The following is a 57,671-nucleotide window of genomic DNA, read 5'->3' as shown; positions in this document are numbered from 1 at the left end:
CCAGCTCGCCGATGGACAGTTCCCGCTCTCTTGACTTCATGTGGACATTAACTTCCAGACTGGAGTTCCGGTCAAGGAGCGAAGCGGGGAGGGCGTCATGGACGAGCGGACCGAGCGGGTGCGCGGCCAGTGGGACCAGATGGCGAGGGGGTACGACCGGGGGGAGCGGATACAGCGGCTCGTGCTCGGCGGTACCCGCGCCCGGCTGTGCGGAAGGGCCCGCGGCAGGGTCCTGGACGTGGCCGTGGGTACCGGGCACAACCTGCCGTACTACCCGGAGGACGTGGAGGTCACCGGAGTGGACCTGAGCCCCGGCATGCTGGCGAAGGCCAGGTCGCGGGCCGCCGGGCTGGCCGCGGAGGTCGACCTCCGGGAGGGCGACGCCCAGGACCTGCCCTTCGGCGACGGGGAGTTCGACACCGTGGTGTGCGCGCTCGCCCTGTGCACCATCCCCGACCAGTACCGCGCCCTGTCCGAGATGCGCCGGGTCCTGCGGCCGGGCGGGCTCCTGCTGCTGGTCGACCACGTCGAGTACACCCGCTGGCCCCTCCGGCGGAGGGAGGCGCGCAAGGACCGTCCCCGGCGTCTGCCGAGGCACGTCGCCGTCGACGCGGGCTTCACGGTCGACCACCACGACCGGATGGCGCTGGGATTCATCGAGCGCGTGGTCGCCCACCGGGACGCCTGAGGCCGGGTGCCGGGGCCGGACACACGGGAGCGGTGGCCTCTCGGAATCCGGCCCTGCTTTCCCCGGCCACCAGGCTGTCCGAAAATCGCTCAACAGGGCTGTGCCGGGCCTTCTCCGGCGCTGCTACGGGACTTCGCGCGGGCGCGGTGTGACAGTGTTCCCATGGCTACGCACAGCGAACTGCGAGACTTCTGGGAGCGCCGCCTCGAAGGCGACTGGACCGAGAGCGGCGTCGGCTACCGGGCCCTGGGCCGCTCCTTCAACACGTGGATGTACCGGGTACGCGAGGAGGTGTTCCTGCGCGAGGTCTCCCGGATGGACCCGGGCGGGGCCAGCGTCCTCGACGTGGGCAGCGGCACCGGCTTCTACACGCGCCTGTGGGAGCGGCTGGGAGTCGGCGACATCACCGGGTGCGACATGACCGACGCGGCCGTGGAGCGCCTGCGCGGCAGATTCCCCGACCACCGGTTCGTCCGCCAGGACGCCGCGGACCTCGACGCCTTCGACGTCGACTCCTTCGACGCGGTCTCCTGCATGGACGTGCTCTTCCACATCACCGACGACGGGCGCTACACCAGCGCGTTCGGCGAGTTCGCCCGGGTGCTGCGCCCCGGCGGCCTCCTCGTGATCTCCGAGAACTGCCTCCAGCGCCCCGAACAGCGCGGCGAGCACCAGGTCAACCGCACCCTGGAGTGGATCGCGGGCACCGCCGACAAGGCCGGATTCGACATGGTGCGCCGCGTGCCCATGCTCATGCTGATGAACGCCCAGGTGGACGCTCCGGCGGCGTGGCGCAAGGTGTGGGGCGGGGCCCTGCGCGCGGTCACCCTGACCGAGCCGACCGGCTGGCTGGCGGGCGCCGCCCTGTACCCGCTGGAGCGGCGCCTGGTCAGAGGCCGCCGGGAGGGCCCAACCACGGAACTGGTGGCGTTCCGCCTCCGTGGACAGGGGTAGGGGACCGCGTAGAGGTGACACAGGAGGACTGTGCCGACCCCTGGTGCGTGTCCCCGGTTACGGTTGACGTCCACTCCGCATCGGAGAGGAAGGCCTCAGGACCGGGGACTTCGGCACCGCGGACGTCCTGATCGGGAGGCGACTGTGCGACGCTCCACCATCACGTCGGTGGTCAAATGGGGACTCGTGGGGCTGGTGACCACCCAGATCGCCGTGGTGGCCACCCTCATGGGGGTCCACCACTGGCGCAGGAAGGTACGGCCGCGCCGGGCGCGCTTCCCCCGTACCGCCCCGGTCGAGCTGCCGGTCGGCGACAACGGGAACACCGCCACCGTGTACACCTACGGCGAGGACCTGTTCCAGGACATGATCGCGGCGATCCGGGGTGCCCGGCGCCGGGTCCTCTTCGAGTCCTACATCATCAAGGACGACCGGGTGGGCCGCGAGTTCAAGAGGGAGCTCATCGACGCCGCCGAGCGGGGCGTCGAGGTGTACGTGGTCTACGACGGCTTCGCGAACCTGGTGGTGCCCCGGTCCTTCTTCCGCTTCCCGCCCAGCGTCCACGTGGTCCGGTACCCGGCGTTCCGGCCGGGCGTGCTGCTGTTGAACATCCGCAAGTCCGGCCGGGACCACCGCAAGATCCTGACCGTCGACGGCGAGGTGGGGTTCGTCGGCGGGTACAACGTCGGGTCGCTGTACGCCACCGAGTGGCGCGACACCCACCTTCGGGTGTCCGGTTCGGCGGTGTGGGCGCTGGAGAACGCCTTCAGCGACTTCTGGAACATGAACCGCCTGCCCCACCAGCCCGAGCTGGAGGGGCTGGGAGAGTCCGACTGGGACGCGCACTTCCGTGTGCACCGCAACGTGCCCGAGCTGCTCATCTACCCGATCCGGGCGATGTTCCTGGAGGCGATCGACCGGGCCAAGGACAGGGTGCTGTTCACCCAGGCCTACTTCATGCCCGACCGGGAGTTCCAGCGCGTTCTGGTCGATGCCGCCGAACGGGGGGTGGAGGTCGACATCCTCCTCCCGGAGGAGTCCAACCACGTCGTCGCCGACTGGATATCCCGCAGCCAGTACGCGGTGCTGCTGCGTGGCGGAGTGCGTCTGTGGCTCTACCAGAACGCCATGGTGCACGCCAAGACGGCGACGGTGGACGGCAAGTGGTCCACGATCGGTACCGCGAACGTGGACCGGCTGAGCCTGACGGGCAACTACGAGATCAACGTGGAGATCTTCGACGAGACCGTGGCGAAGCACATGGAGGAGATCTTCGCCAACGACCTCACCAACTGCCGGGAGCTGACCAGGGAGGAGTGGCAGCACCGTCCGCTCGCCGCGAAGCTCGGCGAGTGCCTGCTGGCGCCCTGGCGCCCGTTCCTGTGAGCTCAGGTTCCGCGGCTCTCGGGCGGCGGGCCCAGGCGTTTGGGGAAGAACGGGTCCGGCTCCGTCTTGCGGGGCCGGGGCCCGCCCCAGTGCTGGGGGCCCGGGTGCGGTGTGCGGTGGAGCGCCCCGGCGATCGCGGACGGTGATCCGCCCCGCTGCCTGTTGAGCGGCCTGTCCGGTCCCCCGTGCTGTTCGTCCTGGGCGTGCTCCGCGTGCGTCATCCGAGTGGCCTCCCCCGACCGGTCCGTACTCCGGTTCCATGATCGGCCGACTTCTCTCCGCTGTCATGGCGACACGGTGGGAAGGCGGCCACGGAAGGGACGGCTCGCAGGCTCAGGGCCGGTCATGACGCCGCCGCCCTCCCCGTGTCCGCCGGATCCGTGTCCGTCCGCCTCACCGGTCCGACCACGGCGGGGTGTTCCGTTCCGGGGCCCGCGGTGCGCTCAGGGGGCGCGGTGTGCTCAAGGCGTGCAGGCGGCGACTGCTGCTTCGCACGGCGCAAGGGCGTCCGGGACGACGCCGGCCTCGAAGGGTGCGTCTCCTCGGCCACTCGCGGACGTCGCGGACCGCCCGCCACGTCCGCGCAGGCGGCGAACTCACACCAGGAGCGGCGGACCGGGTGGGGGAAAGCACGGTGGGAATGACCCGGCAACCGCGGCCACAACCGCGGGCGGATCAGCGACCCGGGGTCTCTCGTTCGAGAGAAACCCCGGGTCACAGGGGCGGCCCCAGCAGGATTCGAACCTGCGACACCCGCTTTAGGAGAGCGGGCGAGCATGGTTCACGAACGTTCATCGCGGTTCTGACCTGTGGTCGCGTACTTCCTCGTACCCCTGCGACCGAAGGTGAACTGAGACCAGAACTGAGACCGGGGAAGGGTCACGCCTGGTCTGTCGGGCTCATCGCAAGCGTCTCGGAAACTCTGCAGCCGTTGTCCTTCCTGGAGGGCGGTGGTCGGGGATGAGGGCCTCTCGTTGGTCCCGCTGGACCACCATCGCCGCCGTACTGATGCTGGCCGTGATCGCCGCGGTGGTGTCCTACTCGCACATGTACGAACTCGCGCTGCGCCACGGCGAGCCAGAGTGGCGGGCTGCTTTGTTCCCGTTGTCGGTGGACGGGATGATCGTCGGCGCCTCGATGACGCTGTTGAGCGATGCCCGCAACGGCCGCAAGGGCGGCTTGCTGCCCTGGACGCTGTTGATCATCGGTTCCGGAGCCTCCCTGGCGGCCAACGTCGCGGTGGCCGACCCCACGATGTGGTCGCGGATCATCCATGCCTGGCCGAGCTTCGCATTGATCGGTGCGTACGAGCTGCTCATGCGTGAGTTCCGCACGACGGCGAGGAGCGTACGCAGTGCTGACGCGGTGCGCACGCATCCTGAAGGCGGGAAGGACACCTTGGCCAAGGTGTCCGAGTCCTTCTCGGCGGAGCAGCAGGAGCGGAGGCATCTGCATGTCGTCAAGGCGGAGGAAACGGCCCCGAACACATCGAGCGAGGCGGAAGGCGAACGGCCTCCTCCCAAGGTGCAGCGGGATGCCTGGAAGTGGGCGCTGGAGAACCGGCGGCCGGATGGTTCGCTGCCGACCGGCGAGCAGATCGCGGAGCACTTCGGCCGCAAGCCCCGCTGGGGACGGCTGATCAAACAGCAAGGACAGCAAACACGCTCTTAGACCAGCCGTCTGCGGCGACATCTACCGTGCCAAGCTAGATGTACTTGGCTGCCCTGGATGAGGTGGACTTCATCTCCTCCATCGCCAGCATCGGCGTGGACAGCTTCATGCATGGGCTCTCGACGGCACAGCTATCTAGCGGCCTCAGATTTCATGCAGCTCCTCTGGCTGACTGCGCTGGTCGATAGCCAGTTCGCCGCACTGCCCTGTGTAGACCAGCTTGAAATGACTGGAGGCATGGGATGGATTGCGCATTTTGAGGACATCTGTCAATGGAAATTGATGTAAATTTCTTGGTGCCGTACCCCCACTATCGGGTTGGCGGGGGTACGGAAACCTGTATCGTCAAGATGTTGGACCTGTTGGGGTCCAATATTGTCCAACTTGGTTGGATTTTGGATCGAATTGGATCGTTGGGTAGTAAATTTGGACAGGGTTGGAGCAAGTCATCCTGCGGCAGAGAATGACTGGATGAGTGGTGAGGCACGTAGCGGCCTTCCCAGACTCTAGACGGGCCTCACCACCTGGCCCCGGTTCCTGAGGCTAGGGCCGGGCTAGCTTTGCAGCCAGTCGCTCAACACGCGAACCAGCAGCTCGAAGCACCTCCAAAAATCTGGACGGTGCCACCAGCCGTCATATTTCCTCGAACTCATAGCGTTCCCTTCGTGCCGGGATGACAAGGATGCCAACGGCTCCCGGCGACCATCGGCAGCTGCGCGTGGTCGCCAATCAATCGGGGCTCTGCGTTCGAGGACGAAATCAGGTTACCTTCATGTCGGCCTTGCGTGAGGTCTCCGATTGGCTTTGAGGCGTGCCAGGGTCAACCTCTGAGAACTGTAGAAATTCAGAATTGTGCAGGGTTGCAGCACAATTTAGCCAAATATGGCGGACATATTGGCGTAAAGTGGGCATGCACTTGAAGCTTTCTGGAATCCACGAAGTGACTTAGATCACAAGAATTGCAAGGTGGGGTTCGGCTGGCAGAGCTTGTCGCCCGTGTGCTAGGCGCACGCTCGGTTGCCTCAGCCCTTCGGGCACATGGGCGGTCTTCCTGCCCTCGACTGGTCAATCGTCGCGGTCGGCACGCCGGTGCCGCCCCGGCGCCAGGAGCGTGCCCGTGCCCGCTGCCTGGAGCGCCTGGTCCCCGAACTGCACAGCTACGGCGTCGGCATTCTGTACATGGAGGCCCGCACCCCGGAGTCTGGACCAACGCGACATCCGGTCCGTCATCGGCGCCCGTCGTGCGCTGCCCAAGGGGACGGTATTCACCGTCGAGCACCTGGCCGGTGAGGCACAGCCGCTGCTGTGGGTGGCCGACGTTTTGGCCGGAGCGGTCCGGGCCAGTCGCCACGGCGATCCGAGCTACCGGGACATCCTCGCCGAGCGGATCTACGACTTCGACGTGGCCACCGGCTGCTGAAGGACCTCAGACATGCGCCGAGCCAGGCTCCCGGTCTGCCCCAGGTCACCTGGCTCCACTTCCGAGCCCCCACGGGGCCTGACGACTATCTCCGAGCATAGGCGTTGACTGATAGGCCCGCAAAGCACCCCGACCGGGGGACCACGGAGGCCGACGCACCGCATTCCAAGAACCTGCGTGAACCCCCACGCCCTGCTCGCCTACTTATCGCCATCGCCCGTGTCCTGGAGACCACTGCCGAGCTCCGCCGGTACCGCCACATCGCCTGGAACGCCCCCGCGCAGGGCGCGCTCACGGCTTACGTGTCCTTTTGCTGGCCTTCGGGAGAACACTCACGAAACAGTCGATGACGGGAGGCTGACTGCGGACGAGTACCCGTTGGCCGGATCCGGCCACACCTCCTTTACGTGCATTAACAGAGCTTTTATGCGGTTTCCGAGGTGTACACCATTTGTTTCTCTCTGGTGTCTTGTGCCAGGGTCTGTCCTGGCCCGGCCGGGTGCCCTAAGTAGTAGTTCAGTCACAGAGGAAAGGGTTATTGTGAACGCTCGGAAGCTCATCGCTGGATCGGCGCTCGCGGCTTTGGCCGCGCTGCCGCTGCTCAGCAGCAGTGCAATGGCCATTTCGGCCTACCAGGGCGATGACAGGGCCTACACCAACTCCAGTGGTTCCAGGATCTCCGTCTACGACGGCGAGGACGACGGCCGGGTTGTCTACGGGCAGTACTACCGCCAGGCATCGGCGGGAACTGAGCGGGGCCTGTACAACAAGAGTGGCCCCAGAACGACTGTGACCAGCGGAAGCGGTTCTGACGTCATCAAGCTCCGCGTCTGCGAAAGCATCAGCGCGTGGCCTGATGCCTGCAGCGACTGGAAGGCCTGACCAATCCGCTCAGCGGCTTCGCGTGCGGCGCTTGCTCAATAGCTTGGCCGCGCGCGAAGCCGCCCTGCGCGCCATCCCAGCGTTCCGTCCGCGTTTCGTGAGAAGACCCCGCTCGGAGAAGAACACATGCCGCACGGCACCGACGTCCCGCCCCCGCACCACACCTCCGACGAGGCGCTACCGCTACAGCTCAGCGGGGTCAGCTACACGGTCGCGGGCCGCCTCCTGCTGGACGAGGTGGATCTGAGCGCCCGCCGCGGCACCTCGACCGTGGTCACCGGTCCCAGCGGCAGCGGCAAAAGCACCCTGCTGGCCTGCGTCATGGGCCTGTCGGCCCCCACCTCCGGCAGCGTCCGCGTCGCCGGGCGCGAGATCACCCGGATGCGCCGCGGGGAACTGGCCGCGGTGCGCAGCCGTGACATCGGCATGGTGTTCCAGGGCGGCGAGCTGCTGCCCGAGCTCACCCCGGTGGACAACGTCGCCCTGGCCGGACTGCTCGCCGGGCTCGGCGCCCAGGAGGCCGCCGAGCGAGCCCGTGCCCTGCTCGCCGAGTTGGACGTCACCACCGCCGCCGAGACCACCGGCGAGCTCTCGGGGGGCGAGCACCAGCGCACCGCCGTGGCCCGGGCCCTGATCACCGATCCCTCGCTGCTGCTGGCCGACGAGCCGACCGGTGCGTTGGACCCCGACAACCGCGACAAGGTCGCCGACCTTTTGTTCGACCTGCCCGCCCGGCGCGGGTGCGCTCTGGTGGTGGTCACCCACGACCGGGACCTGTCCGAGCGCAGCGATCACGTGTTCCACCTGCGGGAGGGGCGCCTGAGCGAGGTGGGGCGATGAGCCGCGACAGCGCACCGAGCCTGACCGGTCAGCTGCTGGCACTGGGGCGGACCCGCACCGGTGGCGTGTCCCAGCGCACCCGCCAGATCGTGCTCGCCATCGCCACGGCCGCCCTCACGGCCGTGCTGCTGGGCCTGGCCGTGATCGCGGCGACCTTCGACGGACGCGATCTGCGCGACGCCATGCGCCAGCCCATCATCGTTGCTTCGCCGGAGCAGGCCGCGGCCTGGTGGGGGGAGAGTCCCGACAGCGCGGGGCGGTGGCAGCACTCGGTGGTCTACCTCGACCCCGTCGACCCCGCCGCGTCTCCGCCGCCGGGGCTGGACTCCTGGCCCGGCCCGGGGCAGGTGTACCTGTCCCCCGCGCTGGCGGACCCCGAGCTTGGTGTCCGGGACCGCTACGGCGAGTACGCCGGGACCATCGGACCCCGGGGGCTGCTCTCCCCGACCGAGCGCCTGGCTTATGTGGGGATGCCTGAGGACGCCGCGGTCCCCGAGGACTGGATGTATCCGATTGCCGGGTTCGGCCCGCCGGGCGTCTTCCCCTTCGGGGAGAAGATGACCCTCACCCCCGCGGCCCAGGATCTCATGGTCGCGGTCTACCTGGTGTTCGTGGTCCTGCCCGCGGGTGGGTTGTTCGTCGTGGCCGCACGGTTCGCCGCGGCCGGGCGCGATCGGCGCGCCGCCCTGCTGAACGCGCTGGGCGCGCGCACCCGCCACCAGTTCCTGGTGGGCCTGTCCTCCTGCCTGCCGGCGATCCTGGCCGGTACCGCCCTTGGCTCCGCGGTGGCCGTGCCCGTGCTGCTCACCGACGTGGTGGTGCCCGGCATCGACTACATCGTGCGCGCGGCTGACGTCCGGCGGATGTGGTGGTTCCTGGTGGTCGCGGTGGTCGTCTCGGCTGCTGCGGCCGCGTTGGGCTATGCCGCCCTGCACGCCCGGCGGGCCCGACGCGGCACCACCCGGCCGCGCCCGGCCGCCGATCGCGTCGCGACCTGGAAGATCGCCCTGTTCGCGTTGTTCACCGTCGTTGCCTCGGCGGCCGCCCTCATCCCTCCGGGCAGCCCTTGGACGATACCCGTCTACGCGGTCGGGCTCCTGGGGGCGCTGGCCTTCGCGCCCTCGGCGCTGGCGGCCCTGCTGGCTTGGGTCGGGGCCGCGGTGGCCCACCGGGGCCTGCGCACCGGGCGTCCCACCTGGATCGTGGCCGGCCGCTGGTGCCAGCACCGCCCGGGGGTGTTGGCCCGTCTGGTCGCCCCCGTGGTCATCGGTGTGGTCACTTTGGTCAACATGCACTACTTCCTCGCCTCGGAGACCCTGACCTCGGTGCAGGCCCGCCAGGCCAACGAGCGCCTGGCGGACAGCGCGTTGCAGGTGTCGGCACACGATTTGACCGCCCAGCGCGTCATGGAGGCGGACCGGGCCCTGCCCGAGCGGGCGCGCCTCATGGCCGTCGACACCGCCGACGAGGGAGAGGGTCCTACCGTGCTGCGGGCCTCCTGCTCCACCCTGCGTTCCCTGCGGCTGGACTGCCCCGCACAGCCCACTCCGGTGGAGCCGGGAACCGGTGATCTCCGCTTCACCACACTCGTCGACTGGCAGATCGGCAGCGATGTGCGGATCCAGGCGTCCCCGGCCCCGCCCGTCGAGGGAAGCGTGGAACAACTGGCCGTGCTCTCACCACGTGAGGACCCCCTCACCCTCACCGAGGTCCGCAATACCCTCCACCCCGTGCTGGGGCCCACCACCCAGATCGACCGGCTGGCCTCACTGGAGATGACCCCGGCCAACGCGCGCCTGTCGCAGTGGGGTGTGCTCCTGGGTAGTTACGGCCTGGCTCTGCTGGCCACCGCCGGGCTGATCAGTGCGGGCGGACACATCGCCGAAGCGGCACGCTCCACAGCCCCGTTGAGCGTGCTCACCGGCCGCCGCCGCTGGCACCTGGGCATCGCGTTGGGCTTCCTCACCGCTCCCATGGCACTCGCGGCGGTCCTGTCCGCGATGCTGAGCCTGCCGCTGGGCACGGTCATCCAGCAGAACCGCCAGGTCCCGGTGGCCCCGCCCGACACTCTGGGCGCCATCGTCCTGGGCGCCATTGCCCTGGCACTCGCGGCCGGGCTGGCGGCGGGGACGGCCTCGGCACGGACGGCCGCAACATGGCGCCCCGGCAGGCAGTGAAGGGGGTCGAGGAGCATCACTACAGGATTTAACGGTAGACCCTCACCGGCTCCCCGGTCGATGGTGAGCGCCTCCAACGCGCGGGTCTTGTCGGCCGCGGTGGGCAGGGCATAGCGGCGGGTGGTGTTGAGGTCGGCATGGCCCATCAGCTCGGTCACGAGGACCACGCCCACCGGCTCGGGCGCCAGCTCGCCGCGCCCGCGCACGAGATCGGTACCGAAGATGTGGCGAAGCACGTGCGGCCCGAACGCCTCGCCGCCATCCGAGGGGCCGATCCCGGCCGCCGCGCCGACTTCGTTCACGATGGTGTTCGCTGCCTGGGTGAACGGGGTGCCGTAGTCGCGGTTGCGCACCAGCGGTTCGGCTGAGGGGCGGCCGAGTTCATCGAGCAGTGCCTCGATCGAGGTGCGAGCCTGGGCATGCAGGGGCACGGTGCAGTCCTTGCCACCCAACTGGCCCTTGCCCCGCACGCGCATGCTGTCCTTGTGTGCCGACAGCCGCACGTCGGCCACGTCCAGGGCGACGATTTCGGCGATGCGCAGGCTGGCGTAGTAGGCCAGGTGGCAGATCCACCCGGTCGCGGGCACCTGCGTTGTGGGCCACGGTGCGCAGGAGGCGCAGCAGCGCCCGCTGCTCCAGGGACTGGGGCGCGCTGGGTCGGGTCAGGTGTTTGCGGACCACCTGGCCAGGCAGGTGCGGCAGTGGCACCGCACCCACAGGGGCGGGCCCGGCCTGCAGTTCATTGCATGCCCGGCAGGCGTCGGCGTCCTTCCCCCGACGGAGGAGGACGTTGTAGCCAAACGGCACACCCAGCTGCTGGCATGTCTCTCATCCTTCCCAGGGTTGAGAGCCTCCATCACATCCGGTACGAAACACTACTTCGCACGGCGCAAGGGCGTTCGGGACGACACCGGCCTCGAAGAGTTCGTCCTGCCGATCCCCCGGCCGCTGATCAAGGAGCTGCGGAACCACTGGAAGCAGCAGCAGAAGGAGAAAGCGGTCGCTGGCCCGGCGTGGGACGACTCGTGGGATCTGGTGTTCTGCCGCCCCGACGGCCGTCCGATGGGCAAGCGTGCCGACTGGGCTGACTGGAAGAGCGTGTTGTGTGTTTCCGGCGTACGCGACGCCCGGGTCCACGATGGTCGCCACACCGCCGGGACGCTGTTGGCGGCACTGGGAATCGATCCCAGGACGATTCAGCAGATCCTCGGCCACTCGCGGACGTCGCGGACCGCCCGCCACGTCCGCGCAGGCGGCGAACTCACACCAGGAGCGGCGGACCGGGTGGGGGAAAGCACGGTGGGAATGACCCGGCAACCACGGCCACAACCGCGGCCGGATCAGCGACCCGGGGTCTCTCGTTCGAGAGAAACCCCGGGTCACAGGGGCGGCCCCAGCAGGATTCGAACCTGCGACACCCGCTTTAGGAGAGCGGTGCTCTATCCCCTGAGCTATGGAGCCATGGGTCTGACGGAGGTATCTCCTACCCCGTCACCGGACCAAGCCTAACCCAGGATGGCGGTGGATGGGGTGTCGGTCCCCGCATCGCGGGTGTGACTGGGGGAGTCTGCGTGCATGGCGGAGTACGCTGACCTACGATTGGTTGCCCTGGAGCGGTGTGATGTTGTTCATGGCACTTATTGTGTTATGTCCACATAAGCGTCTCTGGTTGCTGTGAGAACCGGGGTGTGACTTCGACCCGCGCAGTGATGACCAGGTGTTTCGCCGAAGGCGGGAACAGGGGGCGGTGAGGTGGGTGGGAGTCCGCGCACGGCTCGCTTCGCCCGGTGCAACGGTCTCGTGTGGCCGCATGTGGACATGTAGTACGTTGCCTTGCGGCCACGGGTAGGTGTTCGAGGAAAGCAGCCGGAGGATCATTCGTGCCGTTCACTTCTGATGCGGCGCGGCGCAGGTCTCGCGTGCCAGGTGGCAGCGGGGTACTGACCGCCTTCGCGATGTCCTACCGCGTCCGTTTCGCCCAAGCGGTGACGCTCGTGGTCGTCACCGCGCTGCTCGTCGCGCCGATCCCCGCCTCGGCACTGGACCCGGCCGAGGCCAGCCTGGAGGAGTTCCGGGAACGGGCCGAGGCCGCCTCGGAGGAGCTGGAGGAGGCCACCGACGAGCAGGTCGAGCGCCAGGAGGCGCTGGAGGAGGCCCAGGGGGAGCTCATCGACACCCTCTACGAACTCCAGCAGACCGAGCTCGAACTCAGCGAGATGCGCGAGCCGCTGGCCCAACTGGCCAGCACCCTGTACAAGCTGCCCGACGGCGGAATGCTCGCCGTGCTGGCCTCGGGATCGCTCAACGACGACCTGCAGACGCAGTCCTACGCGGCGAAGATCTCCGAGGACAACCAGGCGCTCATCCAGGAGGCCACCGACCTGCGCGAGAAGCAGGAGGAGCTGGCGAGCGAGGCGCAGGAGCTACAGACCACCACCCAGTTGGAGCAGGTCGAGCTGGCGGCGGACATCGAGCAGTTGCGTGAGCGCTCCGAGGAGACCACGAACGACCTCGTCACGGAGCTGGAGGAGCGCGGCATCGACCCGGAGGCCTACATGGCCGCGGCCGACTGCGACCCCGCCGCGGCGGCGAACGCCGAGGGTGCCGCCAACGGCCTGCTCCCGGGAAGCGCCCTCTGCGACCTCTACGACGACAAGAGGCTGCGGGCCGACGCGGCCGTGGACTTCCTCAAGCTCAACGCGAGGTACGTGGACGAGTACGGCGAGAACATGTGCATCACCAGCGCCTACCGCGACCTGCCCAACCAGCACCGCGTCTACGCGCAGGTGGCGCCCGGCTTCGCGGCGGTGCCCGGTACGAGCAACCACGGGCTGGGGAAGGCGCTCGACCTGGGATGCGGCATCCAGAACTACAGGTCCGACCGCTGGCTCTGGATGGAGGAGAACGGCGCCGACTTCGGTTGGATCCATCCGGCCTGGGCCAAGTCGAGCCCCTTCGAGCCCTGGCACTGGGAGTACACCCGCTGACGCCCCGCCGACGCGCCCCGGGGGCGGCCCCGTGCGGGGCCGCCCCCGGTGTTCTCGGACCCCCGCTCAGGCGGGTTCCGGGACGACCTCGCTGGTGCAGCTGGCGCACCGGGCGGCCCTCTTGTCGATCTGGCTGAAGCAGTGGGGGCAGTCGCGGGTGGTGCTCTCCTCGGCCCTGGCGAACCGCTCCAGGGCCTTGGCGGTGGGCAGTACCACCAGGAAGTACAGGATCGCGGCGGTGATCAGGAACGAGATCAGCGCGTCGATGAACGCGCCGTACGGGAAGCGGCTCCCGTTGATCTCGAAGTAGAGATCGCTGAAGTCCGGGACACCGCCGAAGATCCCGAGCAGCGGGGTGATGAACCCCTCGGTGAACGCGGTGATGAGCTCGGCGAAGACCGCGCCGATCACGACCGCGACCGCCAACTGCACCAGGTTTCCCCGGAGCAGGAAGTTCTTGAAGCCTTGCATGGAGGACAGCCCTATCGAACGTGTGGGCCCGGTTCCACGGGTGGTGGGGGCCGATGGCTGGGAGTGTGGTCTTGACCGCTGTGTCCGCGCGGGGCGCGGACGTACACGGACGGACGCCGTGGGGGCGCCGCGTGTCCATGGTGCCCGTACCGGCGCGGTGGTGCGGTTCTTTCGGTGAAAGGTCCGCGGGGTCAGGCCGGCTCCCGTCGCCGGGGGTGTGGTCTCAGCCCCGGATGGTGACGGACAGCCGTGAGGTGGCGGCGTGGCCCGCCAGGCTCCTGGCCTCGGCGGGTGTGGCGGCGATGAGGATCAGCGCGCCTCCCTCACCGCCCGGGCCCGCCCCCTCCGGCAGGGCGAGGACGGGACGGTCGCCGACCACCTCCACGGCGGGACCCGCCCTGGTGGGCGCGAGGTCGTCGTGTCCACCGGCGGCGAGGACGTCCACCCGGCTGCCGGGCGAGAGCAGGTCCACGACACCGGGGTCGGCGACCCGCACCGGCACGGCGACCAGGTCGCGGCCGTAGGGCCGTGCGGGAGGGTCGGACAGGCGGGCGTCGGTGATCACCTCGCCGTGGCGCACCGGGGCGTTGAGGAGGAGTCCGGCCGCCCGGTCCCCGACCGCCAGCGCGCCGCTCGGCACGGCGTCGGCGGGAAGGGAGCGTTCGGCGAGGTCGTGCTCGGCGAGGGGACCCGAGGCGTCGAGGTCACGGGAGGCGACGAGTACCTGGACGGTGGGCGCGGGGAGGGGCCGCACGGCCAGGACGGCGCTGACGAGCGCCGCGGCGGTCAGGAGGGTGGCGAGGAGGCGCCGGTACCGGTCCAGGAGGCGGACGGCCATCCGGCGGTGCCGGTAGGGGAGTGGGGCTTCGGCCATGGTTCGACGCTAGGCCGTGAGGGGCCCGTTCGGGCGTTGTCCACAGGCCCCGTCGGGATCCTCTCCGAGGACCCGCGGAACGCGTGTCCCGCCCCGTGGGCCGGACATGCCGCGCGCCGCCGAGGACTCGGCGGCGCGGTGGCGTCAACGGCCCTGCGACTCAGCTGGCCGCGGCGGTGCTGCTGCTGGTGCTGGTGTTACTGCTGCTACCGGTGCTGCTACTGGTGGTGCTGCTGGCCGTGCTCGCGGTGCTGGTCTCGGAACCGGAGGAGCTCTTGGTGTCCGAGGACGAGTCGGAGGAGCCGGACGAGTCGGAGGCCGCGGAGTCGCCGCCGTCCTTGCCCTCGCCGGAACCGGTGAGCACGGAGCTGTTGGAGCTCTTGCCGCTGTCGGTGCGGTAGAAGCCGGAGCCCTTGAACACGATGCCCACGGCGGAGTACACCTTGCGCAGGCGTCCCTCACACTCGGGGCAGACGGTCAGCGCGTCGTCGCTGAAGCTCTGCACGACCTCCATCTGGGCGCCGCACTCGGTGCACGCGTACTGGTACGTAGGCACTGTTCGGGTCCTCCTTGCTGGCACTCTCGCCCGTTGACTGCTAAATAGTACGCGCTCGCCGACCGGAGGCGTGACAGGGCCTGGCACCGAACACGGACCTCGGGGGCGCGATGCCGGATCGTCGCTGCGCGACCGCCGGTGACAACGCTTCCGCGGGTGGGTTTCATCCCGCCTCGTCCGGTTCAGGTCCGTTCGACCGGCCACACGCCGGCGCCGAACACCCGCAGGCCGCCCCCGGGGGTGACCACGGCGTCCACCGGGCGGTCGTGCGGCTCCGCGGGCAGCGACTCCACGAACTCCTCGTCGTGGACCAGGGCGATCGCCGGGGTGTGCGGGCCCTTGCGGGCGAGGGCCCGGTCGTAGCAGCCGGCGCCCCGCCCCAGCCGCGTTCCCCGCCGGTCCACGGCCAGCGCCGGACAGACCACCGCGTCCGCCCGGGCCAGCGCCTCGGGCCCGTACCGGTGGCCCACGGGCTCCAGCAGCCCGTGGCCGGCCGGGGCCAGGGTGTCCGGCCCGTCGAAGGCCGCCCAGTCCAGGTCGCCGCCGGGCAGGAACACGGGCAGCAGCACGTACGTGCCGCGCTTCCACAGCGCCGTCACCAGCTTGCGGGTGTCGGGCTCGCCGCCCACGGAGTAGTAGCAGGCGACCGTCCCGCCCATGGCCAGCCACGAGAGGTCCATGAGGGTGTCGCGGACCGCCGAGCCCGCCCGGGAGCGCTCCTCGGGGCCGCGGTTGCGCCTTCGCTCCAGGAATCCCCTGCGCAGGCGGCCCTTGGCCGCGCGCCGCTCGCTCTCGTCCATGGCCCAAGTGTGGCACCGAGGCGGCCCGGGCGGGCCGCCCGGCCGGCTGCCCCGCGCGGTGAACGCCGGATGGCGGTTCGCCGCCCTCCTCCCGAAACCGTCGGAACTTCTTGGGGCCCGGCAGTGTGTGGGGTCGCCGAGACGGCGGAGGACTGCCCTAAAGTGCCGACATGAACGACTCCACCGACCAGAAGCGATCCTTCGACCCGGGAACCGTCACGAAGGCGGTCGTGCCCGCGGCCGGTCTCGGCACGCGGTTCCTGCCCGCGACCAAGGCCACGCCCAAGGAGATGCTGCCGATCGTGGACAAGCCCGCGATCCAGTACGTCGTGGAGGAGGCGGTCGCCGCCGATCTCCAGGACGTCCTGATGATCACGGGCCGCAGCAAGCGCTCCATCGAGGACCACTTCGACCGGGCCTACGAACTGGAGGAGGCCCTGGAGGCCAAGGGCGACGACGAGCGCCTGCGGTCGGTGCGCGAGTCCAACGACCTCGCCCAGATGCACTACGTCCGCCAGGGCGAGCCGCGCGGCCTGGGCCACGCGGTGCTGTGCGCGAAGGCGCACGTGGGCGACAACCCGTTCGCCGTCCTCCTGGGGGACGACCTCATCGAGTCCGCCGACCTGCTGCGCCGCATGATCGAGGTCCGCGAGAAGCACGGCGGCAGCGTCGTCGCGCTCATGGAGGTGGAGCCCGAACAGGTGTCCCTGTACGGATGCGCGGCCATCGAGCCCACCGAGGAGGACGACGTCGTCACCGTCACCGACCTGGTCGAGAAGCCCGCGCCCGAGCAGGCGCCGAGCCGCTGGGCCATCATCGGCCGCTACGTCTGCGACCCGGCGATCTTCCCCATCCTCCAGGAGACCCCGCCCGGCCGCGGCGGCGAGATCCAGCTCACCGACGCCCTGCTCGAACTGACCCGGCGCAAGCCCGAGGACGGGGGTACGGTGCACGGCGTCCTGTTCCGCGGCAGCCGCTACGACACCGGCAACAAGGCCGACTACATCCGTACCGTGGTGGACTTCGCCTGCCGCCGCCCCGACCTCGCCGAGGAACTGCTGCCCTGGCTGCGCGACTTCGTCGACCGCCGGGAGGCCGGGCGCCCCTGACGGGCTCCCCGTCCCGACCGCTCCGGCCGGGAAACGACGGCGGCCCGGCGGACCGGGTCCGCCACGCGATGGGCCGGACGCGGTGAGAATGGGCCGTGAGACGCCTCCCGAGAAGCGGAGGACGCCTCACCACAGGAACCGCGAACCGGAAGGAACCCCGTGAAGAGCGTCGAGCAGCACGTCGCCGATGTCCTGGCCCTGATCAACGATCCCGAGCCGACCGAACTGGACCTGCTCCAGGCGCACGGCACCGTGCTGGCCGAGGCCGTGGTCTCGCCCGTGTCCCTGCCGGGCTTCGACAACTCGTCCATGGACGGGTACGCCGTGCACGCCGCCGACCTGTCGTCGGCCGCCCCCGACACCCCGGTACGGCTTCCGGTGGTCGCCGACATCCCGGCGGGGGACCCCTCCCCGACCGCGGTCCTGCCCGGCATGTGCGCGCGCATCATGACCGGCGCGCCCATGCCCTCCGGGGCGGACGCGGTGGTCCCGGTCGAGTGGACCGACGGCGGTACCGCCAGGGTGACCGTCGACCGACCGGTCAAGGTGGGCAACGCCGTGCGCCGCGCCGGTGACGACGTCACCGAGGGGACCACCGTGCTGCGGCCCGGCGCGCGGATCGGTCCGGGGGAGATGGGCGTCCTGGCGGCCGTCGGACGCCGCTCCGTGCCCGTGTACCCGCGCCCCCGCGTGATGGTGCTCTCCACCGGTGAGGAGCTGGTCGAGCCCGGGCGCCCGCTCGGTCCCGGCCAGATCTGGGAGTCCAACAGCTTCATGATCGCGGCCGCCGCCCGCGACGTCGGGTGCGAGGTCCACCGCCACGGTTTCGTCGGCGACGACCCCGAGACGGTGCTCGACACCCTGGAGGGCCTGCTGGTGCGCGCCGACATCGTCGTCACCACCGGCGGGGTGAGCATGGGCGCCTACGACGTGGTCAAGGAGGTGCTCACCCGCCAGGGCACCGTGGAGTTCACCCAGGTGGCGATGCAGCCCGGCAAGCCCCAGGGTTTCGGGACGGTCGGACCGGACCGGACCCCGATCGTCACGCTGCCCGGAAACCCGGTGAGCGCCTTCGTGTCCTTCCAGATCTTCGTGCGCCCCGCACTGCGCAGGCTGCGCGGGCTCGCCCCCGACCCGCTGCCGAGCACGCGGGCCGTCCTGACCGCGCCGGTCACCTCCCCCGAGGGGCGTCGCTCCTTCCTGCGCGGGGTGCTGGAGGAGTCCCCGCACGGCCCGAGCGCCGGCGCCACGGTGGCCCCGGCACTCCACCAGGGCTCGCACCAGCTGTCCGCGCTGGCCGGCGCCAACGCGTTCGTGGTGGTGCCCGAGGAGGTCACCGAGCTGGCCGCGGGCGCCTCCGTGCAGGTGCTGCGCCTGCCCGAGCCCGCCTAGGGCACGCTCGGCGGACACCCCTTGCCTGTGACCGGAACGGTGTGCGGCCCGTCCCACGCGTCACACCGGCAACATTTCCGGCTAGCCCGCTCACCGGTGTGTTCGTGGACCCTTCCCGCCCACCACCCGTCGGCCGAAGGCCTCCGGCCGCGGCCTCGCCCCGCCGGCGTCCGTCACCGCCCACAACGGCGGCCTCCGTCCGCGGCGTTCCCTCCGCGCCGCCGCCACCGCCCCGTCGCCGGGCGGAGCGCCCCCGGCGTGTCGTACGGTCGTGATGGCGCGGCCGGCCCGGCCGCGCCCTGTGTTCGAGCGGAGAGTTGGCAGGCCGATGACCGACACCCCACGTCCGGAGGGGGCCGACCACCCCTCCGGGTTCACCCACCTGGACCGATCCGGCGCCGCGCGCATGGTCGACGTCTCGGAGAAGCGGGTGAGCGCGCGCACCGCCACCGCCACCGGCCGGGTGCTGCTCAGCCCGGAGGCCGTCACCGCGCTGCGCGGGGGAGAGGTGCCCAAGGGCGACGCCCTGGCCGTCGCCCGGATCGCGGGAATCCAGGGAGCCAAGCGCACACCCGACCTCGTGCCGCTGTGCCACCCCATCGCCGTGCACGGCGTCGACGTGGACCTCGCCGTCGTGGACGAGGGCGTGCGGATCAGCGCCACGGTGCGCACCGCCGACCGCACCGGGGTGGAGATGGAGGCGCTCACCTGCGTCATGACCGCCGCCCTCGGCCTGGTCGACATGGTCAAGGCGATCGACCCCGAGGCCGAGGTCACGCGGGTGCGGGTCGAGGAGAAGACCGGCGGCAAGAAGGGCGACTGGAGGCGCGGTGAGTGAGTCCGGGGGCCGTGTGCCCCGCGTCGCGGTCGTGACGGCGTCCAACCGGGCGGCGGCGGGCGTCTACCCGGACCGCTCGGGTCCGGTGGTCGCCGAGCGCCTGCGTGAGCTCGGCTGCGTGGTCGTGGGCCCCTGGGTGGTGCCCGACGGCGCGCCGGTGGCGGAGGCGCTCGTCCGCGCCCTGGACGAGCGGCTCGACGCCGTCGTCACCACCGGCGGGACCGGCCTGACCCCGCACGACCACACGCCCGAGGCGACGCGTCCGCTGCTGTCCTACGAGATCCCCGGGATCGCCGAGGCGCTGCGGGCCGCGGGGCGGGACAAGGGCGTGCCCACGGCGATCCTGTCGCGGGGCCTGGCCGGGGTCGCCGAGCGCGGCGGCCACCGGATGCTCGTGGTGAACCTGCCCGGCTCCAGGGGCGGTGCCGCCGACGGGATGGACGTGCTGGCCCCGGTGTTCGCACACGCGGTGGACCAACTGCGTGGCGGTGATCATGCCCACTCCGAATGACACCGAACAATGACCGTAATCACATCTCGGGCATTCCGTCCGTTGACAATTCTTTGGTCTGCAGTGGGTTTTCGGTACGCAAGTACTAGAGTTAGGAATCATCCGATTCCTGCTCCGTCGGAGTGATGAGCGACACGCCACACCCGGGGAGTGGAATACTGGAGACCGTCACCGGGGACGGGGAACCGGCGCCTCCGCATCCGGTGTCGTACCGGTGGGCTACGGTGCCGAGGGCGTCGAAGGGACGGTCGTGAATCGCAGACAAGGGTGGCCCGTCACCCTCCAGGAGGGGCCGGTCGCGCTTCGACCCCTGCGGCTGCGCGACGCCGCCGCGCTGCGGGAGATCCGCGCGCGCAACGAGGAGTGGCTGCGTCCGTGGGAGCCGACCTATCCCGAGATGCCGCTGCGCACCACCGGGCTCACCCCCTACGTCTCGATGCTCCAGGCCGTCCGCAGGGAGGCCAGGCAGGGCCTGTCCATGCCCTGGGCGGTCACCTACGGCGACCGGTTCGTCGGACAGCTCACGGTGGGCGCCATCGTGTGGGGATCGGCGAGGTCGGCGCAGGTGGGGTACTGGATCGACAGCGCCTACGCCGGGCACGGCATCACCCCGACGGCGGTCGCGCTGGCCGTCGACCACTCCTTCTTCCGTGTCGGACTCCACCGGATCGAGGCCAACATCCGGCCCGAGAACCGGGCGAGCAGGCGGGTGGTCACCAAACTGGGCTTTCGGGACGAGGGGGTGCGCAGGCGCCAACTGCACATCGACGGGGCCTGGCGCGACCACATCTGCTACGCGGTCACCGCTGAGGAGGTCCCCCAGGGGCTGCTGTACCGGTGGCGCCACGGAGACCCCTCCGGGCCGTCCGCCGAGCCCGGTTCCGGCCCTGGTTCCGCTTTGGGGCCACAAGGCCCGAACGGTGGCCGGGATCCACGTGACCCGGCGAGTCCGCACCCGGGGTCGAACTGAACGTGACACCATCACGGATGCATCCGGAACCTAAACCTCACTTTAGCGACATTGATTCATTACTTTGCGTTGAATTGGTGCTGCGCTCCGCAGTCGATGTTTGACCTGCGATTTCGTATCCAAGGGCGGGGCGACCGAAACTGAAGGTCCACAATCTTGCGACACTCCGGTCGGAATGTGGCGCATTTATGGACACGGGGTCGTACCGTGCGGAACACAGACGCATTGACGATGCGGGCAACGCGTGGATATGGCACTCGGGAATCGCCCCGGAACCGGGGAGGATCAGGAACGATGTCCCGGAGGGGGCGACGTCTCCCCCGGGAGTCGCACGCGGCGCGGTGTCGACGAAGTGTCGATCAACGTCCAGTGGCCGTCATCGTGAGGAGGGGTGATGAGCAGCTCTCCTCTGTACCTGGCCATTGTGGTGGTGTGGCTCATAGTCCTCGTGCCGATGCTGTTGCGCAAGGACTCCGTGGACGTCGTCCCCGAGGACCAGCGCCGTGAGGACGAGGATTTCGAGGACGGCCCCGAGGAGCGTGTGGACGGCGGGGACGACCCGGACGCCACCGAGACCCGGGTCCTCCGCCGCGGCGAGCACGGCACCGACCCCGTGGACGGGCCCGAGGCCCGCGAGGAAGCGCCGCGCCCGGTGCGGCACCGGGTCGCGGCCGGGTCGCGCGCCCGCGTCATCGCGCGCCGCCGCCGCCGTACCAGCGGGCTGGTCCTGGTGAACGTCGCCACGGCCGTGGCCGTCGCCTTCGGCCTGGGGCCCTGGTGGGTGACCCTCCCGCCGGTGCTGCTGCTCGCCGGCCACATGGTCCTGCTCCGTGAGGCGGCCAAGGCCGACGCCGAGCGCAGGCAGGCGCTCCTGCGGGCCCGCCGCCGCGAGCTCCTGCGCGCCCGCCGGGCCGAGGAGGAGCGCAGGCGCGACGCCGAGCGGGAGGCCAAGGTGATCGCCCTCAGGGAACGGCGCAGCCAGGTGTACGACCAGTACGCGGACGCACGGCTCAGGGCGGCCGGGGACTGACCTTTCGCCCGGGGTGGGAACCGTGTTCGGACCACCCCGGGTTTCCTGCTAGTCTGGTTCACGTCTTCAGGGGCTATGGCGCAGTCCGGTAGCGCACCTCGTTCGCATCGAGGGGGTCTGGGGTTCAAATCCCCATAGCTCCACCGAAGGTCAGACGGTCCCTCGGGGCCGTCGACACAGGGTGAGACCCTGCGCAGGGGAGACGATCGGGAGATCTTCACAGAGGATCTCGTGATCGTCTCCCCTTCGTCTTTCCCCGGCTCCGTGGTCCCTCCCGGGCCCACCGCGCCGCGGACGGGCGAAGGGGCTCCGGCCGGGGGTGCTGCTGTTCCCTGCGGCGGGCGGTCGTTTCCGGACCGGAGCCCCGAGTGTCACCGGCGAAGCGGCTATCCCCTGTCGCGGGGCGGCCGGTACTCCTCCAGCGTACTCTCCGGGCCTCCTCCGGTCCCGGGACGAAGGCCCTCTCCGCTCCCGTGACGGCGCCGCGCCTCCCGACCTCCGCGACGGCGGCTTCGCGCCGTATGGTTCGGGGCATGGCAGACGGATACCACCATGGAAACCTCAGGGCCGCCGTTCTGGAGAAGGCGGCGGAGGTCATCGGCAGGGAGGGGCCCCACTCCTTCAGCCTGCGCTCTCTGGCGGTCGAGCTCGGGGTCAGCCACACCGCTCCCCGGCACCACTTCGGCAGCCGGGAGGGCGTGCTCAACGCCCTGGCCACCGAGGGCTTCCGCGAGCTGGCCGACCGGCTGCGGGCCAACCGCGAGGCGGGCGGCGACTTCCTGGACGCGGGCGTGGAGTACGTGCGCTTCGCCACCGACCGTCCGGCGCACTTCGACGTGATGTTCACCCCCAGCCTGCTGGGCACGGACGACGAGGAGCTGAACGCCGCGAGGAAGGCCGCCTTCGACGAGCTCCGCACCGGGGTGGACTCCCTGACCGACCGGGGCGAGGTCGAGGACGCGGCCGCCGCACTGGTCGCCGGGTGGTCGGTCGTGCACGGCGTCGCCACGCTCGCCCTCACGGGGAACCTCGACGGATCCGGCCTGCGGAGCCTGTTCCAGGACACCGACCTGCTCGCCATCACCCGCCGCAGCGCCGGGCTGCTCTTCGGCCCGAGGACGCCGGGCTCCCCCCGCGGGGACTGACGCGCTCCGCCCGGCGCGTTCCTCCCGCGCCCTCCCGGACACCGGGTCAGTGGCCGGAGACGTACTCGGCCCGGACGGCGTAGATGGCGGCCTCGGTGCGCGAGTGCACCTGGAGCTTCTCCAGGATCTTGCGCACGTGGTTCTTGACGGTGTTCTCGGTGATGAAGAGCCGCTCGCCGATCTCGCGGTTGTTCAGGGACCGGGCCAGCAGCTTGAGCACCTCGGTCTCGCGCCGGGTCAGCTGGGGGATGCTCGGACGGCTGGGCGGGGTGCTCTCCTGCTTGGCCAGCTCGGCGAACTCCCCGATGAGCTTGGTCGCCATCGCCGGATTGATGAAGGACTGGCCGTCGGCGATGGCACGCACCGCGCGGGGAAGCTCGGTCACCGAGATCTCCTTGAGCAGGTAGCCCGTGGCGCCCGCCTTGAGGGCGTCGAAGAGGTCGGACTCCTCGTCGCTCATGGTCAGCATGACGAACCTGGTGTGGGGGACCGCCTCGCGGATGCGCGGGCAGGCGTCGATGCCGTTGGAGTGCGGCATCCACACGTCCATGAGCACCACGTCGGGCCGCAGTTCGGCGGCGAGCCGGACCGCCTCCTCGCCGTCGCCCGCCTCGCTGACCACGCTGATGTCCTCCTCCTCGTCCAGGACGGACACCAGGCCGCGCCGGAAGAAGGCGTGGTCGTCCACGACCATGACGCGGATGGGGCGGGCGCGGGAGTCGTCTCCGTGCGGATGGTCCTCCACGTCCGGGGTGAGGGCCAGGGGGCTCGGGGGGTGCGGACTCACGAGGGTGCCTTCCATGCGTATGACGGCCAGAGGGGACCGGGGCTCCACGTCCCCGTTTCCGGGACAGGCGGAGACATCGTCCGCGCGCGCCGCCTTGGGGTGGCTCTTTCCACTTTAGGCGGGCTTCCTGCCGACTGCGGCGGTAACGAACGAACTTACCTCCTGGTACCCCGGGCATCTCGGTGGAAAACGGTGCGAACGCTGCGACGGGAACGCAGTGGGAAGGGTGCTCTCGGAGAGAAGCGGCGAGGTAGAGGAAAGGTATATATCCGTTTTTGGACGTGACCGAAACAGGATGTCCGGACCCGTGGGCATGGACGTCCAGAGTGCGCGGCCCGCCCTTGAACTACGGAGGGTAACTGACCATCAGGTGAAGTATGGTGTCACAAAGATGGGCATACCGCAGGTTTCAGACATCTCTCCCACGGATCCTGCCTGGTGTCGGGCCACGACGTGTCGGGGAGCCGTTCTCGGGACGCCGGGCGCATATCCCGATTTCCACTTCCGGGACAATAGGCGTTCCATCGCTCTCGGTTATGGTGCCGTTGGCGATTGTGTCGCCAAGGAGCCCCTTTTCGGCAGGCCAAGGGGAGGCCATGTTCTATGAACGGTAAACAGAGTGCCTCTGACCTGCGGAAACATCCTGGAATCCAGGTAATCTACCCGTGCCGTCCCGAGTTTGGCGTCGGCCACGCGATAAAACGATGAACATTTGGCTCCTGGGCTTGCGGGGAGAGAGTGTTCTAGGCCATCGTTGTCGTGGGATGGGCTGGAAGCCACACGAAAGGTAGATGCCATGACCACGCACGCGATTACCGCCCGTGACAGCGGGTGGGCCTGGCTGTAGCCAGCCTGCCGCAGGGCTCCGACGAGCCCTCGGTACCGGGCCTGACCAGTCCACACCGATCTGGTCGGGCCCTTTCCCCTTCGACGCCTCCCCGGCCCCCTCGTCCCCGACCGGCCGCGGAACCCGGCGCGGGGGGATTTGACCGCGGACGACAGCGGGTAGGGACATGGACACCAACCCCCGGTCCTGCCAGGGCCGGCCGCGCGACCGTGAAGGGGCGGATCCAGCCGTGTCCGACTCCCCCCGGCACCCCGGTGGATACCAGCCCTCCGAGGAGCCCGCCCATCCCTCCCCGGCGGAGCCCGACCCGGCCGGAGGATACGAGCCACCGCCGCCCGAACCCCCCGCCCGGCCGCTCTCGGAGACCACGGTCGAGCCGGTGGAGGAGGACGAACCGCCGGTCGCGGCCGAGCGCTTCCGCCGCACCACGCCGGCCCGGCGCAAGGTCATCCCGCCGCACCGGGGACGCGGGCACTGGAGACTGCTCACGGGGACGCTGACCTACGTGATGGTGGTCGGCGGGATGGCCGACTACGTCGAGCCGGAGACCCGTGCGCTCGCCCACCTGGCGTTCTGGCTGGTCACCGGGATCGCGTTCCTGGTCACCCTCGGACGGGAGCGGCGCCACGGCTGGGAGCCGGGACCGCGCTGGCCCTGGCTGGTGGGGGCCTTCGGCGGTGCGCTGGCCGTGGAGGGGCTGGTGCTGACGGTCGGCTCCCCGACGATCATCGTGGGCTCGGTGATCCTGTTGGGATTCGGCCTCTTCGTGCTCATGCTCATGGGCTGAGCGGCGTGGCCGGAGGGCGCCGGGGAGTCAGGGCGTTCCCGCGGGAACGCGCGGCCCGGAGGCGGACGCGTGCGCGGAAGCCGTGGACGGAGGGGCTCAGGTGGCCTCGTCGTCGAAGGGCGGACGCTTGCCGTTGAGCCTGGCCACGGGCTTCTTCTCCGACTCCTCGTCCTCCCAGAAGTGCTTCTGCACGAAGCGCTTGGGGTTGAGGTCCTGCACGTCGAAGTCCTTGAACTCCGGGCCCAGCCCCTCCTTGATGTCGTTGGAGGCGGAGTTGGCCATGGTCCGCAGTTGGCGCAGCACCCGGCCGACCTGCTGGGCGGCCTTGGGAAGCTGTTCGGGGCCGAAGACCAGCAGCGCGAGCAGGAGGAGGAGGACGAACTCCCCTCCGCTGATGTTGAACATGCGCGACCTCGTCCCTCGGTGTACCGACCGGCTTCAAGCAGGTTAGCCGGTATCGGAGAGGTTGGGTAACCCTGCCCCTGTTGACCCGGTACAGAACGCGGACCGGCCCCTCGCTCGGGGAGCGAAGGGCCGGGAGAACGGCGTCCCCGCCGGGACGCCTGGCCGGTATCCGGTTCGTGGGGCCGCCGGGCGGTGCCCCGGGCCGGAACCCGGCCGTGGTTCATCGAACCCGATCCCGGCTGCTCGGGCGTACTGACAAGGAAGAGATCGCGGTCGCGGGTGGTGATGCCGGGCGGCGTCCGGCGCCCGCGGACCACGGAGAAAACGTGTCCGGAACGCTCAGACGGCTCTGACGTCGGCCGCCTGCGGGCCCTTGGGGCCCTGAATGATGTCGAACTCGACCTTCTGGTCCTCTTCCAGGTTCCGGAAGCCGGTACCCGCGATCGCCGAGTAGTGGACGAACACGTCGGGCTGGCCGCCCTCGACGGCGATGAACCCGAAACCCTTTTCAGAGTTGAACCACTTCACGGTGCCCTGAGCCATGTGCTCTCCCTTAGGGACTACTGCGGGGCCGCACCCTGCTGGCCCCGGGTCGCCGGGCGCCGGACCGGCGGGTAATCCCCGTATCGACGAGCGCCCACGTGAAGTTCCGCGAGGCGCCTGGGGCATCCATGGAAACTACAACAGCAACCAGTTGATGACAGTACCAGGGAGGGTGGCGCCTTGCCGAGAGTTCCCACGCGGGAATCGCCTTCTTGCCGTGTCCTCTTTCGGCTACTCCGAACTGTTGATTTCCGTCCGCCGGACCACTAATGGAGTTCGGCGGAATGCGGGTTCACCGGCGAACTGTTCACGAACCGCCACTGCCATAGACCCATACGTCGAACCACATGCGCTCGCGCCACATCCCCTCGTCGACCGGATACGCCGACAGCACCGGGTAGAAGTACGCGAAGCAGGCCACGATCAGCAGCAGGACCACGCCGTAGACGACGCCGCCCAGCGCCCTCGTGTACGGGGCGAAGCGCGGACTCCCCTCGCCGGCCCCCAGCACCAGGCCCAGCGCGAGCACGATCGCCAGGACCAGGAACGGCAGCAGCGGGAGCGCGTAGAACAGGAACATGGGGCGGTCCGGGTAGGCGAACCACGGCAGCCACCCCGCCGCCACGGCCAGCAGTACGGCGCCCGCGCGCCAGTCGCGGAAGGTCACCCACCAGCCGAACACCACGATCAGGGCGAGCAGGCTGCCCCACCAGATGACCGGTGTGCCGATGGAGACCACCGAGGTGACGCAGTCGTCGGTGCCGCACCCGACGGCCTGGCCGTTGTAGTGGAACATCACCGGTGTGCGCATGACCAGCCACTCCCACGGTGCGGAGATGTAGGCGTGGTCGCTGGTCAGGTCGGTGTGGAAGGTCATCATCCGGCGGTGGTAGTCCACCAGGCTCCACAGCGCCTCAATGGGCGCACCCAGGAATCCGGGCAGCCAGTCGGGCGCCATGCCGTCCGCGTAGTCGCGGTTGTAGCCGCCGCGGGTGAACAGCCACCCCGACCACGAGACCAGGTAGACGGCCCCCGCGACCACCACGGTCTGCGCGAACGCCGGAACGGCGTCGATCCCCAACCACCGCCAGAACGGGCGACGCTGGCCCACACTGCTGCGGGCGCCGTAGTCCCACGCCACCGTGAGCAGGCCGAAGGCCGCGACGAAGAACAGGGCCGACCACTTGGTGCCGACCGCGAGGCCGAAGCACAGTCCGGCCGCGAGGCGCCACCAGCGCATCCCCAACCAGCCCACCGAGACCAGGTCCGTGCCCGCCTCCGACAGGCGGGCCAGCCGTTCCCTGGTCCTGTCCCGGTCGATCACCAGGCACGTGAAGCCCGCCAGGATCCAGAGGGTGAGGAAGATGTCCACCATGGCGATGCGGCTCAGCGTGAAGTGCAGGCCGTCCAGCGCCAGGATCAGTCCCGCCGTGCAGCCCAGCAGCACCGAACGGGTCATCCGGGTGGCCAGCCGCACCAGGATGAGGACCGAGACCACGCCGGCCAGGACCGAGGCGAACCGCCAGGCCTCCGGTGTCATGGACGTGCCGAAGGGCAGGAGCGACCACAGCCAGTCGCCCAGGGCGATCATCCACTTGCCGACCGGCGGGTGCACGACGAAGTCGCCCGCCCCGGTGAAGATGTCCTGGTGGCCCTGGGCGAGCAGGTCGTCGGCCTCGACCGGCTCCTCCAGGGTCTCGTGCTCGTAGCCGAACTTCTGGAGCCCGTAGGCGTCCTTGGCGTAGTAGGTCTCGTCGAAGTAGATCCGGTCGGGCTGGCCGATGTTGACGAACCTCAGGGCCCCGGCGAACAGGGCGACGAGGACGGCGCCCAGCCAGCCCAGCCAGCGCGGCGCCGGGTCGGTGGGCAGGAGGCGGGCGCGGATCGGTGCCGGCCGCGGCGGGGGCGAGGGCTCGGCCTCGGAGAAGTGTGCGGTGGTGGTCATCTGGTGTATGGGGTGGATACTCCCGCCTTCAGACGGGGGAGGAAACCCGTGCCTCCTTCTGTGTGGTGTAGCCGTAACCGTCCGCCCGTTGGAGCAGGCGCAGGTTTTTCCACGAGGTCTTGACAGGGCCGTGCGGGGTCTGCAGGGTGTGGCTGCCGCTGCTGCGTACCGCCACTCGGCCGGTATGGCTTCCGGCATGCTTGCCGGAGGGGATGCTCGCTTGGGCCAGGTCCCCGGTCCGGAAGCCGAAGAAGGCCTTGCGGCGAGGCAGATACGACCGGGGGAAGCCGTACCTGTCCGTGCGGGTGCGGGTGTAGGTGCCGCGGCCGCTGCATCCGATGACCAGGACCGTGGAGACGGCCGCGGTGATGGCGTCGACCTTGCCGACGGCCAAGGCGTCGAGAGTGTGGGACTTGGGCAACTTGTTGCGGGTGCGGTTCCACTTGGTGCGCCCGCCCGAGGCCGCATGGGCCCGCAGGCGTTTGTTGAGAGCGTGCCACAGCGCCCATCGGGTGGCGTTGACCGCGGCGGTGTCGCGCAGTGGGATCTTGGCTTGGCCCTTGATCCCGGCGAGGATTCGCGGGGTGGTCACGAACTCCTCGACAGGTTGGTCGCCTTTGGCCCGGTTGCATGGAACGCAGGCCGGCACAAGGTTCGATATTCGGTCGGAGCCGCCCTGAGAGCGGGGGTGGATGTGGTCGATGTTGAGCGGGGTGTCGATGGCGCCGCAATAAGCACAAGAGCGGCCCCACTTTGTGAGGAGGTACTCGCGCACCTCGTAGCCGTGCAGGGTGCCGTGCTGGTACTCCACACCTTCCAGCGAACGCCCCGCGCTGAGGGCGTGGGTGTCGAAGGCGACCCGCTCGGCGTGTACCGCACGGACCGGCGCCCAACGGGCCAGACGATCCACCCAGGCCAGGGTGGTGTCCACCCGGTGCCGGAGTGAGGGTGGCAGCCACCCGTCGGGGCGGGTGCGGTTGTCGAACCGGGGAGAGCGGTAGCGCAGGTTGCGAGAGCGGCGTCCCTTTCTGTAGGCGGCGCGTTGGCGCATCCTCCTCGTGATCTGGTCGCCCCGGTGGTGGAGCCGCAGGGCGTAGCGGCCCCGGCGCTGCCCTGCCTGTGCGGTGAACACCGCCAGCCCGGTGTGCCTGGACCCCGGGTCGACGCCGACCTCGACCCCGCCGACCTCGGACTCCGCCGTGGTGCGGTCCTTGATTCGTATGACGAAGGGGGTGTGCCGGGCCACGACGGCTCGCCCCTTGGCCAGGAGTTTCCTGGCTCGGGCGGGGTGGGTGGGTTGGAGCGGGGTGCCGTGGGCGTCCAGGACGAACACGCACCTGTGCCCCTGGCGGGGCGATGTCCCCTCGCGGGGTGGGTGGCCCTCACGGGCCTGCTCCCGGACCGGGTGGCCCGGGGTGACGCCACCGGCGGCAGGTGAACCATCGGTGGTCTCCCCTCGCACATGTTCCACACCGGGTGCCACGCGAGCGCGGCCTCCGCGTCCCGTTTCGTCCCTGTTCCCAGGGTGGTCTGCTGACGTGGATTCCAGAGCAGGCCGCTGAGGAAGCACGGCCTGGTGGGTCTTCTCACCTGTGTGAAACGTAGCCAACGAGTCACCTCCCTGGTGTTGGCTGGTGCTGGTAACGGCAGGCCTCCAACCACGAGGGCTGAAAGCCCCTCCCTCAGGAGGGGAACCCGTTACCTCGGCTCGTAGGTTGGGGTCGGAGATGGCCGTCCTTTGCGGACGGACCACGAAACCAGGTTTCGGGCGGCGTGACAGAGCCAACCGTAGCGCGCGACAGGACGGGGATCACAGTGGTCGAGGGTGGAGCAGGCGCGAGGGAGACGGGGACCCTGACACTCGCCGGTGTGCCCATCGGGAACGTGGAGGACGCGCCGCCCAGGCTGCTGCGCGCGCTGGAGGGCGCACGCGTCATCGCGGCCGAGGACACCCGCAGGCTACGCCAGTTCGCCTCCCGCGCGAACGTGCGCCTGGGCGGGGCCGAGGGCGCCCGCGTGGTGTCCTACTACGACGCCAACGAGAGCCGCCGTACCGACGAGCTGCTCACCGACCTGCGCGGCGGACACGACGTCCTGGTCGTCACCGACGCCGGGATGCCCGGGGTGTCCGACCCGGGCTACAGACTGGCCGCCGCGTGCGGCGACGAGGGCATCCCGGTGACCGCGATCCCGGGCCCGTCCGCCGTGACCACCGCGCTCGTGGTCTCGGGCCTGCCGACCGACCGCTTCTGCTTCGAGGGCTTCCCGCCCCGCAAGGGCCTGTCCGGCTACCTGGCCGACCTGGCGGCCGAGCGCCGCACGATGGTGTTCTTCGAGAGCCCGCACCGTGTCGCGGCCACCCTGGAGGCGATGGCCGGGGCCTTCGGCGCCGACCGGCGCGCCGCCGTGTGCCGCGAGCTGACCAAGACCTATGAGGAGGTGCGCCGGGGCGGCCTCGGAGAGCTGGCGGAATGGGCCTCCGGGGGCGTACGGGGCGAGATCTCCGTCGTCGTGGAGGGCGCCCGCCAGCGCCCGGGCGAGACCGGCGACACCGCCCTGCTGGACGCGGTCTCCGAACTGGAGGAGGAGGGCGTGCGCCGCAAGGAGGCGATCGTCCGCGTGGCCAAGGAGACCGGTGTCCCCAAGCGCCGGATCTACGACCTGGTGCACGGCGTCGTGCCCGCCGAGCGGGCCGACTGAGGGCCGCGGCCGGGTACGCCGGGAAGCACGCGGACCACCGCGCGGGAGGGTGGGGAGCCGGAGACCGGAGGGCCCGAAACGGAACCTTTTCCGGCGTGGCGCGTCTGACCGGGTGAAAAGACCGACGTCGGTGAGGATCGTTCCATGAGAAGTCAGCTCTTCCAGCAGGCCCAGGAGACCAACGAGCCGGGGATGCACCTGCAGAACCACAAGATGCTCCGGGTGGGCCTCAACGGCGAGTTCTTCGCCCGGCAGGGCGCCATGGTCGCCTACCAGGGGGAGGTCGACTTCTCCTACGAGGGGTCCGGCAGCGTCGGCAAGTTCTTCAAGAAGGCCTTCACCGGCGAGGGACTGCCGCTGATGAAGGTGTCCGGGCGCGGCGACGTGTTCCTGGCCCGCGACGCCTGGGACATCCACCTGGTCGACCTGGAGGACGAGCAGCTCACGGTCAACGGCGCCAACGTGCTCGCCTTCGAGTCCGGGCTGAGCTGGGACATCCGCCGGGTCGAGGGCGCGGGGATGGTGACCGGCGGCCTCTTCAACACGGTCTTCGGCGGGCGCGGCAGGGTGGCCATCGCCTGCCACGGTTCCCCCGTGCTGCTCAACGTCGACCAGCCGACCTTCGTGGACACCGACGCCGCGGTCGCCTGGTCCACCTCGCTGCGCGCGGGCGTGCGCCGCACGTTGAAGGCCGGAGCGTTCATCGGCAGGGGCAGCGGCGAGGCGTTCCAGCTCGCCTTCGAGGGGCAGGGCTTCGTCCTGGTGCAGGCCTCCGAGGGCGCCCCGGCTCCCGCCCAGGCGGGCTGATCCGCCCGCTCCCACAGCTCTGCCCGCCCCGCACACGGGGGACGGACCGCCCTCGCACACGGGGGCCGACCGACCCCGGACGCGGGCGGGGCCCCGGGCGCGTACGTCCCGGGGCCCCGTACCGGAGCGGGTGCGGTCGCTACACGACCGCGCCGTCGTCGGCCTCGCGAGCGGCCTTGGCGGCCACCCTCTGCTTGGCCTTGCGCTCCTTGACCACGTGCGGCGGGTCGGTCCTGTCCCACCTCTGCAGCCAGATGGCCAGCGGGACGGCGACGAACACCGTGGAGAGCACACCCGTGCTCAGACCGACCAGCATGGCGATGGAGAAGTCCTGGAGCGAGGACCCACCGAGGAAGGTGAGGAAGCCCAGGATGATCAGCGCACCGACCGAGGTGTTGATCGTACGCGGCAGGGTGTTGAGCACCGCGCGGTTGGCGATCTCCGGGAACTTCGACTTCTCGTCCCTGGCCCACTCGTCGCGCACCCGGTCGAAGACCACCACCGTGTCGTTGACCGTGAAGCCGATGACGCTCAGCAGCGCGGCGAGGAACACGCCGTCGATCGGCTTGCCCCACCAGATGAACAGACCGATCACCAGGGCCAGGTTGAACGCCAGCGACAGCATGGTGGAGACGCCGAACGACCAGCGGAAGCGCCAGGCCAGGTAGACCAGCTGCAACGCGAGGGCCGCGCCCAGGGCGATCAGTGCGCGGTTGCGCAGCTCGTCGCCCATGCTCGGACCGATCAGCTCGTCGCTGACCCGTTCCACACCGCCGGTCTCCTCGGTCAGGGCGTCGGTGATCTTGGCGGCCTCGGTGTCGGAGATGTCGCCGGTGCGCACCGCGAGGTCGCTGTCGCCGGACTCCTGCACCACGGCGGAGTCCGAACCCGGGAAGTCGAGTCCGGAGATGACGTCGCGGGCCTCGACCACCGAGATGTCCTCGTCACCGGTGATCTCGTACTCCATCACGCGGCCGCCGGTGAACTCCACGCCCAGGTTGGTGTCGCGGATCAGGGGTGCGGCGACCGCGGCCGCCACGATCAGACCCGCCACGGCCAGGCCCCTGCCGCGGTGCTTCATCAGGTTCGGGTTCTTCTCGACCAGCCAGGTGCGGACCCGGCCGATCCTGTTCAGACCGCTGATCCCCGGGTGGTTGCGAACGACCGCCCGGCGCACCGCCCACTCGACGAACACGCGCGCGATGATCAGCGCGGAGAACATCGAGACGAGGGTGCCGATGCTCAGGGTCACACCGAAGCCCTGGACCGTGCCCGAGGCGAAGATGAACAGCAGTGCCGCGGCGATGAGCGTGGTGATGTTGGTGTCGATGACCGCGCTCCACGCCTTGCGGGAGCCCTCGACGAACGCCTTCTCCAGGCTCGGCGGGATGGCCCGGCGGCGGCGCCGCGCGAGTGCTCCCGATCCGGCCTTGGCGGCCTCGTCCTCGGTGGCGTCCCGCATACCCGCGGACTTGTTCGCCTCGTAGGTCTTCGTCTGGCGCTGGTACTCCTCGCGTGCGCGCTCGAAGATCAGCACGTTGGCGTCGATGGCCATACCGATCGCCAGCACGAAACCCGCCAGGCCCGGCAGGGTCAGCGTGGCGCTGATGGCTACCAGGGCCCCGTAGGCGATCAGCGTGTAGAACGCCAGCGCGACCGAGGCCAGGAAGCCGACCAGGCGGTAGACCAGCGTGATGTACAGCGCGGTGAACGCCAGGCCCAGGAGGGCGGCGATGGCGCTGGCCTCGATCGCGGCGGCACCGAGGGTCGGGCCGACCGTCTGGCGCTGGACCTCGGTGACCGGCAGCGGCAGCGAGCCGCCCTCGATCAGCACGGCCAGCTCGTTCGCGGACTCGCTGGTGAAGCTGGGGCTGGTGATGGTGGTGGACCCACCCGGCATGCCCACGTCACAGGCGAACTCCGGGTTCACCTCCGGAGCGGAGATGATCTGCTCGTCCAGCACGATCGCCACCCGGCGGCGCGGGTCGCCCTGCGGGTAGCAGGCGGCGTCGGCGGTCAGCTGGGTCCACTGGTCGCGGCCCTCGCCCTCGAAGTTGACGTTGACCGTCCACTGGGCGCGGTTGACGTTGTCCAGCGTCGCGTCGGCGCTGTCCACCTGGTCGCCCTGGATGACGGACTCGCCGAGCTGCAGGTTGGTTCCGTCCGAGTCCGGAAGGGTCATCACGACGTCTTCGGGATTCTCCGCGGTGGGACCCGCCGGAGGCTGCTGCTGGCCGCCCATGCCGCTCATGAGCTCTTCCATCTGCTCGGGCGACATCTCCTGTCCGCCGCCCTCACCGCCTCCCGGCGGGGCCTCGCCCTCGGGCGGGGCCCCGCCGCCCTCGGTGTCGGCCGGGGCCCGGGCCTCGTCGGCGGGGGCGTCCGGGGCGTTGGCGGAGTCCCCGGTCGGCGGCGCCTGCACGCCCTGACCGCCCTGCTGGCCGACGCCCAGCACCGGGTGGAAGGACAGCTGGGCGGTCTGGCCGACGATCTTCGCGGCCTCCGCCGGGTCCTGCACGCCGGGCAGTTCGACGATGATCCGGTTCTCGCCCGAGCGCGACATGGTCGCCTCGGCCACACCGAGGCTGTCGATGCGCTGGCGCAGCACCTCGATGACCTTGTCGGTGTTCTCGGAGTCGGCTGGTGTGCCGTCGGGACCGTCCTGGGTCTCCAGGACGATCTGCGTTCCGCCGCTGAGGTCGAGCCCCAGGCGCGGCGGCATGAACCACGCCGCGCCGAACGCGACGAGGATGACGAGAAGGGAGATGAGCGCGCGTGTCCAGCGCCCTCCGGCTCCCGTTTGACTGGACAAGGGGTTGGTACCTCTCACTGCGAATACGGGAAATCCGGACGCGTGCCAGATGGGGGGTGCGTCCGGGATGGTCAGACGGTGGTGTTCGCGGTGAGAGGGGGAGCCCGTGCCGGTGGCAGTGCCCCGTGGGCGACCTCTTCCGGAAGGGGATCGGAGGCCAGGGGCGGCAGCGGCCACCAGGGCTGGTCCCACACCGCCAGACGCAGCGCGCAACTGGGCACCGCGTCCGGGAGGTCGCGCAGCACCGAACGTTGGTCGCAGGTGGAGGCGGGCGGCCCGACGGTCACCATCGGGTTCTCGGACAGTTCCGCGCGTTCGCGCGGGGTCGCCCGGTCCCGTTCGGCCGCCTGGTCCGGTGTGTGCTCGGGAGCACTGAGCAGACCGTGCGGCGGCAGGGACGACGGTGAGGCCGGCCGCCCGACGCCGGAGGCGACGGGGAAGGACAGTATGACGAGCAGCAACACGCTGGTGAGCAGCGCGGTGACGTGTCGGGCAGGGCGGGGTAGGGCACCGGCAACCATGGTGACCACCGCCTCAGGTAGGAACCGGGGAGAGGACGCTGTCCGTCGCCGCGCGCCCCGGTGGCACACGGCCCGTTCAGCAGAGCATAAGGGCAGCGGCAAGTTCGGGGGAATGTCCTTTTACTCCGGTTGCGGAACTTGTTTCGGACACGGAACCGCGTCGGCTCCGGCGCGGCACGGCAGCGGGTCCGCCGTGCGGTACCACGCGGGAAAGGCGTGCGCGGCAGGCCTCCGCCCCCTTTAGGCTTGGGTCATGTCGTCGAATCGCCACATCCTGACCGCGGTCGCCTGGCCCTACGCCAACGGACCGCGCCACATCGGCCACGTGTCCGGCTTCGGAGTGCCCTCCGACGTCTTCTCCCGCTTCCAGCGAATGTCGGGCAACCACGTGCTGATGGTCAGCGGCACCGACGAGCACGGCACACCGGTCCAGGTGCTGGCCGACCAGGAGGGCGTGAGCCCCCGGGAGCTGGCCGACCGCTACAACCGGATCATCGCCGAGGACCTCGTCGGCCTCGGCCTGTCCTACGACCTGTTCACCCGCACCACCACCGGCAACCACTACGCCGTTGCCCAGCAGCTGTTCACCGCGCTGTACGAGAACGGGTACGTCTTCGCCCACACGACCAAGGGCGCGGTCTCCCCGTCCACCGGCCGCACGCTCCCGGACCGCTACATCGAGGGCGTCTGCCCGATCTGCGGCTACGACGGCGCGCGCGGCGACCAGTGCGACAACTGCGGCAACCAGCTCGACCCCATCGACCTCGTCTCGCCCCGCTCGCGGATCAACGGCGAGACGCCCGAGTTCGTGGACACCGAGCACTTCATGCTCGACCTGCCCGCCTTCGCCGAGGCCCTCACGACCTGGCTCAAGGGCAAGGAGGGCGAGTGGCGGCCCAACGTCCTCAAGTTCTCCCTGAACCTGGTGGAGGACCTCCAGCCGCGCGCGGTCACCCGCGACCTCAACTGGGGCGTGCCCGTACCGCTGGAGGGCTGGAGCGACAACGGCAACAAGCGCCTGTACGTGTGGTTCGACGCGGTCATCGGCTACCTGTCCGCGTCGGTGGAGTGGGCCAAGCGCGTCGGTGAGCCCGAGGCCTGGCGCCGCTGGTGGCAGAGCGACGAGGCCCGGTCCTACTACTTCATGGGCAAGGACAACATCGTCTTCCACTCGGTGGTCTGGCCCGCGATCCTGCTGGGCCACAACGGCGAGGGCGACCGGGACGGAGAGCCCGGCCCGCTGGGCAGGCTCGACGTGCCCACCGAGGTGGTCTCCAGCGAGTTCCTCACCATGGAGGGGCGCAAGTTCTCCTCCTCGCGCCGCGTGGTGATCTACGTGCGCGACTTCCTGGAGCGCTACTCGGCCGACGCGCTGCGCTACTACATCATGGCCGCCGGCCCCGAGACCCAGGACACCGACTTCACCTGGGCCGAGTTCGTGCGCCGCAACAACGACGAGCTGGTGGCGGCCTGGGGCAACCTGGTCAACCGCTCCATCTCGATGGCGGCCAAGAACCTGGGCGAGATCCCGGCCGCCGGTGAGCTGACCGACGAGGACCGCCGGGTGCTGGAGGACTCCCGGGCCGCGTTCGGCCGGGTCGGCGAGCGGCTGGAGCGGTCCCAGTTCAAGGCGGGCCTGCAGGAGGCCATGCGCACCGTGGCCGAGGCCAACAAGTACATCTCCGACCAGGCTCCGTGGGCGCTGAAGAAGACCGACCCCGAGCGGATGGCCACCGTGCTCCACGTGGCCCTCCAACTGGTCCAGGACGCCAACACGCTGCTCACCCCGTACCTGCCCGAGTCGGCGAACAAGGTGTACGCGATGCTCGGCGGCACCGGTACCTGGACGGGCATGCCCCGCATCGACACCGGCCGTGACACCATCGGCGGCTCGGGTGAGGAGACGGAGTACCCGGTCATCACGGGGGACTACGCCGGCAACGAGGCGCGCTGGGAGTCCAGGCCGATCGTGCCCGGCACCCCGCTCAGCCGCCCGGAGCCGCTGTTCACCAAGCTCGACCAGTCGGTGGTGGACGAGGAGCTGGCCCGCCTGGAGGGCGACACCGAGTAGGGTCCCGGGCCCTTCGGGAGCCCCGCCGAAGAGGGGCTCTCCGAGCTGGCCCCTCCCGGTGGGCCCCGAGGCCGCCGCAGGAGACCTGGAACGACAGCGCCGACGGGCACCGCCCGTCGGCGCGCCTTCGTGGAGGAACGTGAACATGGGCAAGCGCAGCGGGAAAGCGGTCAGGGAGCGCAACGAGCAGACGCCCCCGCCGGTACCCGAGCCCCTGCGGGTCCCGGTGGCCGACAGCCACACCCACATGGACATGCAGACCCCGGAGGTCGAGGAGGTCATCGCCACCGCCGAGGGCGTCGGGGTGACCCCGCTGGTCCAGGTGGGCGTGGACCTGCCGTCCTCGCGCTGGGCGGCCGAGGTCGCCGCCGCGCACCCCGGCCGGGTGTGGGCCGCCGTGGCCCTGCACCCCAACGAGGCGCCGCGCATCGTGCACGGGGACGGCGCGCAGGGCGTGGAGGTGGACGACACCGACTGGGCGGGCAAGCTCCGCGAGCCCGGGGGCATGGCGGAGCTGGAGGCGCAGCTGGCCGGGATCGACGAGCTGGCCGCCCTGCCCCAGGTCGTCGCGGTCGGCGAGACCGGCATGGACACCTTCCGCACCGGCCCCGAGGGCAAGCGCGCGCAGGAGGAGTCCTTCCGCCGCCACATCGGGATCGCCGGGCGCCACGGCAAGGCCGTGATGATCCACGACCGGGAGGCCCACGAGGACGTGCTGCGGATCCTGGCCGACGAGGGCGCCCCGGACAAGGTGGTCTTCCACTGCTTCTCCGGTGACGCGGCCATGGCCAAGGTGTGCGCCGAGCACGGCTACTTCATGAGCTTCGCGGGCAACGTCACCTTCGCCAGCGCCGAGTCGCTGAGGGAGGCGGCCGCGGTGGCGCCGCCGGAGCTGATGCTGGTGGAGACCGACGCGCCCTTCCTCACGCCCAAGCCCTACCGGGGCCGTCCCAACGCCCCCTACCTGATCCCGCACACGCTGCGGGTGCTGGCCGAGACCAAGGGCATGGACGAGGACGAGCTGGCCGGGATCATCGCGGACAACGCGCGGCGGGCCTTCGGCTTCTGACCGCCTTCCTCCCGCGGTACACGCGAGGGCGCGGCCCGAGGCCGTGCCGCCCCGCCGCTCCCACGGGAACGGCGGCGGGCGCCGTCCCGAAGGGGGAGGCCGAAAGCGCGGACCGTGTCCGGTGTATAACGCTTGCGTATACCACCTGGTCCGGTTTCGGGGGCGGTGTGGAAGTGAGGGTCTGTTCCGGGGACCAGGCTGAACACGTAGTTGTGTGCGGGTTTTGATAGCGAATGTCCCGGTGTCTAGGGCATTGAACACCTTTTGCCGTTATAGTCCCGTTTTGTTCGTTCCTTAGCTTCTTCGTCAGCCCAGGCCCTGACCCGCTAGGAATCCCCCGCACATGACATCCCCCGTCACCGCGGTGCGCGTATGCGCCGTAACGGCCGCCACGGCCGTGGTCCTGACCTCCTTCGGCGCTTTTCCAGCCGCGGCCGACACCTGCGAGGGCGGTGTCGCGTCCGACTTCGACGGCGACGGCGTCCGCGACCTGGTCATCGGTGACCCCGACGCCTCGGTCGACGGCAACGAACGTGCCGGACGGATCACCGTGGCCTACGGCGGAGAGCGGGCACCCGTTCTCCTGAAGAGGGGAGCCGGCGTCATCCCCGGTGAGCCGGGGCAGGGTGACCGCCTCGGTGAGGTCATGGACACCTTCGACCACGACGGCGACGGCTGTACCGACCTGCTCGTGGGCCTGCCCCGTGAACAGGTCGACGACCTGGAGGAAGCCGGCGCGGTCCTGGTCGTCCACGGATCCCCGCAGGGGCTGGGGGCGGGCACCGCCACCCAGGTCTGGGACCAGGACACCCCCGGTTTCGGCGGTGGCCCCGAGACGGGGGACTGGTTCGGGCACGCGATCGCCGCGGGAAACACCCTCGACGGGGACGCCTACGCCGTCATCGGGATCCCCGGGGAGGCCGTCGGAGGCTTCGAGGACGCCGGCTACGTCCAGTACGTCCGAGGTGACCACACCGCCTCCTTCCACCAGGACACCGAAGGCGTGACCGGCACCGTCGAGGCCAGCGACCGCTACGGCTTCGACGTCGCGGCCAGTAACACCCTCATCGCGGTCGGCGCTCCGGGAGAGGCCATCGGTTCCGAGGAGTTCGCCGGGGGCGTCCACCTGTTCAACCACGAGCAGGCCGGTAACCGCCCTGCCTACGTGGGCGGCCTCCACCAGGACTCGGACCTGCCCGGCGGGGTGGACGGGGGCTCGGAGGCCGGTGACCGTACCGGCACCTCCGTCGACGTGGTCGACTACCGCACCGGAACCGGCGCCGCCAAGACCATGGTCGCCGTCGGATCCCCCGGCGAGGACCTCGGCGACGGCGGGACCGACACCGGTGGTGTCCACGTCATCAGTGCCGAGGCGGACGGGACACGGCACCAGATCTTCGCCGCCTTCCGAGACACGGGCGGCATGGACCTCGCCCAGAGCTCCGACTTCCTCGGGCAGCACGTGCGCCTCGTGGACACCGCTCCCGGGCAGAACGCCACCGACACCTCGGTCAAGCTCGTCGCGGGGACCCCCGGGCACACGGTCGGCGAGGAGCGGGCCGCAGGCCTGGTCCAGGTCTTCCACCCGCTCACCGGTTCCGTGGACGACCGCCTGGACCTGGACCGCACCGGCCATTCCGCCCTGGGCGCTCCCGTCGCCGGAGGCTACTTCGGCATGTCCTTCCACGCGACCGCCGAAGACCTCTACCTGCCGACCCCCTTCGACCCCGGTGATCCCGGGGCCGTCCACGCCGTCTCGTGGCGGGAGCTGCTGGAACAGGACACGCCCGCCTGGCGGACCTGGACTCCCGGGCAGAACGGGCTGCCCGAGGGCGGGCGCGCGTTCGGTGCCGCGTTGCGCTGACCCCGTCCCGAACCCCTGCCTCTCCGTACATCCCCCTTCCGGAAGGATTCCCCGTGCCCACCCACGGCACCCCGGCCTCACCGCGTCGGCGCAGCAGATCCGCCTTCGTTCGCCGATCCCTCGCAGTCCTGACCACCGTCGTCGTTCTCGCTGCTCTGGGAGTCGTGGCGCCGGTCACCGGACCCCTCCCCGGCGGCGGCACCGCATACGCCGAAGGAGACCCCACCGCGTCGACGGAGGCTGAGGCCACCGAACTGGCGGCCGAACTCGGCGAGCGGGTCGAGGTCACCGGGCTGCGGCGGGAACGGCGCACCGTCTACGCGGAACCGGACGGCAGCTTCACCGCCCTGGAGCACACCAACCCCGTGAGGGTCATGCGCGACGGTGCGTGGGTCGAGCCCGACGCGACGCTGGTCCGGGGCGACGACGGCGGCATCACCCCCACCGCGTCCACGATCGGCCTCCGGTTGTCCTCCGGTGGGGACGAACCACTCGCCGTGCTCGACCGCGCCGGCAAGGAGATGGTCCTGGAGTGGCCCACTCCTCTGCCCGAGCCGGAGCTCGACGGCGATGAGGCCCGCTACGCCTCCGTGGTGGAGGGCGTCGACCTGGTCGTGCGCGCCCACGCGGACGGCTTCTCCCACGTGCTCGTGGTCCACACGCCCGAGGCGGCCGCGAGTGAGGAGCTGGCCGAACTGCGCCTGGGCACTCATGTGGACGGCGTGGAACTCGTCGAGGAGGGCACCGGCCTGGAAGCGGTCGACTCCGGTGCGGGCGGTGCCGTCTTCGAAGCCGCAGAGCCCCTCATGTGGGACTCGGGCGACAACGGTGGAGAGGGAGCGGCCGAGCCCCGGGCCCTGTCCTCGGAGGAGGCTCCGGAAGCGGCCGCGGTAGAGGCAGAAGGCGACCTGCCGGAGGAGGGGCCTCTGGAGTCCTCCCGTATCGCCTCCGTGGACGTCTCCGTCGAAAGCGGTGACCTGGTCCTGCGCCCCGACCAGGAGATGATCGCCGACGAGGAGACCGCCTACCCGATCTACATCGACCCCGTGTGGAAGACCTCCACGAACTCGGCCTGGACGATGGTCTCCTCCGGGTACTCCGGAACGTCCTTCTGGAAGTTCTCCGGAGAGGACCACGAAGGTGTCGGACGCTGCCCGCAGCTGGCCGGCGACCCGTACTACTGCAACGGAACGGGCGTCAAACGGCTCTTCTACCGCATCCCCACCGGCGCGTACGCCGACAAGCAGATCCTGTCCGCCGAACTCGCGGTGACGTTGCGCCACACCTACAACTCCACCGGATACCCGGTCCGTGCCTACCGCACCGGTGGTTTCGACAGCTCCACCACCTGGAACAACCAGCCCTCCTGGTCCACGCATCAGGACACCAAGAGTCCCTCCAACCCCACCAGCTCCTGCACCTCCACCAATCAGAACGTGCGCTTCGACGTCTCCGAAGCGGTCGGCAGGGCCGCCGACAACGGCTACTCCTCCACGTCCTTCGGCCTGCGTGCCGGGGACGAGTCCACCTACACCCAGTGGAAGCGTTTCTGCGACAACGCCCACCTGGAGGTGCGCTACAACACCGTTCCGGACATTGCGGACCAGGCCTGGCTGGGCCTGTCCCCGGGGGGCGCCTGTGTCTACGGCACGGACCGACCCTTCGTGGACGAGCCGCCGCGGCTCTCGGCCTACCTGTCCGACGGTGACGAGTTCAGTACCGCCGCCGAGAAGCTCAAGGCCCAGTTCCGGGTCTTCTGGACCGACGAGAACGGTGCGGAGCAAGAACACACCTACACCACATCCGAGAAGGCGTCGGGATCCTTCTTCCACTACCAGGTTCCCGACGACATCCCGGAGAACACCGTCATCGGCTGGATCGTACGGGCTTCCGACGGACACGCCTGGGGCCCGTGGAGCTGGAGCGGCGCACAGACCCGGTGCCAGTTCGTCCACGACTCCACCGCTCCGGCGGAACCGGAGATCACCTCGGCCGACTTCCCCGCGGACGACGCCTGGCACGACGGCGTGGGCGTCTACGGCGAGTTCACCGTCTCGTCGCCCTCCGACGACGTGGTCGAGTACCGCTACGGCGTCAACGAGGACCCCTCCGCAGCCAACACGCTGACCCCCGACGGTGACGGCACGGCGACCCTCACCTTCAGCCCGTGGTACGAGGGGCCGCACAGTCTCTACGTCGAGGCGGTCGACCAGGCGGGCAAGGTCAGCAGCCGTGCCAACCACCTGTTCCTCGTCGACGGAGGCAGGCCCGCGGTCGGCCAGTGGAGTATGGGCGACGACGCGGGCGCCGAAGGAGCCGCCGACGCCTCCGACACGGGTCACACCGCTGTGGCCGGTGTCGGGGCCGCCTTCGGGGAGGAGGGGCCCGGCGGCGAAGGAAGCCGCGCCGCCGTCCTGGACGGCACGGAGGGGGCCTACCTCGCCCCCGGCGCGCACCTGGTCGACACCACCGGCCTCTTCTCGGTCGCGGCCTGGGTCCGGCTGGACGACCTGAGCCGCGACCAGGTGGTCGTCTCCCAGGACGGCACCGGAGAGCCGGGGTTCACGCTCGGCTACGACGCCTCCGACCAGGCTTGGCGCGTCGCCTTCCCCGACGCCGACATGTACGCCCTCGGAGAGTGGGGGGTTTCCGCGGAGGCGACGGTCACCGAGGGGGAGTGGGCGCACGTGGCGTTCGCCCACGACGGCCACACCAACACCGTCCGCCTCTATGTCAACGGCTCCCCGGAGGGAACCGTCGAGCGCGAGACCGTCTGGTACGCGCCCGGAGAGCTCCAGATCGGCCGTGCGGCCACCCGTAGCGGCTACGACCGGCACCTGGACGGTGCCGTGGCCGACGTGCGCGTCTTCGACCGGATCGTGAACGGATACGAGTTCGACCGGCTCCGGATGCTTCCGGTGGACCGGAAGGGCTACTGGCCGTTCAACGAGGCCGCGGACGGCAGCAGTCCCGAAGCCGACGGCCTGGAGCCGATGTACCTGAACGGGGACGCGGCCATCCAGGCCTCCGATCCCTGGTCGGGCGACAGCGCCCTGATGGGACAGGGCCACCTGCGGCTCGACGGTGACGGCGACTCGGCGGGCGCCTTCGTGGACGCGCCTCTGGAGGGCAGTTTCACGCTCAGCGTCCGAACCCGTCTGGCGGCGGCCTCCCCCGAGGAGTCGATGACGATCCTCTCCCAGAACGCCTACAGCACTCTCATCGACCTCCGCTACAACGCCGAGAGCGGGCGCTGGGAGGCCGTCCTGTCCAACACGGACGAGGTCGACGCCGACTCCACCGTGCTGGAGGCGTCCGGATTCGCCCCGAGCCACGAGAACCGGGGCGACCACCTCGTGCTGGTCTTCGACTCCTTCGCCCAGGAAGTCCGCTTCTACGTGAACGGCACGCACGCCCAGACACGTGTCTTCCACCCGCTGTGGCCCACACCGGAGGTCCTGGCGGAGGACCCGAACCCACCGTGGGTGATGCTCAACGTCGGACGTAGCAAGTTCGACGGCTACTCGTGGCACCAGCACTTCTCCGGCGCGGTAGACGATGTCCGCCTCTACGCCGGAGCCGCTGACGAGACCCTCATCTCCGCGCTCAACCGGACCACCGAGAACCCGGAGCTGTGACCGGTATGACCACCCCCACCCCCGACACACGCGAACCGAACGACGAGCAGCCCCGTGAGGGGAGGATCCGTCGCCTGCGCACCATCCTCTTCGCCGTGGGCGCGGCGGCCATGGCCGTGGTCGTCACCGTCACACTCGTGCAGGTCGTGCCGGGCCTGCCCGACTGGATGGGCGACGACGCCCCCGAGATCCAGGAGCTGGCCGACCCGGTCACCGGCAGCACCGGGACGGTCGAGCCCCGGGAGCCGGGCGAGGAGCTGGCCGAGGCCGCCGACAGCGCGCCCGAAGCCTCCTGGCCCTCCGTGGCCAGCGCCGAGATCCCCGTCCGCACCGCCGCCGACCCCGACGGCATGGAGGCCGTCGGGGACCTGCCGGTCCAGGCCGTCTCCGAACGGGCCGAAGGCACCGTCGAGGTGGAGGTCCTCGACCCGTCGGCCGCCCGCGACTCCGGTGTCGACGGACTCCTGCTCCGGGTCACCGGAGAGCAGGGCGTGGAACTGCACGTCGACTACTCCGGCTTCGCAGACGCCTACGGCGGCTCCTACGGCGACCGGCTGGCCCTGTGGCCCATGCCGGCCTGCTTCCTGACCACCCCCGGCGAGCCCGAGTGCCGCACGCCGCTGGACGGTGAGCCGGTGACCGCCAGCACGGACCAGACGGTGGCCGCCGCCCTCCCCGCCGACGGGGGCAGCGGGCCGGTCGCCGACGAGGCCCGAGCCCCCTCCGCCTCCGGCGCGGCCGTGCCCGCGGAGCCGGGCGGTGCCTCCACCGCGGTCTTCGCCCTGGCCGCCGGCAACTCCTCCTCCGGAGGCAGCTACTCGGCCACCCCTCTCGAACCCTCCTCCGAGTGGAGCGTGTCCGCCTCCTCCGGCGTGTTCTCCTGGTCCTACCCGCTGGACCCGGTCCCGGTGCCCTCCAGCCTCATGCCGCACATGGCGCTGGACTACTCCTCGCAGACCGTGGACGGGCGCACCAGCGCCACCAACAACCAGGGCTCCTGGATCGGTGAGGGCTTCTCCTACGAGCCCGGCTACATCGAGCGCTCCTACAAGGCCTGCGCCGACGACGGGCACGAGTACAAGGGCGACCAGTGCTGGGGCACCGAGAACGCCACCCTCATGCTCAACGGCACCTCCGGACAGCTCGTCAAGGACGACGACTCCGGCGAGTGGCGCCTGAAGGGCGACGACGGCTCGAAGATCGAACGCCTCACCGGAGCCTCGAACGGGGACGACAACGGCGAGTACTGGCGGGTCACCACCACCGAGGGCACCAGCTACTACTTCGGCCGCAACCGCCTGCCCGGGTGGACCAGCGGAGACGAGACCACCGACTCGGCCTGGACCGTACCCGTCTTCGGAGACGACGACGGCGAGCCCTGCCACGGCGACTCCTTCTCCGACTCCTGGTGCCAGCAGGGGTGGCGATGGAACCTCGACTACGTCGAGGACGTCCGCGGCAACGTGATGACCTACTTCTACGAGAAGGAGGCCAACCACTACGCCCTCGACGCCGACACCGACACCGAGGGCACCCCCTACACCCGCGGCGGCTACCTCAAGCGCGTCGACTACGGCCAGCGCAAGGGCGGGGTCTACGACGGGGACGCCCCCGCCCGGGTCGTCTTCGACACCACCGAGCGCTGCCTGCCCGACGACGGCTTCGACTGCGCCGCCGGCGCGCTCGACAAGGACACCGCCGAGCACTGGCCCGACGTGCCCTACGACCGTTTCTGCGAGGAGGGCACCGAGTGCACCTTCTCCCAGACCGCCCCCTCGTTCTGGACCCGCAAGCGGCTGGAGGAGGTCCGCACCCAGTACGACACCGGCGACGGCTACCAGACGGTGGACTCCTGGAAGCTGGACCACCTGTTCACCGACAACGGTGACGGCTCCCGCACCCTGTGGCTGTCGGAGATCACCCGCACCGGCCACGACGGGGCCGAGACCGAGAGCCTGCCGCCGGTGCAGCTGGACGGCATCCAGCTGCCCAACCGGGTGGACGTGCCCGACGACAACATCCAGCCGCTGGTGCGCTTCCGCCTCTCGACCGTCTACACCGAGACCGGCGGACAGATCGACGTCAACTACTCCGGCGGCGACTGCGATCCCGGGAACCTGCCGACGGAGGGCGAGCAGGCCGGCCGCTGCTACCCCGTCAAGTGGAACCCGCCCGGTGAGGAGGAGCCCGTCACCGACTGGTTCCACAAGTACGTGGTCCAGGAGGTCATCGAGACCGACCGCACCGGCGGATCGCCCGACCAGGTCACCCGGTACGAGTACGTCGGCGACGCGGGCTGGCGCCACGACGAGCCCAACGGCATCACCGAGGAGAAGTACCAGACCTGGGGCCAGTGGCGCGGCTACGAGACCGTCCGGGTACGCACCGGTGACGGCCAGACCATGCCCACCCGGACCGACTACACCTTCCTGCGCGGTCTGCACGGCGGCGAGGAGCCCGGCGGCGGGACCGCCTCGGTGAAGGTCGCCGACTCCACCGGCACCGAGTACACCGACCACGACGAACTCGCCGGCCACCAGCTGGAGGAGGTCGTCTACGACGGCGACGAGGTCGTCACCAAGACGATCAGCGAGCCCTGGCGGCACGTCACCGCCACCCGCACCGAGGACTGGGGCACCACCAGGGCGGCCTTCACCAACACCGACGTGGAACGCACGCTGACCGCCCTGGCCGACGGCGCGTGGCGCAAGACGCGGACCGCCACCACGTTCGACACCGGCACCGGCCGCGCCGAGCGCGTCGACGACCGCGGCGACCTCTCCACCGCCGACGACGACGTCTGCACGCGCACCTCCTACGCCGACGACGCCGACGCGCACGTGTTCACCCACGTCTCCCGGGTGGAGAGCGTCGCGGTGCGCTGCTCGGAGGAGGCCGGGCCCGACGACGTGGTCTCCGACGTGCGCCGCCACTACGACGGCGGCGCGTACGGCGACGCGCCCACCAAGGGCGACGTCACCCTCACCGAGGAGTTCGACGGCCGCGACGACCAGGGCGTCCCGGTCTACACGACGGTCTGGGAGGCCTCCTACGACGAGTACGGCCAGCAGGTCGAGGTCACCGACGCCGAGGGCACGGTGAACGAGACCGTGGAGTACTCCTACGCCAACGGCCTGGTCACCGGGTTCACCGTCACCAACGCGCTGGGCCACACGCTCGAGAACCACGTCGACCCCGCGCGCGGGATCGTCCACGCCGAGACCGACGCCAACGCGCGCCGCACCGACACCACCTTCGACCCCCTGGGCAGGCTGACCGCCGTCTGGCTGCCGGACCGGCCCAAGGACCGGGACATGACCCCGAACGTCAAGTTCGGGTACAGCATCACCGCGGACGGGCCCGCGGCCGTCTCCACCAGCGCCATCCGCAACGACGGCTCCTACGACACCTCGTACGAGATCTACGACGGCTTCCTGCGGCCGCGCCAGACCCAGACGCCCGGGCCCGACGGCGGACGCCTGGTCTCCGACACCTTCCACAACGGCATCGGGGCGGTCGCCAAGACCAACGACACCTACTACGCGCTGGGAGAGCCCAGCGGCGACCTGCTCGTGGTCCGCAACGGGGACGTCCAGGGCCAGACGCTCTACGAGTACGACGGCGCCGAGCGGATGACCGCCACGGTCCGGCGGGTCTCCGGTGACGAGCTGTGGCGCACCACCGCCGCCCACGAGGGGGACCGGGTCCACGTGACCCCGCCCGAGGGCGGCGTGCCGACCACGGTGATCAAGGATGCCCGCGGCCAGAAGGTGGAGCAGCGCCAGTACACCGGCGGCATCCCCGAGGGCGAGCACGTCTCCACCGCCTACACCTACACGCCCAGCGGCCAGATCGCCTCGATGACCACCCCCTCGGGGGAGGAGTGGAGCTACGAGTACGACCACCAGGGGCGCCAGGTGGCCGTGCACGACCCCGACACCGGGACCACCACCAGCGTCTACGACGACCTCGACCAGCTGGTCTCCACCACCGACGCCAACGGCACGACGGTCTCCTACGTCTACGACGACCTCGGCCGACGGGTGCAGACGTGGGAGGGCGCGCCCGGGGAGGGCACCAAGCTCACCAGCCACCAGTACGACACCCGCCTCAAGGGCCAGCTGTTCCTCCAGACCCGGCACACCCCCGAGGGGGATTTCCGGATCGGGATCGTGGGCCAGGACCGGCTCGACCGGCCCACCAACATCCTCTACGGGGTCCCCGCCTCCCAGGGGGCGCTGGCGGGCAACTACGAGTTCTCGATCAGCTACAACATCGACGGCACCGTCCAGGGCATGGGCATGCCCGCCGTGGGCGGACTGCCCGCCGAGTCGACCGTGATCGAGTACGACGAGATCGGCCGCCCCACCACCCTGACCGGCAACGACTCCTACGTCACCCGCACCGAGTACAACCAGCTCGGCCAGGTGCTCCAGATGGAGCTCGCCGCGGGATCCGGCCCCAAGGCGTGGACCACCAACGAGTTCGAGAAGGGCACCCAGCGCCTGCTCGGCACCCGGGTGGACCGCCAGGGCGGCTCCGTGCCGCTCCTGGACACCGGGTACACCTACGACGACGCGGGCAACGTGCTGTCCGTCACCGACTCCCCCGAGGGCGGAGCCGCCGAGACGCAGTGCTTCACCTACGACCCGCTGCTGCAGCTCACCGAGGCCTGGACCCTGCCGCACGAGGACCCGGGGGGCTGTGACGCCGCGCCCACCGCGTCCTCGGTGGGCGGCCCCGCGGCCTACTGGCACTCCTACGAGTACGACGACGCGGGCAACCGGGTCGGCGAGACCCTGCACGACGTCACCGGGTCCGGCAACGACGCCGTGCGCGACTACACCTATCCCGAGCGGGGGCAGAACCAGCCCAACACCGTCCGCGAGGTGGTCGAGCGGACGCCGCAGGGCGACACCCTGTCCGCCTTCGACTACGACGCGGCGGGCAACACGGTGGTGCGCGAACTGGCGGGTGAGCGCCAGGAGCTGAGCTGGACGCCCGAGGGCAGGCTCGACACCGTCTCCACCGAGGCGGGGAAGACCTCCTTCACCTACACCGCCGGCGGCGCCCGCCTGATGCACTCGACGCCGGAGGCCGACACCCTGTACCTGCCGGGCATGGAGCTGCGGGCGGACAGGTTCACCGGCGAGGTGGAGGCCACCCGCTACTACGAGCACGGCGGTCAGACGGTGGCCGTGCGCACCCCCGACCGGCTCGACCTGCTGGCCTCCGACCACCAGGGCACCGGCCAGGTGGCCATGGACGCCGACTCCGAGCAGTCGGTGCGCCGCTACCTGACGCCCTTCGGCGAGGGGCGCGGCTCCTCGGGCGGTGCCTGGCCGGACGACAAGGGATTCCTCGGCAAGACCGTGGACGCCTCCACCGGCCTGACCCTGGTCGGCGCACGCGAGTACGACGCGGCCCTGGGGCGGTTCATCTCGGCGGACCCGGTCGTGGACCCGGCGGACCCGCTGCAGATGAACGGCTACGCCTACGCCAACAACAGCCCGCTGACCTTCTCCGACCCGACCGGCCTGTGGCTCAGCAGCGCCTGGAACAAGGTCAAGTCGGGGGCCAGCAAGGTCGGCAACGCCGTCAAGTCCGGCTACAACTCCACCAAGAAGTGGGTCAAGAAGAACAAGAGCACCATCGTCTCGGTCGGTGTGGGCATCGCGGTCGGCGTGGGCTGCACCGCGCTGACCGGCGGCGCGGGTGCGATCGGCTGCGCGGCTCTGGGCGGCGCGGTCAGCGGCCTGGTCCAGTACGGGATGGACACCCCGCGCAACAACTGGTCGTGGGGCGGTGCGGCCACCGCGACCGTGATCGGCGGTGCGCTGGGCGCCGCCGGCGGTGCGATCGGCGGACGCGTCGCCGGTGCGATCGGCAGCCGGTTCTCCTCCTGGGCGAGCAGTGCGGGTTCGCGTTCGGGTGCGTCCTCGTGGGCGCGCTGGGGTGTCAAGCCGCGGACGCCAAAGCCGCCGCCTCCTCCGAAGCCGCCGCGGCCGACGCCGACCTCGACCACGCCCAGGCCCGCGCCCGTGTCGTCGGCGCCCACGTCCGCAGGGCGGAGCGGGTGCAACAGCTTCGTGCCTGGTACGGGTGTGCTGATGGCCGACGGCTCGGTCAGGGCGATCGAGGACGTCGGGGTCGGCGACGAGGTCATGGCGACCGACCCGGAGACCGGTGAACAGGGTGCGCGTACCGTCGCGGCGACGATCATCGGTTCGGGTGAGAAGACCCTGGTCGAGATCACGGTGGATCCGACCACCGAGCGGGATGCTCCGCCTGAGGGTGAGTCGGCGGGTTCGGAGAGCGCGTCGGAGATTCCGGGCCCGGTGGCGGTCGGGGACGTGGTCGTGGCCACGGACGGGCACCCGTTCTGGGTTCCAGAATTGGACGCCTGGGTCGATGCGGTCGACCTCGCGCCGGGGATGTGGTTGCAGACCTCATCCGGTACGTGGGTGCAGGTCTCGGCGGTCGAGGTCGACACCCAGTCCGCGACGGTTCGCAACCTCACCGTCGCCGACCTGCACACCTACCATGTGGCGGCAGGGGAGCTGGACCTCCTCAACCACAACTGCAATACGTCCATCTACCGTACGCAGACAGAACATCCCAACAGTCAGCGCCTTCTGGTGGACGGCAGTGGAAATGTGAGTCACCAGGGTAGCGGGAGGCTGTACCTCAACATGAGCGGTGACATCAGTCACTCGCAGTCCTTCCGGGGTGGAGCAGGGCAGATCGTTGCTTTTGATCTGCCAACCTCCCTGGTGAACCAGATTCGCGGTTCTGCGCTGCCCCAGCGCATGCCAAGGAGCTTTGCGGGTTCGAAGAGGGAGTGGAACATGCTGCGTAGAAGTTCTCCTGAAATCGCTGACCCAAAGGTGTCTCCAGGTTTGATCGGAGTCCCGGGGCAGATGATCGACGAAATCATGGGGAGTATTGTCCCCGGATCTGGTCGCATCCTCTGATGGGGAATTGCTATGAGCGTTTCGCGGGGGAGGCAGGACGTATCCTCAGCAGGCCGCGCTCCGTCCCGCCTCGGGTTCTCACCTGTATGGAAATACTTCCCATAAGTGACCAGAGCACCTACTGCAGAAGACTGCGCCGTGTCATCCACGCTGCGGTCTCGCTGTCCTGCGTGCAGGACTTCGAAAGGGAAGTCCTCGAAGATGTGGGAATCCCGACGTGGTTCGCGTGTCTCACCGACGACGCATCTGCCGGCGGAGCGTTCCCCGAGGAGGCGCGGGAGGGAGTTAGAGGCTACTTCGAGGACAGAGGAGGGGAGGAGTGGGACCTGCAAGAATGGCTGTTCATGTTCGATCCGGATCTAAGGTCTTGGTCGTGGTGGGATGTGGCTGGGCACGGGGACGGAAGAATTTTTCTCTACATTGATACGAAAGGTGAGATGCCCGTCCCCTGCGAAGAGCTCTGGTGGGCCGTATTCGCCTCCGGGGCACAGGCCGTGGACGGTCCTTTTCTGGTTCCCTCGGAGCAGTGGGAAGAGAAACCCAGTATTGGAACTGTCCCCGCAGAGTGACATTGGTTCGTGGCAGTGCCCCTCCTCTGCCTCCGTAGCCGTGTGAAGACTTTGTGGATTTCCGCATGAACTACTGATCTTTGATCATTCGGTTGACTGGAATGGGGAGGGTTGCAAACCGACCGAGTCGATGAACCCCCGTAGCAGGTCCGGACGTTGACACACCAAGCGAAGATGCGCGTTGACCACCTGTTTCAGCTCTTCCAGGTTCCGGAACAGACGGCTTCTGAGCACGCTCTTGAGATGGGACCACAACGACTCCACCGGATTCAGTTCGGGCGCGTACCGGGGCAGGCACACCACGTTCAGCCAGCCCCGCGCCGCGACTTGGACGGCCATCGGCTTACACGTGTGCAAGGAGTGGTTGTCCCAGACCAGTACCACCGGACCCCGCAGTGCCCGGTGCAGCCGGTCCAGCGCCACACGCAGATCGGTGTGGGTGATGGAGGCCTCCTGCACGCAGTGGAACAGACACACCCGCCCGCTGGCCGGGTGCGCGCACAGCCACCCGGCGGCGTTGACCCTGCCCCAGGCCTTTGGCGGCGGCGGACCTGGATCTCCTCAACCACAACTGCAATCAGCGAACCAACTACATGGAGCCGGGGGACCCCTTCGCAGCCAACCATGCGAAGACGTCTCCCCTGGAGGGGTTTCACGACGTGGTGATCCACGGAACGCCCAACTCGGTTGCCGCCACTCCGACAGGTGCGCAGGTCGGTCACCGTGAACTCGCCAACAGGCTGCTTCGTGATTCCTCATGCCCTGGTGGCAATATCCGCCTTTGTTCCTGTTCCACGGGATTACCCAACGGATCCTTCGCGCAGAACCTCTCGAACAAGCTTGGAGTTGATGTGCTGGCTCCTGTGGACACTCTTTGGGCAGGGCGCCACGGCACTCTATTCGTCGGCCTCACCAGCGCACGGAAGAGCCTTTCTCCGGATCTGTGGAGAATATTTACCCCTGGAGGAGGATGTGATGCGCGTGAGCAGGATGGGTTTCTTCGAGGAGCTTCCGCACGGGGACGCAGACGGAGGAAGCCTAGGTGTCCTCGCCGGGCAGGGGGACGAGGCGTCGCGGGACTGGATCGCCGACTACCTCGACATCGCCGACTACCTCGACGCAGGCGCGGTCGTCGCCGCGTCGACCACCGTGCTGGTCGACGTGCTGGACGAGGAACGGCCTCCGGTCTGTTCTCTGGCCGTCCTCACCGACGGGGCCTGGTTGTGGCCGTCGGACCTGGCGCACTACGTGCGCGAGTACAACGTCCGGCTGCCCGCTCCGTTCGTGCGTCATGCCGAGGATTCGGGCCGGGTACCGGCCAGGCCCGACGAGGAGGTTCTGGACAGGATCGAGGAGGAGTTCCTCGGTTGACGGCGTCTCCGGTTCTGTCGGGCGGTCGCTTTGCCACCAGGGGCAGGGGATCCCTTCCCTGGCCGCGGACATGCCGTGGCCCCCGCGCCCGCTCGGGGGCACGGGGACCGCGCGGGGACTAACGGCCGCGCTTGCGCCAGGCGTTCTCCCTGGCCTGCCGCTCGGCGGCCTTCCACTGCTTCCTGCGCTCGGTGCGCAGGCGGGCGTCGCCCCGGGACCGGTTCCACTCGGCCTCGCGCCGGAGCCTGTTCCAGCGCTCCAGGCGCCGCACGTCCAACTCGCCCTCGTCCACGGCGGCGTTGACCGCGCAGCCGGGCTCCGCGTCGTGGCGGCAGTCGCGGAAGCGGCACTGCTCGGCGAGGCCGGCCACGTCGGCGAAGGCCCGGTCCACGCCCTCCTCTGCGCCGGGCACGTCGATGCGCCGCACGCCGGGGATGTCCAGGACCAGCGCGCCGCCGGGCAGTCGCAGGAGCTGGCGGTGGGTGGTGGTGTGCCGTCCCCGCCGGTCCTGGCGGATCTCGCCGGTGTCCATCAGCGAGCGCCCGGCCACCGCGTTGACCAGGCTGGACTTGCCCGCGCCGGAGGTGCCCAGCAGCACCCAGGTGGCGCCGGGCAGGAACCGGGCGGAGAGCTCCTCCAGCCCGAGGCCGGTGTGCGCGCTGACGGCGTACACGTCGGCGCCCATGGTCACCGACTCGACGAGTTCGAGCACCTCGGGGAGGCGGTCCCCGGCCATCTCGGCCTTGGTGACCGCCACGACCGGGGTCGCGCCGCTCGCCCAGGCCAGGCTGAGGAAGCGCTCCAGGCGGCCCACGTTGGGCCCCTGGTCGGCGGCCTCGCAGATGAGGACCGCGTCGATGTTGGCGGCCAGCACCTGGTCGTGCGAGTCCTTGGCCACGCCCTGGCGGACGAGGCTGCCCGAGCGTTCGAGGACGGCCTCGACGAGCCAGACGTCGCCGGAGCGGCGCACCGCGACCCAGTCGCCGCTGCACGGGGCGGTGGACGGGTCGGCCTGCGCCGCCTTGGTGACGGCGGGCGAGTAGTCGGCGGCCGCCTCCCGGGGGAGGCGGACCACCGCCCCGCCGCGGCGTGAGGAGGCCACGCGCGCGGGGAGCAGGGGATGTGCGCTGGCGGAGGCGACGGCGTCGAAGGCCCGCTCGACACGGTGGTTCCACCCCAGCGGGGTCAGCGGATGGACGACGGAGGTGTCTGTGCTGCTGTACGTACTCACGGCGGACTCTCTACGGGGCGAGCGTCCGAGGGGTCTTCGTCCTCAGGGCTCGCGAGCGATCGGGAAGGTCGGTGTGGAACCACTCGTGGGGACAGCCATGGCTCTACTTCCTCTCCGTCGTCGTGGGCCGCCGTGATGCGGCGCTCCGGCCCGGCGAGTCTAGGACCGGGGCCCCGGCCCGTGCCACCGGTTTTCCCGGCCGCGGGTCCGCTCAGCACGGGTCCGGTCCGGCACCGGGCCAGACCCGTGTCGCCTGGTTCAGCGCCGCCTGGTCCACACGTCTTCGGCGCCGCCCGGCACGGCCTGGGGGCCGGTGGAGTGCCGGGGCGCGTACCCGTCGGGAAGCGTGTCCGACCCGCCCCCGGGGCGCCCCGGGTCGGCGTGGACCGGGCGCCGGCCGTAGTCGGGGCGCTCCTCCTCGGCGCCCAGGAGGAGGAAGAGGCTGCAGATCAGCAGGAAGACGAACAGGCCCACGATCAGGGGCAGCACCAGGTCGGCCGCGGTGGCCCCGTCCGGGGACCCGAAGCGGGAGAACTGCGGCTGCGTGATGTGGACGCCCATCATGCCGGTGTAGTGCATGGTGCTCACCGCGACCGCCATCACGACGGAGGCGCCCGCGACGGCCACGTGCCCGCGCAGCCGGGAGGCGAACCACAGGGCGGTGGCGGCGGCCACCAGCGCGATGGCGCAGGCCAGGGCGACGTACAGGGGGTCGTGGTGGATGTCCCCGTGGACGTTCATCGCGTACATGCCGGTGTAGTGCATGGCGACGATGCCGGCCCCGGCGACGAGTCCGCCGAGCAGGAGCCACGGGGTCGTCCTCCCGACGGTGGCCACGGTGAGCGCGACGGCGATGACCACGATGGCGACGACACCGCTGACCACGGTGAGCACGGCGTCGTAGCGGACGGCGACCCCGGGCGGGGAGAAGCTCATCATGGCGATGAAGTGCATCGACCACACGGCCATACCGCCGAGCGAGATGGCGGCCAGGACCAGCCACTGCCAGCGCACGGGACCCGTCGCGCGGCGCGCGCGTATGGCGAAGGAGAGCCCGAGGAAGGAGCCGATCACCGAGACCGTGAAAGCGATGGCGGGGGTTGTCCAGTCCTGGGCGAGGTGGTCGAGCACAGCTCACTACTTTCCATGACCTTGGTCACAATTCGGCCGGGGTTATGGATAGTAAGGAAATTGCCGCTGTGGCGCCAGGGGTGTTCGCCAACGCGTTGGACCTGATGTGGCCAGCGACAACGCAGTGAATCAGGTACGTGACACTCGGGCACGGTGGCGCGGAATCGGGGTCGGAACCAAGCTCGTAAAAAGGCCGGAATCAGAAAAAAGGTCGGAATCAGGACCCGGGCCGAAACGGGGACCGGGGAGCGGTCACGCTCCGGTCGGGACGCGGACGGGCGGTCCGGGTGCGTGCCGGGACCACCGCACGGGTCCTACCTCCGGCGGGTCCACACGTCGTCGGAGCGGTGCCGCGCGGTGTAGGACTCGTCGTCCTCGGGGGACACACCGGACTCGTCCCCGTCCCCCGCGGAGGCCTCGCCGCCGCTCCGGGGGTCGCTCACGTCCAGCATCAGCAGCAGGCTGCACACCATCAGGAAGACGAACAGTCCGATGACCAGCGGCAGCAGCAGTTCGGAGGTGGTCGAGCCGGGAAGCGGAGCCGGGCTCGGGGACTCCTCCAGCGTGACGTGCACGCCGAACATGCCGGTGTAGTGCATGCAGGTGACCGCGACACCCATGACCAGGGACGCGGCGAGGGTCGCGAGCGAGCCCTGCAGCCGCAGCGCGAACCAGAGGGCGACCGTCGCCGCGACCAGGGCGATGACGACGGCCAGCACCACGAACAGCGGATCGTGCCCCATGTGGCCGCGCATGTTGATGGAGGCCATGCCCATGTAGTGCATGGCGACGATGCCCGATCCGGCGATGGCACCACCGGCCAGCAGCGATCCCCGTGTGCGCCGGGTGATGGCCAGGTACAGGGCCGCACCCGTGACCACGACGGCGAGCAGACCGCTGGCCACGGTGAGCACGATGTCGTAGCGAAGGGCCGTCCCGGCGACCTGGAAGCCCATCATGGCGATGAAGTGCATCGACCACACGGCGGTTCCGCCGATACACGCCGCGCTGAGCACCAGCCACGCCCAGCGGACGGCTCCGGCGGTTCGGCGGGCCCGGACCGCGAACACCAGTCCCACGAACGAGCCGATGACGGACACGGCGTAGGCGACCGCGGGTGTCAGCGGCCCCTGAGTGAAATGGTCGATCATGGCCGCCGCTCCCGGCTTGTCGGATATGAGGGCTTTCCGTAGCGGCACGATCCTAGGGAGCACGGGTCCTCGACGGGTCACACCGCGGTCACGTCCGGACGTCGGGGACGGGCGCGGTCGTGTACGGCCCTCGACCCGCGCCGGGAGCGCCCCGCGCCGGGAGTCACTCCGCCAGGTGCGTCCGGGAGACGCTCAGGCCCGCGAAGGCGATCCTGGCCAGGGTGTCGGCGATCTCCGAGGAGTCCAGCCCGCGGTCGGGCTTGTACCACTCCGCGATCGAGTTGACCATGCCGAACAGCAGGCGTGCCGCGACCGCCGGGTCCACGTCCGGGCGGATGTCGCCCTCGGCGGCGCCCTCGCGCACCAGGTCGGCGATCAGGTGGTCGAACTCGCGGCGGCGGTCCAGGGCGCGCTTTTCCACCTCGGTGTTGCCGCGTACCCGCAGCAGCAGGGTCACGTGGGGCAGCTCCTCCACCAGTACCCGCACGCTGCCGCGCAGTACGTGCTCCAGGCGGTCGACGGCCGGACCGGTGGTCGAGGCCTCCTCGCGGGTGACCGCGAACAGGGCGTCCATGGCCAGGTCCAGCGAGCGGCGCAGCAGCTCGGTCTTGCCGGTGACGTGGTGGTAGATGGCCGACTTGGTCACGCCCAGCGCGCGCGCCAGGTCCTCCATGCTCGTGCCGTCGTATCCGCGTTCGTTGAACACGCGTGCGGCCACGCGCAGGACGGAGTCGGCGTCGTGGCCGGGGCGGCCCGAGCGCCGCCGCCCCGCGGCCCCGCGGCGGGAGGAGACTGGTTCGGCAGGGGAAGATCTGGACACGGTTGTCGAATCTACCTGGTGGAGGCGGTCCGGTGTGCGGGGCGGCCGAAGGCGCCGCTCCCGTGTCCCGGTCCCTCCGCGAGGATTTGTTAACTTAACGAACGGTCGGTCAGTAAAGATTCTAGCGCGGACCGTCGCCGTCCGCGGCCCGGAAGGCCCGGCGGTCGCCGAAGCGCGGCCGCGCTTCGGGTCCGGGTCTCGGCGCGGGCGCAGGGAGCACGAAAAGGTTTCCCAAAACACAGGAAAGTGACTGCGCGAAACGTAGTGCGTGGTCACAGCGGCTTTCCTGGCGACGCGTTCCCGGGTTCCGGGGGAAGCGCGCTACGGGAACGTTAAAAGCACTTGATGGGTTTCTAGGCACAAGAGTATTTTGGTCCTCGTTTGACGGTATAAGTCCTGATTTGCCCACGTCAAGAATGAGGGCCTCAATGGCTATCACCCGTCGTGGCGCCCTGCGCGCCTCACTCGCCGGAGGGATCGGCGCCGCGGTCTCCGCGGTGGCTCCGGTCCCCGCCTGGTCCGCACCCGCGTCCCCGCCGCGCCCGGGGGACGCGGCGGCGTCGCTGCGCCTCCTCGAACAGGGGAACAGGCGCTGGCGCCGGCACGCCTCCCGCCACCCCAACGAGGGCCGTGGCCGCAGGAGGGAGCTGGTGCACGGACAGGCCCCCTTCGCCGTGGTCCTGGGATGCGCCGACTCCCGGGTGCCGCCCGAACTGGTCTTCGACCGCGGCCTCGGCGACCTGTTCACCATCCGATCCGCCGGGCAGGTCCTGGACGGGTCCGTGCTCGGCAGCATCGGCTACGCGGCCGAACACCTGGCGGTCCCACTCATCGTCGTCCTGGGGCACGCCTCGTGCGGCGCGGTCACCGCCGCGGTGGAGGCGCACCGGACCGGGGAGGTCCCCCGCGGCCACGTCGGCTACCTGG

General features: G+C 70.1%; 44 protein-coding genes, 3 tRNA genes and 3 pseudogenes (2 of these 50 cut by a window edge). 29 read left to right on the top strand and 21 right to left on the bottom strand.

Translation table 11 applies throughout. The annotated features are described in order from the left end of the window. Positions 1-40, bottom strand: the start of a protein-coding gene (locus tag NOSIN_RS19045) for a MerR family transcriptional regulator (protein WP_077692053.1). 434 nt of this gene lie to the left of the window's left edge; only the first 40 of its 474 coding nucleotides appear in the window; the start codon lies at positions 38-40; the stop codon falls past the left edge of the window. Between the two features lie 57 nt (positions 41-97). On the opposite strand from NOSIN_RS19045, the gene NOSIN_RS19040 reads away from it, so the two are divergent. The 3 genes from NOSIN_RS19040 to NOSIN_RS19030 all read left to right on the top strand — a co-directional run bounded on the left by NOSIN_RS19040 (position 98) and on the right by NOSIN_RS19030 (position 3,028). Next, on the top strand, positions 98-688 hold the full coding sequence (locus tag NOSIN_RS19040) for a class I SAM-dependent methyltransferase (protein ID WP_077692052.1): 591 nt from the start codon (positions 98-100) through the stop codon (positions 686-688). Between the two features lie 162 nt (positions 689-850). Beyond that, positions 851-1,642, top strand: a complete 792-nt coding sequence (locus tag NOSIN_RS19035) for a class I SAM-dependent methyltransferase (RefSeq protein ID WP_077692051.1) — start codon at positions 851-853, stop codon at positions 1,640-1,642. 144 nt (positions 1,643-1,786) lie between these two features. Then, positions 1,787-3,028, top strand: coding sequence for a phospholipase D-like domain-containing protein (locus tag NOSIN_RS19030; protein ID WP_077692050.1), 1,242 nt, complete (start codon positions 1,787-1,789; stop codon positions 3,026-3,028). 2 nt (positions 3,029-3,030) lie between these two features. On the opposite strand, the gene NOSIN_RS19025 is transcribed toward NOSIN_RS19030, so the two are convergent. Then, positions 3,031-3,249 carry a calcium-binding protein gene (locus NOSIN_RS19025; RefSeq protein ID WP_077692049.1) on the bottom strand — a complete coding sequence of 73 codons (219 nt, stop codon included), beginning with the start codon at positions 3,247-3,249 and terminating at the stop codon, positions 3,031-3,033. Positions 3,250-3,754: 505 nt separating this feature from the next. Further along, positions 3,755-3,859 (bottom strand) — tRNA-Arg (locus tag NOSIN_RS27300). A 177-nt stretch (positions 3,860-4,036) separates the two neighbouring features. On the opposite strand from NOSIN_RS27300, the gene NOSIN_RS19020 reads away from it, so the two are divergent. The 5 genes from NOSIN_RS19020 to NOSIN_RS19000 all read left to right on the top strand — a co-directional run bounded on the left by NOSIN_RS19020 (position 4,037) and on the right by NOSIN_RS19000 (position 10,018). Further along, positions 4,037-4,699 carry a DUF2637 domain-containing protein gene (locus NOSIN_RS19020; protein WP_236743399.1) on the top strand — a complete coding sequence of 221 codons (663 nt, stop codon included), beginning with the start codon at positions 4,037-4,039 and terminating at the stop codon, positions 4,697-4,699. Positions 4,700-5,816: 1,117 nt separating this feature from the next. Then, complete coding sequence (locus NOSIN_RS19015; protein WP_077692047.1) at positions 5,817-6,119, top strand: hypothetical protein; 303 nt, start codon at positions 5,817-5,819, stop codon at positions 6,117-6,119. A gap of 540 nt (positions 6,120-6,659) precedes the next feature. Next, entirely contained in the window at positions 6,660-7,001 is a 342-nt protein-coding gene (locus tag NOSIN_RS19010) for a hypothetical protein (protein WP_077692046.1), read from the top strand. A gap of 126 nt (positions 7,002-7,127) precedes the next feature. Next, a complete protein-coding gene (locus NOSIN_RS19005) occupies positions 7,128-7,841 on the top strand; it encodes an ABC transporter ATP-binding protein (RefSeq protein WP_077692045.1) in 714 nt (237 codons plus the stop codon). Next, a complete protein-coding gene (locus tag NOSIN_RS19000) occupies positions 7,838-10,018 on the top strand; it encodes a hypothetical protein (protein WP_227015064.1) in 2,181 nt (726 codons plus the stop codon). The genes NOSIN_RS19005 and NOSIN_RS19000 overlap by 4 nt, the downstream gene beginning before the upstream one ends. 167 nt (positions 10,019-10,185) lie before the next feature. Here NOSIN_RS19000 and NOSIN_RS27845 read toward each other — a convergent pair. Next, positions 10,186-10,530 (bottom strand): annotated as a pseudogene (locus tag NOSIN_RS27845) (tyrosine-type recombinase/integrase); the annotation flags it as partial. Positions 10,531-10,612: 82 nt separating this feature from the next. Between NOSIN_RS27845 and NOSIN_RS28215 the strand changes: the two are divergent. Further along, a pseudogene (locus NOSIN_RS28215) lies at positions 10,613-11,248 on the top strand (tyrosine-type recombinase/integrase); the annotation flags it as partial. A 158-nt stretch (positions 11,249-11,406) separates the two neighbouring features. On the opposite strand, the gene NOSIN_RS18985 reads toward NOSIN_RS28215, so the two are convergent. After that, positions 11,407-11,479: transfer RNA gene (locus NOSIN_RS18985), tRNA-Arg, on the bottom strand. Positions 11,480-11,898: 419 nt separating this feature from the next. On the opposite strand from NOSIN_RS18985, the gene NOSIN_RS18980 reads away from it, so the two are divergent. After that, positions 11,899-13,005 (top strand): D-alanyl-D-alanine carboxypeptidase family protein, encoded by a 1,107-nt coding sequence (locus tag NOSIN_RS18980; protein ID WP_077692044.1) that lies wholly within the window; start codon positions 11,899-11,901, stop codon positions 13,003-13,005. Positions 13,006-13,071: 66 nt separating this feature from the next. Here the strand turns inward: NOSIN_RS18980 and mscL are convergent, their stop codons facing one another. The 4 genes from mscL to NOSIN_RS18960 all read right to left on the bottom strand — a co-directional run bounded on the left by mscL (position 13,072) and on the right by NOSIN_RS18960 (position 15,706). After that, positions 13,072-13,476, bottom strand: coding sequence for a large conductance mechanosensitive channel protein MscL (gene mscL / locus NOSIN_RS18975; protein ID WP_077692043.1), 405 nt, complete (start codon positions 13,474-13,476; stop codon positions 13,072-13,074). A 223-nt stretch (positions 13,477-13,699) separates the two neighbouring features. Continuing rightward, a complete protein-coding gene (locus NOSIN_RS18970) occupies positions 13,700-14,350 on the bottom strand; it encodes an SAF domain-containing protein (RefSeq protein ID WP_077692042.1) in 651 nt (216 codons plus the stop codon). Between the two features lie 160 nt (positions 14,351-14,510). Next, a complete protein-coding gene (locus NOSIN_RS18965; protein WP_077692041.1) occupies positions 14,511-14,906 on the bottom strand; it encodes an FmdB family zinc ribbon protein in 396 nt (131 codons plus the stop codon). A 182-nt stretch (positions 14,907-15,088) separates the two neighbouring features. Further along, a complete protein-coding gene (locus NOSIN_RS18960) occupies positions 15,089-15,706 on the bottom strand; it encodes a 5-formyltetrahydrofolate cyclo-ligase (RefSeq protein ID WP_077692040.1) in 618 nt (205 codons plus the stop codon). A gap of 170 nt (positions 15,707-15,876) precedes the next feature. On the opposite strand from NOSIN_RS18960, the gene galU reads away from it, so the two are divergent. The 8 genes from galU (at position 15,877) to NOSIN_RS18920 (ending at position 22,701) form a co-directional block, all read left to right on the top strand. After that, the gene (gene galU, locus NOSIN_RS18955) at positions 15,877-16,815 is read left to right on the top strand and encodes a UTP--glucose-1-phosphate uridylyltransferase GalU (protein WP_077692039.1); all 939 of its coding nucleotides are present in this window, start codon (positions 15,877-15,879) and stop codon (positions 16,813-16,815) included. Between the two features lie 159 nt (positions 16,816-16,974). Then, positions 16,975-18,207, top strand: a complete 1,233-nt coding sequence (gene glp, locus NOSIN_RS18950) for a molybdotransferase-like divisome protein Glp (protein ID WP_077692038.1) — start codon at positions 16,975-16,977, stop codon at positions 18,205-18,207. A 328-nt stretch (positions 18,208-18,535) separates the two neighbouring features. Next, positions 18,536-19,045 (top strand): cyclic pyranopterin monophosphate synthase MoaC, encoded by a 510-nt coding sequence (gene moaC / locus NOSIN_RS18945; RefSeq protein ID WP_077692037.1) that lies wholly within the window; start codon positions 18,536-18,538, stop codon positions 19,043-19,045. Further along, positions 19,038-19,556 carry a MogA/MoaB family molybdenum cofactor biosynthesis protein gene (locus tag NOSIN_RS18940; RefSeq protein ID WP_077692036.1) on the top strand — a complete coding sequence of 173 codons (519 nt, stop codon included), beginning with the start codon at positions 19,038-19,040 and terminating at the stop codon, positions 19,554-19,556. The genes moaC and NOSIN_RS18940 overlap by 8 nt, the downstream gene beginning before the upstream one ends. Before the next feature lie 250 nt (positions 19,557-19,806). Beyond that, on the top strand, positions 19,807-20,526 hold the full coding sequence (locus NOSIN_RS18935; RefSeq protein ID WP_077693657.1) for a GNAT family N-acetyltransferase: 720 nt from the start codon (positions 19,807-19,809) through the stop codon (positions 20,524-20,526). 394 nt (positions 20,527-20,920) lie between these two features. After that, the gene (sepX, locus tag NOSIN_RS18930; protein WP_077692035.1) at positions 20,921-21,556 is read left to right on the top strand and encodes a divisome protein SepX/GlpR; all 636 of its coding nucleotides are present in this window, start codon (positions 20,921-20,923) and stop codon (positions 21,554-21,556) included. Between the two features lie 69 nt (positions 21,557-21,625). Further along, positions 21,626-21,699 (top strand) — tRNA-Ala (locus tag NOSIN_RS18925). A gap of 390 nt (positions 21,700-22,089) precedes the next feature. After that, on the top strand, positions 22,090-22,701 hold the full coding sequence (locus NOSIN_RS18920) for a TetR/AcrR family transcriptional regulator (RefSeq protein WP_077692034.1): 612 nt from the start codon (positions 22,090-22,092) through the stop codon (positions 22,699-22,701). A gap of 46 nt (positions 22,702-22,747) precedes the next feature. Here the strand turns inward: NOSIN_RS18920 and NOSIN_RS18915 are convergent, their stop codons facing one another. Then, positions 22,748-23,488 carry a response regulator gene (locus tag NOSIN_RS18915; RefSeq protein ID WP_236743398.1) on the bottom strand — a complete coding sequence of 247 codons (741 nt, stop codon included), beginning with the start codon at positions 23,486-23,488 and terminating at the stop codon, positions 22,748-22,750. A 1,076-nt stretch (positions 23,489-24,564) separates the two neighbouring features. Between NOSIN_RS18915 and NOSIN_RS18910 the strand changes: the two genes are divergently transcribed. Beyond that, a complete protein-coding gene (locus NOSIN_RS18910; protein ID WP_077692032.1) occupies positions 24,565-25,122 on the top strand; it encodes a hypothetical protein in 558 nt (185 codons plus the stop codon). A 96-nt stretch (positions 25,123-25,218) separates the two neighbouring features. Here NOSIN_RS18910 and NOSIN_RS18905 read toward each other — a convergent pair whose 3' ends face one another. The 4 genes from NOSIN_RS18905 to iscB form a co-directional block, all read right to left on the bottom strand. Continuing rightward, positions 25,219-25,527, bottom strand: coding sequence for a sec-independent translocase (locus NOSIN_RS18905; protein ID WP_077692031.1), 309 nt, complete (start codon positions 25,525-25,527; stop codon positions 25,219-25,221). Between the two features lie 339 nt (positions 25,528-25,866). Then, positions 25,867-26,070, bottom strand: a complete 204-nt coding sequence (locus tag NOSIN_RS18900) for a cold-shock protein (protein ID WP_017543917.1) — start codon at positions 26,068-26,070, stop codon at positions 25,867-25,869. Between the two features lie 307 nt (positions 26,071-26,377). Further along, positions 26,378-28,015: a dolichyl-phosphate-mannose--protein mannosyltransferase gene (locus NOSIN_RS18895; RefSeq protein ID WP_077692030.1), complete on the bottom strand. Its 1,638-nt coding sequence runs from the start codon at positions 28,013-28,015 to the stop codon at positions 26,378-26,380. 28 nt (positions 28,016-28,043) lie between these two features. Beyond that, positions 28,044-29,348: an RNA-guided endonuclease IscB gene (gene iscB, locus NOSIN_RS18890; protein WP_077692029.1), complete on the bottom strand. Its 1,305-nt coding sequence runs from the start codon at positions 29,346-29,348 to the stop codon at positions 28,044-28,046. Between the two features lie 482 nt (positions 29,349-29,830). Here iscB and rsmI point away from each other — a divergent pair, with 482 nt between their 5' ends. Both rsmI and NOSIN_RS18880 read left to right on the top strand, forming a co-directional pair. Beyond that, on the top strand, positions 29,831-30,715 hold the full coding sequence (gene rsmI, locus NOSIN_RS18885; protein WP_077692028.1) for a 16S rRNA (cytidine(1402)-2'-O)-methyltransferase: 885 nt from the start codon (positions 29,831-29,833) through the stop codon (positions 30,713-30,715). A 144-nt stretch (positions 30,716-30,859) separates the two neighbouring features. Further along, on the top strand, positions 30,860-31,522 hold the full coding sequence (locus tag NOSIN_RS18880; protein WP_077692027.1) for an AIM24 family protein: 663 nt from the start codon (positions 30,860-30,862) through the stop codon (positions 31,520-31,522). A 139-nt stretch (positions 31,523-31,661) separates the two neighbouring features. Here the strand turns inward: NOSIN_RS18880 and secD are convergent, their stop codons facing one another. Continuing rightward, entirely contained in the window at positions 31,662-34,334 is a 2,673-nt protein-coding gene (secD, locus tag NOSIN_RS18875; RefSeq protein WP_077692026.1) for a protein translocase subunit SecD, read from the bottom strand. 71 nt (positions 34,335-34,405) lie between these two features. Then, positions 34,406-34,864: a hypothetical protein gene (locus NOSIN_RS18870; protein ID WP_143832958.1), complete on the bottom strand. Its 459-nt coding sequence runs from the start codon at positions 34,862-34,864 to the stop codon at positions 34,406-34,408. A gap of 244 nt (positions 34,865-35,108) precedes the next feature. On the opposite strand from NOSIN_RS18870, the gene metG reads away from it, so the two are divergent. The 6 genes from metG (at position 35,109) to NOSIN_RS18840 (ending at position 51,040) form a co-directional block, all read left to right on the top strand. Further along, entirely contained in the window at positions 35,109-36,926 is a 1,818-nt protein-coding gene (gene metG, locus NOSIN_RS18865; protein WP_077692025.1) for a methionine--tRNA ligase, read from the top strand. 145 nt (positions 36,927-37,071) lie between these two features. Beyond that, a complete protein-coding gene (locus NOSIN_RS18860) occupies positions 37,072-37,995 on the top strand; it encodes a TatD family hydrolase (protein ID WP_077692024.1) in 924 nt (307 codons plus the stop codon). A 343-nt stretch (positions 37,996-38,338) separates the two neighbouring features. Beyond that, the gene (locus NOSIN_RS18855; protein ID WP_077692023.1) at positions 38,339-39,859 is read left to right on the top strand and encodes an integrin alpha; all 1,521 of its coding nucleotides are present in this window, start codon (positions 38,339-38,341) and stop codon (positions 39,857-39,859) included. Positions 39,860-39,912: 53 nt separating this feature from the next. After that, on the top strand, positions 39,913-43,497 hold the full coding sequence (locus tag NOSIN_RS18850; RefSeq protein WP_143832957.1) for a LamG-like jellyroll fold domain-containing protein: 3,585 nt from the start codon (positions 39,913-39,915) through the stop codon (positions 43,495-43,497). A gap of 5 nt (positions 43,498-43,502) precedes the next feature. After that, entirely contained in the window at positions 43,503-50,471 is a 6,969-nt protein-coding gene (locus NOSIN_RS28040; protein ID WP_077692021.1) for an RHS repeat-associated core domain-containing protein, read from the top strand. A 170-nt stretch (positions 50,472-50,641) separates the two neighbouring features. Beyond that, on the top strand, positions 50,642-51,040 hold the full coding sequence (locus NOSIN_RS18840) for a hypothetical protein (RefSeq protein ID WP_143832956.1): 399 nt from the start codon (positions 50,642-50,644) through the stop codon (positions 51,038-51,040). Between the two features lie 84 nt (positions 51,041-51,124). Here the strand turns inward: NOSIN_RS18840 and NOSIN_RS18835 are convergent. Next, a pseudogene (locus NOSIN_RS18835) lies at positions 51,125-51,565 on the bottom strand (transposase); the annotation flags it as partial. Between the two features lie 450 nt (positions 51,566-52,015). Between NOSIN_RS18835 and NOSIN_RS18830 the strand changes: the two are divergent. Next, positions 52,016-52,411 (top strand): hypothetical protein, encoded by a 396-nt coding sequence (locus tag NOSIN_RS18830; RefSeq protein WP_077692018.1) that lies wholly within the window; start codon positions 52,016-52,018, stop codon positions 52,409-52,411. Positions 52,412-52,529: 118 nt separating this feature from the next. Here the strand turns inward: NOSIN_RS18830 and rsgA are convergent, their stop codons facing one another. From rsgA to NOSIN_RS18810, 4 genes are all read right to left on the bottom strand, one after another. Further along, positions 52,530-53,642: a ribosome small subunit-dependent GTPase A gene (rsgA, locus tag NOSIN_RS18825; RefSeq protein WP_077692017.1), complete on the bottom strand. Its 1,113-nt coding sequence runs from the start codon at positions 53,640-53,642 to the stop codon at positions 52,530-52,532. A 258-nt stretch (positions 53,643-53,900) separates the two neighbouring features. After that, positions 53,901-54,773, bottom strand: coding sequence for an MHYT domain-containing protein (locus tag NOSIN_RS18820; RefSeq protein WP_077692016.1), 873 nt, complete (start codon positions 54,771-54,773; stop codon positions 53,901-53,903). Positions 54,774-55,087: 314 nt separating this feature from the next. Next, complete coding sequence (locus NOSIN_RS18815) at positions 55,088-55,924, bottom strand: MHYT domain-containing protein (RefSeq protein ID WP_077692015.1); 837 nt, start codon at positions 55,922-55,924, stop codon at positions 55,088-55,090. A 163-nt stretch (positions 55,925-56,087) separates the two neighbouring features. Then, positions 56,088-56,642 carry a TetR/AcrR family transcriptional regulator gene (locus tag NOSIN_RS18810; protein ID WP_077692014.1) on the bottom strand — a complete coding sequence of 185 codons (555 nt, stop codon included), beginning with the start codon at positions 56,640-56,642 and terminating at the stop codon, positions 56,088-56,090. Positions 56,643-57,172: 530 nt separating this feature from the next. On the opposite strand from NOSIN_RS18810, the gene NOSIN_RS18805 reads away from it, so the two are divergent. Continuing rightward, positions 57,173-57,671, top strand: partial view of a carbonic anhydrase gene (locus NOSIN_RS18805; protein ID WP_077692013.1) — the 5' portion only. 200 nt of this gene lie beyond the right edge of the window; only the first 499 of its 699 coding nucleotides appear in the window; its start codon is at positions 57,173-57,175; the stop codon falls past the right edge of the window.

Source organism: Nocardiopsis sinuspersici, assembly GCF_001998325.1.
GTDB lineage: Bacteria > Actinomycetota > Actinomycetes > Streptosporangiales > Streptosporangiaceae > Nocardiopsis > Nocardiopsis sinuspersici.
The sequence above is the reverse complement of the archived record's forward strand: the minus strand, read 5'-3'. Positions and strand labels throughout refer to the sequence as shown.

Bases quoted from the DNA above. Each gene is read 5' to 3' on its own strand.
- NOSIN_RS19040 (WP_077692052.1), top strand. From the start codon at position 98: ATGGACGAGCGGACCGAGCGGGTGCGCGGCCAGTGGGACCAGATGGCG.
- NOSIN_RS19035 (WP_077692051.1), top strand. From the start codon at position 851: ATGGCTACGCACAGCGAACTGCGAGACTTCTGGGAGCGCCGCCTCGAA.
- NOSIN_RS19025 (WP_077692049.1), bottom strand. From the start codon at position 3,249: ATGACGCACGCGGAGCACGCCCAGGACGAACAGCACGGGGGACCGGAC.
- NOSIN_RS19020 (WP_236743399.1), top strand. From the start codon at position 4,037: ATGCTGGCCGTGATCGCCGCGGTGGTGTCCTACTCGCACATGTACGAA.
- NOSIN_RS19005 (WP_077692045.1), top strand. From the start codon at position 7,128: ATGCCGCACGGCACCGACGTCCCGCCCCCGCACCACACCTCCGACGAG.
- NOSIN_RS19000 (WP_227015064.1), top strand. From the start codon at position 7,838: ATGAGCCGCGACAGCGCACCGAGCCTGACCGGTCAGCTGCTGGCACTG.
- mscL (WP_077692043.1), bottom strand. From the start codon at position 13,476: ATGCAAGGCTTCAAGAACTTCCTGCTCCGGGGAAACCTGGTGCAGTTG.
- NOSIN_RS18970 (WP_077692042.1), bottom strand. From the start codon at position 14,350: ATGGCCGAAGCCCCACTCCCCTACCGGCACCGCCGGATGGCCGTCCGC.
- NOSIN_RS18960 (WP_077692040.1), bottom strand. From the start codon at position 15,706: ATGGACGAGAGCGAGCGGCGCGCGGCCAAGGGCCGCCTGCGCAGGGGA.
- galU (WP_077692039.1), top strand. From the start codon at position 15,877: ATGAACGACTCCACCGACCAGAAGCGATCCTTCGACCCGGGAACCGTC.
- moaC (WP_077692037.1), top strand. From the start codon at position 18,536: ATGACCGACACCCCACGTCCGGAGGGGGCCGACCACCCCTCCGGGTTC.
- sepX (WP_077692035.1), top strand. From the start codon at position 20,921: ATGAGCAGCTCTCCTCTGTACCTGGCCATTGTGGTGGTGTGGCTCATA.
- NOSIN_RS18920 (WP_077692034.1), top strand. From the start codon at position 22,090: ATGGCAGACGGATACCACCATGGAAACCTCAGGGCCGCCGTTCTGGAG.
- NOSIN_RS18905 (WP_077692031.1), bottom strand. From the start codon at position 25,527: ATGTTCAACATCAGCGGAGGGGAGTTCGTCCTCCTCCTCCTGCTCGCG.
- NOSIN_RS18900 (WP_017543917.1), bottom strand. From the start codon at position 26,070: ATGGCTCAGGGCACCGTGAAGTGGTTCAACTCTGAAAAGGGTTTCGGG.
- NOSIN_RS18895 (WP_077692030.1), bottom strand. From the start codon at position 28,015: ATGACCACCACCGCACACTTCTCCGAGGCCGAGCCCTCGCCCCCGCCG.
- NOSIN_RS18880 (WP_077692027.1), top strand. From the start codon at position 30,860: ATGAGAAGTCAGCTCTTCCAGCAGGCCCAGGAGACCAACGAGCCGGGG.
- metG (WP_077692025.1), top strand. From the start codon at position 35,109: ATGTCGTCGAATCGCCACATCCTGACCGCGGTCGCCTGGCCCTACGCC.
- NOSIN_RS18860 (WP_077692024.1), top strand. From the start codon at position 37,072: ATGGGCAAGCGCAGCGGGAAAGCGGTCAGGGAGCGCAACGAGCAGACG.
- NOSIN_RS18855 (WP_077692023.1), top strand. From the start codon at position 38,339: ATGACATCCCCCGTCACCGCGGTGCGCGTATGCGCCGTAACGGCCGCC.
- NOSIN_RS28040 (WP_077692021.1), top strand. From the start codon at position 43,503: ATGACCACCCCCACCCCCGACACACGCGAACCGAACGACGAGCAGCCC.
- NOSIN_RS18830 (WP_077692018.1), top strand. From the start codon at position 52,016: ATGCGCGTGAGCAGGATGGGTTTCTTCGAGGAGCTTCCGCACGGGGAC.
- NOSIN_RS18815 (WP_077692015.1), bottom strand. From the start codon at position 55,924: ATGATCGACCATTTCACTCAGGGGCCGCTGACACCCGCGGTCGCCTAC.